This is a genomic window from Trinickia caryophylli (assembly GCF_034424545.1).
GTDB lineage: Bacteria > Pseudomonadota > Gammaproteobacteria > Burkholderiales > Burkholderiaceae > Trinickia > Trinickia caryophylli.
On the sequence record NZ_CP139971.1, the window covers coordinates 1148679 to 1206349 of the forward strand.

Below are 57671 nucleotides of genomic sequence, written 5' to 3' on the forward strand. Positions count from 1 at the left end.
CGGTGGGCAAGGCGCCACCGCCGTTCTGGATCCGCTGCCTGCTGATCCTCACCTGCACCGGCGTCTCGTTCGCGCACGGCTCCAACGACGGCCAAAAAGGCATGGGCCTCATCATGCTGATTCTGATCGGCACGGTGCCCACGGCTTACGCGCTCAACAAGGCCGTCACGCCGGCCCAGACGCAGACGTTTCTCGCCGTCTCGCAGCAGGCAGCCGGCGTGCTCTCGAAGTACACGAACGGCGTGGCCGCCCCCGCCGATGCGCGTGCCGGCGTCGAACAGTACGTGCGAACGCGGCATCTGGCGCCCGACACCGTAGCGGCGCTCCAGCAGTTGAGCCTGCAGATCGGCCGGCAGGTCGGCGCATCCGGCTCGATCGCGAACGTGCCGCGGGAAGCCGTCGACAACGTGCGCAACAACATGTACGTGGCCTCCGAAGCGATCCGGCTCATGGAAAAGGCGAAGATACCGGCCTTCGCAGCCGACGACGAAAAGGCGATCGACAACTTCAAGAAGCAGATGGACACGGCGACGAAATTCATTCCGACCTGGGTCAAGGTTGCCGTCGCCATCGCGCTTGGCCTCGGCACGATGGTCGGCTGGAAACGCATCGTCGTGACCGTGGGCGAAAAGATCGGCAAGGAGCACCTGAGCTACGGCCAGGGCGCATCGGCTGAAGTTGTCGCCATGCTGACGATCGGCGCGGCGGACGCGTACGGGCTGCCTGTTTCCACCACGCACGTACTCTCTTCGGGGGTGGCCGGCACGATGGCCGCCAATGGGTCGGGACTGCAGTGGAGCACGGTGCGCAGCCTCGTGCTCGCATGGATTCTGACACTGCCCGCCTCGATCGTGCTGGCGGGCGGCCTCTACTGGATATTCCGGCACCTGTTCTGAGGGGCATTTCCATCCGGCCGGGCCGCACGCCGTGCGCCCGGCCCCCTCGCCGCGCTACTCGCCTCCGGTTGCTCAGTAGACTTCGGGCACCATCAAATCGGCAGGCACCGGCTGGCGGATGTAATCCTCGTTGTAGACACGCTCCGGCAATGTAATGACCGGGTGCTCGACCTCGTGGTACGGCACCTGACTCAGCAGATGGTGAATGCAGTTCAGGCGCGCACGTTTCTTGTCGACGGCATGCACGACCCACCAGCGCGCCTCGGGAATGTGCGAGCGCTGGAGCATGACTTCCTTCGCCTGCGTATAAGCTTCCCAACGGCGACGGCTCTCGAGATCCATCGGGCTCAGCTTCCACTGCTTGAGCGGATCGTCGATGCGCGCCTGAAAGCGGATCTCCTGCTCTTCGTCCGTAATCGAGAACCAGTACTTCAGGATCTGAACGCCGCTTCTCACGAGCATCTTCTCGAATTCGGGCACCGAGCGATAGAACTCCTCGCACTCGTCGTCCGAACAAAAACCCATCACGCGCTCGACACCGGCGCGGTTATACCAGCTGCGGTCGAACAGCACCATCTCGCCGCCGGCCGGTAAATGGGCCACGTATCGCTGGAAATACCATTGCGTGCGCTCGCGGTCGCTCGGCGCCGGCAGTGCCGCCACGCGGCACACGCGCGGGTTGAGCCGCTGCGTGATGCGCTTGATCACGCCGCCCTTGCCCGCCGCGTCACGGCCTTCGAAGATGACGACGAGCCGATGGCCCGTCTGGACGATCCAGTCCTGCAGCTTCACGAGCTCGCCCTGCAGCCGGAAGAGCTCGCGGAAATAGCGCTTGCGGACCTCGCGCGCCTCGGCCGTGAGGCCCAGCGCGCCATCGTGCATGCGATCGTCCACCTCCATTTCGAGCTCTTCGTCGTAGGCGTCGATGAGGTCCTCCTCGAACCGGCGCTGCCGCTCGGCCTGCCGATATGCGTCGGACCTCGGGTCCTCTTCCTTCATCGCGTTTCTCCCAAATGAAAAACATCGTGCCGCCAGCATACGCCACGCCGCGCGCCGATTTTCGAGGCGAACGGTGTCAGCCGTATTACCGGCGCCGGCAGCAAGGACCTCGCGAGCGGCAAGCGCAGCGAGGCCGAGCGAGGTGGAATCGGGGGCGGGCCCTTGCCGGCCAAGCGTGCCGAACGGGCCGAACGGGCCGAATCACACCGAATTGCGGCTTGCCGGCCGCGAGCGGCTATCATGTGCGCAGATCGACACCCGTTATATCGTTGGCCGGACCGGCCGGAGAATTCCATGGCGTCACCTCATGACAGCGTCAGCATGGCGCTCTTTTGCGACTTCGAAAACGTCGCGCTCGGCGTTCGCGACGCGAAATACGAGAAGTTCGACATCAAACCCGTGCTCGAACGGCTGCTGCTCAAAGGCAGCATCGTCGTGAAAAAAGCCTATTGCGACTGGGATCGCTACAAGACCTTCAAATCGGCGATGCACGAAGCGAGCTTCGAACTGATCGAGATTCCGCACGTGCGGCAATCGGGCAAGAACTCGGCCGATATCCGCCTCGTCGTCGATGCACTCGATCTCTGCTATACGAAATCGCACGTCGATACGTTCGTCATCATCAGCGGAGACTCGGATTTTTCGCCGCTCGTGTCGAAACTGCGCGAAAACGAGAAGAAAGTAATCGGCGTGGGCGTGAAGAATTCGACGTCCGACTTGCTCGTGGCGAATTGCGACGAATTCATCTTCTACGACGATCTCGTGCGCGAACAGCAGCGTGCCATGGCCAAGCGCGAAGCCCGCGACGCGGCCAACGCACCGAAGCGCCCGGCCGAAGAAGAAAAACAGCCGAAGATGGAGGCGCGCAAGGCGCAGGCCATCGCACTCGCCGTGGAGACGTTCGAGGCCCTCGTTTCCGAGCGGGGCGACAGCGGCAAGATCTGGGCTTCGGTACTGAAAAGCGCGATCAAGCGGCGCAAGCCCGATTTCAACGAGTCGTATTACGGCTTTCGCGCATTCGGCAATCTGCTCGATGAAGCACAATCGCGCGGCTTGCTCGAAGTGGGCCGCGACGACAAATCGGGCGCATTCGTCTACCGTCCCGCCCCCGCGTCGATCCCGCCCGTCGAGCCGGTGAAGGCGTCGGCAACTCCGCCTGCAGCCGAGGCACGCGAGCCGGAAGCCGTCGGCGAGCAAGCCAACGGCAAGCATCGCCGTAAAGGTCGCAGCGCGCGCAAACAAGCAGCGCAGCAAGCACCGCTGTTTGCAGAAATGCCGCCTGCCCCGCAAGAACCGGCGATTGTTGCCGGGCAAACGCGCGGCGAGCCGACGCCCGAGCGGCAGACCGAGATCGCCGAAACCGCGGCGCAGGCAGATGCGCTACAGGCCCCGGCGCCGGCCTCCGCCCCGCGCCGCGCGCGCAAGACCGCTCCACGGAAAAAGGCCGGCGTTGCTGCGCAACCGGTGCCTAGCGAGGAAATGGGCGGCAACGAACCGTCGCCTGCCATCCCCGTTACCGAGGCGCCGGCGGCGAAACCACCACGCAAATCGGGGGCGCGCTCCAGTCGCCCGCGCAAGACCCCCGCGAGCGATCAATAGTCATTTCCGTAGTCGAACGGACCCACCGGTCCGTTCGGTCGATCCGCTCGGTCCATTTATCGCGCCGCTTGCGGCAGCAGCGAATCGATTGGTCCGCGAGGCGCGACGGCAATCCAATGCCGTTGCGCCCACCACCTCCCGTTCATTGCATGGGCGTTTCGTACAAGAATTAACTGCCGAAAACGCACGAAATACATTCTCCCCGGGCGCTTATTTCGCACGCAATTCGGCATTGACTCAGCCATACCCCCGCATTCACCCGCGCTTATCTACTTGTTTATTAGCGATTTAACTTCACTGCATCAAGAACCGCGGGCATGACCGCGCCCATCGGGCACCGCGATTGCTCCGTCAGGGCGGCCGTCGCCAATACAACGGGCTCCAGCAGCGCACGACAGCCGCCCGGGCGAATCGACGCCCCCGATATATACAACGAGAGACAAGGAGACACTCGTGAATGCGATCGTTTCCACGCGGCTTTTCTGCCTGCTGATCGGGCTCGCGAGCCTGATGGCCGCCTGCTCGGGCGGTTCAGGCTCGGACAGCGGGCAAAACAGCGGTGCCGTGCTTGCCTTCCAGATGGACTCGGGTGGCCAAACCAATGCGTTCTATCGACAAGGCAATGTATCCGCGCATTTATTGATGCGCTCGTCGACGAAGCCCCGACTGCTCGTCATCTTTCCGGCCGGTAATAGCGGAACCGGCCTCTGGTTCGAGGATACCGCGCAAGCGGTGAGTTGGAGCCTCGATGCGCCGCTCGCGCCGAGTATGAATCGCGACATCCAGGGCCGCAATTTGTACGGCATCTCGGCCGATGTCTCGGTCAACGTCAGTCAGTTGACGCTGCGGCAAGCCTTGCTGACCTCGGTGCGCTTTCTGCGCGACTACAACGGCGGCTATCCCGCCCCTTCCGAGGTTCAAACGCAGCCTCTCATCGACGGGAATACGATCCGGTGGCAGCGCAACCGCGCCGACGGCGCCGCGGGCTACGCGCTTGCGGTGCAGGTAACGAACGGCGGCACGGTCACGTCGAATCAATCGGGCACGCTCACGTTGCAAGCCGCGAGCGGCAGCAATACGCTGCATCTGCGCGTGCTCGCGTGGAACGGGGAGACGCCGCTCACGCCGATCACGCACGCGAATCTTTTCACCGAAGCAGTCAACCCCGATACGCAAAGCCAGAACGTGGTCGAATTCCTCAGCTATGCGGACAAACTGCTGGCAGGTTCGTGGCAATACGACACCTACTTCGGCCGCGATACGCTGATCTCCGTGCGCATGCTGATGCCGGTACTCCAGGCGCCGGCCATCGAGGCCGGCTTGACGTCCGTGCTGAGCCGCCTGTCGTCGGACGGCATCGTGGCGCACGAAGAGGGTATCGGCGAATTCGCGGTCATCGACAACCTGCGCAACGGCCACCCCAACGATGCCACGCCGACCTACGACTACAAGATGATCGACGGCGACTATCTGCTGGCCCCCATCATGGCGGCCTGGCTCATCGACGATGCGCGCGGCGCGGCGCGCGCGGCCACCTATCTCGCGCAGCAGGAAGGCGGTGGCCAGACGAACGGCAGCCGCTTCGTCACGAATCTCGTGCATGTGGCGAATACGGCGCGTGCCTTTTCGCAGCAAAGCGTCTATTCGAACCTGATTCATTTGCGTTCCGGTCAAATCGTCGGCAACTGGCGCGACAGCACGAACGGCCTTGCCGGCGGCGTCTATCCCTACGACGTCAACGCGGTACTCGTTCCGGCCGCGCTGCGCGCCGCGAGCCGCTTTCTCGCCAGCGGCCTGCTCGATCCGTACTTGAGCACGGACCAGCGCGCCGCGCTCGCCGACGCCGCGCAGCAAGCCTCGGTGTGGGAATCGGCCGCGCCGGCGTTGTTCGAGGTGGCGGCCACGCCTTCCCAGGCGGCCACGGCGGTCCCAGCGTATGCGGCGCAAACAGGTGTGCCGGCCGGCACGCTGCCGAGTTCGACCACTGCGTTCTATGCGCTGTCGCTCGACGAGCAAGGCAATCCGATCCCGGTGATGAACTCGGATGGCGGTTTTGCGCTGCTCTTCGGCACACCATCGGCCGACGTGCTCACGCGCATCGTTACGGCTGCCGTGCAGACATTCCCCGTGGGGCTCGTCACCGATGCGGGAATGCTCGTCGCCAATCCCGCCTACGCGAGTTCGTCGCTGTGGCCGCTCTTCACCAACGCGGCGTATCACGGCACCGTAGTCTGGTCCTGGCAGCAGGCCATGTGGGTCGCGGGGCTCGATCGGCAGTTGGCGCGCCAGGATCTGACGGCCGACGTGAGAACGCTGCTGACGAACGCACGCTCGCGAATCTGGCAGGTGATCTCGAATGCGTCCGATATGCGCGCATCCGAAATGTGGACGTGGTCGTATGCGAATGGCGCCTATCAGGCCGAAGCCTTCGGCACGCATAGCGCGGATGCCACGGAGGCCAACGCCGCGCAGCTGTGGAGCACGACCTACCTCGCCATCAACGACCCGAACATTCGCGCCGGGAGATACTGGTGGCAGGCGCTCGGTGGTTCGAGCAAAGTCGCGTCGCGCTAGCGCTCGACAGGCGGGAGGGTCCAGCCGAGAACCGTGACGGACGCGGGGACGGACACTGCGGACGCAACGCCGCCGCGAGCCGTCATGCCGCGCCGGTCGCAGTCCCTTCGATGCCGTCGAGCCACGCGGAAAACATCGCCTTGGCCGCCAGCGGCAGGCGCGTGCGCAATGCGTTGGCGCCGGCGCGCAAGGTACGCGGATCGACACGTGCCTGAGCCAGTTCGCATGCATGCCCCACGAGCCAGTGCTCGATCTCCTGCGGATCGGCCTCCGGATGACATTGCAAGGCCAACACATGGTGGCCGACCGCGAATGCCTGGTTGTCGCACACCGCGGTCCCGGCAAGCCGGACTGCGCCGGCCGGCATATCGAAACGATCGCCATGCCAGTGCAAAACGGGCACGTCGCCCAGCTCGGCCAACGGCGACGCCCGGCCCGCCTCGGTCAACGACAACGCCGAAAACCCGATCTCCTTTACGCCCATCGGTTCGACCTTCGCCCCCATGGCCCGCGCGATCAGTTGCGCGCCCAGGCAGATACCCAACGTCGGGCGCCGATGCGCAAGCCGCTGCCGCACAAGCGCAAGTTCGTCGACGATGAAAGGGTAGGTGTCGTCGTCGAACGCGCCGATGGGGCCGCCGAGCAGCACAACCAGATCGGCATCGAGCACATCGGGCACACCCGATTCGTCCCGAGCCGCATCGACATATCGAATGGCGTAACCGCGCGCCTGCAGCACCGGCTCGAACGTTCCCAGATCCTCGAAGTGCACGTGGCGAATGGCAACGGCTGTCTTCACGATGGCGACTCCTCTGTATCGAGGCCGGTTGGCCAGTAGTAGGTATCGGGCATGTCGCGCGCGCCGAAGATGGCCTGCCCGACACGCACCACGGTCGCGCCTTCCTCGATGGCGATCTCGAAGTCGCCGGACATGCCCATCGACAATTCGTCCAACGCCGCACTGTCCGGAGTGCACTGTCGGAGCCGGTCGCGCAAATTGCGCAGCAGGACGAAGCACTGCCGAACGCGTTCGGCCTCGCTCGAAAACAGCGCGAGCGTCATCAGGCCGCGCACGCGCAGCGCCGAAAACGCCGGCAGCTTGCCGACGAATGCCTGCACTTCGTCTGGCGGCAACCCGTATTTGCTCGCCTCGCCGGACGTGTTCACCTGCACGAATACATCGAGCGAGCGGCCCTCGATCTGGAGGCGCCGGTCGAGCGCCTCCGCCACGCGCAAACTATCCAGCGCCTGGAACTCCGCGGCAAAGCGCGCCACGACCTTGGCCTTGTTGGTCTGCAAGTGGCCGATGACCGACCAGCGAAGATCGGCCAGGTCCTGCATGGCTTCCCATTTCGTGTACGCCTCCTGCACCTTGTTTTCGCCGAGCATGCGGCAACCGGCCGCATATGCCAGCCGCAAGCTCGCTTCGGGCTTGGTTTTGCTGACCGGCAGCAGACGGACCATTGCGGGATCGCGCCCGGCGCGCCGGCAGGCCGCATCGATGCGCGCCCGAACCGTGGCGAGATTGCTGCGGAAATCGTCGACCGTGGTGGCTTGCGGATAGCGGCCGTGCTGGTCGTGCCGTGTTTCCGTTTCTGATACGTCGGGCATCGTGTGGATACTCCTTGGCGGGCCGCGGCTCGCCGGTTCATCGGCTCGCGGAAGATATCGAACGCGCCAGCCAATGAGCCAACGAGGCAACGAGCCAACGAGGCAGTGGGGCGCCTGAAAAGCGGCCGGTGAAGCGCATCGGGAAAGCACGTTTATAGCTTTAGAATGGCCGGATGCGCCCCACCAATTTTTAGCATGAGCACCGGCCAATTGTTCAAGCATGCGCGGCTCGAGTCCGTCAAAGCGTGGATCGACGATCCGGCTCATGGCGCACTCCCACTCCACGCGCGCGTCCAGCGCGCGATCAGGCAGTTGATTCTCGAGGGCGCGCTCGATGCGGGCCACGGTCTGCCTGCGTCGCGCGCCCTGGCCCGATCGCTGGGCGTTTCCCGCGATACGGTGGAGACGGCGTACGGCCAATTGCATGCAGAGGGGTTCATCGAACGGCGCGTCGGCAGCGGGAGCTTCGTGTCCGAGCGGGCACGACAGTTGACCCGGCCGCGCTCCGCGCAGCGGCTGAGCATCTCTGGCGACGCACCGCCGCGTCTGAGCCGGCGAGGCAGTGCCCTATTCGAGGGCGGCGGCGTACGCGATTTTTTTGCGCCGCGCCCATTCGCCCCGGGTGTGCCGGAAACACGCAGCTTCCCGCTACAGACCTGGGAGCGGCTCGAGCGGCAGGTGTTGAAGGAATACGGCACCGAAGCGCTGCTGCACAGCCCGCCGCAGGGGATGGAGCCGTTGCGGCGCGCCATCGCGGACTATGTGAACCTCGAACGCGGCGCGCATGCCACGCCCGAACGCGTGCTCGTGCTGACCAGTTCGCAGCAAGCGCTCGTATTGTGCGCCACCGTGCTGCTCGATCCGGGCGACAGGATCTTCGTCGAAGATCCCATGTACCACGGGGCGAGCAAGGCATTCGCGGCCGCGGGCCTCGAATGCGTGCCGGTGCCGCTGGATGCCGACGGCATGCGCGTGGAGCGTCTGCGCGATGCCCCGCAATCGGCGAAAGCGGTATTTCTCACGCCTTCGCATCAATTCCCGAGCGGCGCCACGCTCGCATTGGACCGCCGGCTGGCCGTGATCGACTGGGCAAGACAGAACGAAGCCTGGATCATCGAGGACGACTACGACAGCGAATTCCACTATGCAGGCAAACCCACCGCCTGCGTACAGGGGCTCGACACGCACGGCCGGACGATTTACATCGGCACGTTCACGAAGTCCCTGTTTCCCGGCCTGCGAATCGGATACATGATCCTGCCGCCGCCGCTCGTCGCGCCGATGACGGTGGCGCGCACGCTGTTGGACGGACACAGTGCGCCGATCCCGCAACTCACGCTGGCACGCTTCATCGAGGGTGGTCATTTCGGTGCGCATGTGCGCACGATGCGCGCCGTGTACGCCGAACGGCGCGACGTGCTGGCGCGGCTCGTGCGCGAGTATCTGGCCGATTTCGTGACGGCGCGCGTGCCGGCCGGCGGCATGCAGATGCCGTGCGTACTCATCCGCGATATTGCGGAACAAGAGATCGTCGAGCGCGCGCGCCACGCCGGCATCGATCTGCTCGGGCTCACTGCGCTGCACGCGTCGAGCACACACGAGGCCGGCTTCCTCATGGGATTTGCGGCGCACGCTCCGAACGAGCTGAGCGTCTCCGTCAAGAAGCTGGCGGACATACTGCGTACCTCGGGCCGCTGATGCCGCGCCTCACGCGCGGCGAGCCGCGCGCGCCTGCCGCATCACGGCGGCTTGCGAGTGCCGCCCTGCCGCCGCCGCGCCGCTGTCACCTCCGCGCCGAGCAGAAATACGACCGACGAGAAGTACAGCCACATCATGAGCACCGCGAGCGAGCCCGCCGCGCCGAAAGCGCTCGCCGTACCGGCGTGAGTCAGATAAAACGCGAACAGATAGCGGCCGATCGTGAACAGCGCCGCGGCGACGAACCCGCCCGTCAACGCATGGGCGAATCGCACACGCGTATCGGGCAGCCACTTGATGAGCGCGGCGAAGGCGACGCTGAGAATCGCCAGTGCCACGAGCGATTGAAGAATGGAGGCGGTAACGGCAAGCGGACTGTCGCCGAACACCGCATGCGCCACGATTTGAATCGCCGTGTCGAGCACGAGCGACACGACCAGCAGGAAACCGAGCCCCAGCACCAGGGCAAACGATACGAGCCGCGTGCGCAAGAGCAGTTTGAGGCCCTGCACGCCCTCGCCTGCCTCGGCCTCGAATACCGCATCGAGCGCGGTGTTCAACGACGTGAAGGTTGCCGATGCACCGATGACGAGCAAAGCGACCGACGCAACGGCGGCAAACCCACTGCCCGCCGCGTGGTGGGCGTGCGTGACGATCTCCTGCATCGCGCCGGCCGCGTCGTTGCCGACGATGTCTTTCACCTGATCGAACAACCGCCCCCTTGCCGCTTGCTCGCCGAAAAACCAGCCCGCGACGGCGAGCACGATCAGCAACGTCGGCGCCAGCGAGAACGCCGAGTAGAACGCGATGCCGGCGCCCATCATCATGCATCGATCCGATGAAAAACGCTTCAGCGCGTCGGTTCCGACGTGGATGAACCGCCGGATGGAGGAGTGCTCGAAGAGGGCTGCCTTCAGGTGGATGAGGTGCAAGGTCGTTCGCCTCCGTGCGCACAAGGGGATGCGCGCCGTGGCGAACGTGCAGCAATCGTTATGCCTTCGCTTTTCGAAGGGTCGTCATGCGCCGGTGCGCCCCGTTGCGCGGCGCGCATGCGTTCGCCGCGCGCCGCCACCACCGCATTGCTTGTTGCCGATCATCGACGGATCGATGGTGCCGCTCAATCGCGCCGGCGTTTCGTCAGCGTGACCGTTTCGAACAACTCGTAGTTGCCCGTGGGCGTCTGGTCGGCACCGGGCGCGTGATAGTAGTTCATCGTGATAGACGTATGTCCGCCGCGCTCGCCCGGGTCGACATCGAAGACGGCGATGCCGTACCCCGTTGCCGTATCGCGCTGCGCGGACCAGATCGCATCCTCGAGCGCATCGGCGCCGTTGCGCAGGTAAGTGCCTTCCGTCGCGCCCGGTACCGGGCGGTTAGGCTTCGTAAACACCTTCGCCTGCGGGTTGCCGTTGCCGATATCGACACCATAGACATCGAGCGGCGCGCTGGTACCGCCGCCGCCGAGGATCAGATGGACTGTGCCGTGGCTCGTGTCGAAGCGGTTGCTGCCGCGTTCGGCATGCGGCACCGGACGCGGCTGCAGCGTATCCACGGGCTCGCCCGTTTTGGCATCGATGCCCGCGTGGTGGTTGCATCCGCGCACGGGATAGCTGCGCTCATAGTCATGGTCGTGTCCGCATAAAACGAGATCGACGCCGTAGCGATCGAAAAGCGGAAGCCATGCTTCGCGAATGCCCTTATCCGAGCCGTTGCCCGTTTTCGACGAACTGAGCGCGTCCTGATGCATCTGCACGACGATCCAGTCGATATCGTGGTCATGCTCCGCGTGGCGCAGCGTGCGCTCGAGCCAGCGCGTCTGCTCGCCATGGCTGTAGCCGCGTACATAAAACGACGTGCCCGGTGCGATGGCCGGGTTACCCGTGCTGGCGGCCGGCACGAGTGGCGCGGGGCCGGCGACGAACGCCGCGGCGTCCTGATAGACCACATCGTCGGCATCGAGCGAGACGAACAGCACTGAGCCCACCCGGAAGCTGTACCAACGGCCCGCGAACCGGGTGCCGTTATCGGGCAGCGTGTAGCGAGCCAGATACGACTCGAACCCCTCCGGCCCATTGTGGAACTCGATCTCGTGGTTGCCGGGGCAAGGCATCCATGGGCGGTTCGCCGCCGACATCTGATTGTTGTTGCCGAAATCGCGCCATACCTCGGTTTGATGCGTGGGATTCAGGTTCGCGTAGCAGAGGTCGCCGTTCAGAAGATGGAAGAGCGGCTGGAAACGCTCGACCGCTTCCACGGCGAATCGGCTTTGCGGCGACGAGAGCACCCAGCCGGTGTTCGGCGTGGCGAGGTCGCCATAGCTCGTGAAACGAAACGGCGCGCGAGCGCGCGGGGCCGTCGCGAACGTGGCGCTGAACGGCGAACCCACGCGGCTGTCGTTGTCGGCCGTCACTTCGTAGCGGTAGGTGGTGCCGGGGTGCAGATCGTCGACGCGCGCGTGGTAGGTGAAGACGACCACGCCGGAGAGCCCGTCCGTATAGGTGCGCTGCACACCGTGCACGACACGCGGGTGCCCACCGCCGCTGGTGGTAACGGTCACGCGCGGATTGACGGATGCCGCGACCGACGCCCACGAGACGACGACCTCTCGCCTCGGGTCATCGCCCCACGTCAAATGGATTTGCTCGGGCGTGCCATCGGGCGCCGTGGAATCGGCGCGGGCCGCGCCGGCCAGCGCACCGGCCGCGCTTGCGAAACCGGACGCCCCGGCGAGCTTGAGAAAGCCGCGGCGCGAAACGGTAGCCGCAGAGGCGGTGGCGGCCGATTCGGCGGCGAGGTTGTCAGGGGAGCTGTTCTTGGGCATGTCGAGGCTCTCGCGTATTGGGAAGGACGGAAAGAACGGCAAAGGAAAATGAAAGCTCGCCTGCGCACTACTGCAACACGGCATCGCGGCGATGCGCGCAGTGTGCCGCGCCCGCATGGCAGCGTCATGAAACGGATTGCCAATCGAAACGACGGATTCGCGTAGGAATGAGCAGCCGCCCGGGCGATTTGCGCGGATATCCCTGAGCTTCACAGGGCTACTTTTGCGTCGCAAGCGGCGTATTCGGCGCTTTGGCACAATGGCTTCTTTCATTTTTGCTCACCGCCCCTCACGTGGGCGGGCGGCGCGTCACAGCGATGATTCCATTCTCGGTACTCGATCTTTGCCCCGTGCCTGCCGGCCAGACGCCGGCCGACGCCTTCCGCCATTCTCTCGATCTTGCGCAGCATGCGGAGCACTGGGGCTATCGACGCTTCTGGCTCGCCGAGCATCACAACATGCCGGGCATCGCGAGCGCGGCCACGTCGGTTGTGATCGGCCATATCGCGGGCGGCACGAAAACGATTCGCGTGGGCTCCGGCGGCATCATGCTGCCCAATCACTCGCCGCTCGTGATCGCCGAGCAGTTCGGCACGCTGGCCTCGCTTTATGCCGATCGGATCGATCTCGGTCTTGGCCGCGCACCCGGTACCGATCAGACGACTGCCCATGCCTTGCGGCGCGATCTGCATGCGAGCGCCGAGCGTTTTCCCGAAGACGTGGCCGAGTTGCAGCGGTATTTCGCCGAGCCGGTGCCCGGCCAGCGGATTCGCGCGGTGCCCGGCGCGGGCCTGAATGTGCCGATCTGGCTGCTGGGTTCGTCGCTGTTTTCGGCGCAGCTTGCCGCGGGGCTCGGGTTGCCGTTCGCATTTGCCTCGCATTTTGCGCCCGATTATCTGCTGACCGCACTGAACGTCTATCGGTCGCAATTCCGGCCTTCGGCGGTGTTGGCAAAGCCTTATGCGATGGTGGGAGTGAACCTCTTTGCGGCCGCGACCGATGAGGAAGGCGCGCGGCTTTTCACGTCGCTGCAGCAGCAATTCCTCGCTTTGCGGCGTGGCACGCCCGGGCAGTTGCCCCCGCCGGTGGAGCAGCTCGATGCGTCGGAGATCGAGCGGGCCGGCGTCTCGCATTCGCTCGCTTGCTCGGCCATCGGCAGTCCCGAAACGGTGCGCGCGGCCCTCGAGTCGATCATTGCGCAGACACAGGCGGACGAACTGATCCTGACGGCGCAGATCTACGATCACGCCGCACGGCTGCGCTCGTTCGAGATCGGTGCGCAGGTGCGGGATGCGATAGCGGCAACGCCGGCCCCGGCGGTGAGCTGACGAACGTCGCTGCGATCGCTTTTGGAGAGTCGGGCGCCCGGATTCGCGGCACTCGACGCTCAGTATGTCTACTTCAACGGATATCTATAACTGTCGAGGAGAACACGTGAACGATCTTTCGCCCTTCCACATCACGGGCAAGTGGCCCGCGCAACACCCCGAGCGCATTCAGCTCTATTCGCTGCCCACGCCCAACGGCGTGAAAGTGTCGATCATGCTCGAGGAAACCGGCCTGCCCTATGAGCCGCATCTCGTGCGCTTCGACACGAACGACCAGATGTCGCCGGAATTCCTTTCGCTGAATCCGAACAACAAGATTCCGGCCATTCTCGATCCGAACGGCCCGGGCGGAAAGCCGCTCGCGTTGTTCGAATCGGGTGCCATTCTCATTTACCTGGCCGACAAGAGCGGGAAATTCATGCCTCGTGACGAGGCGCACCGCTACGAAACGATTCAGTGGGTCATGTTCCAGATGGGCGGCATCGGGCCGATGTTCGGGCAACTCGGGTTTTTCCATAAATTCGCGGGGAAGGAGTACGAGGACAAGCGGCCGCGCGACCGGTACGTTGCCGAGTCGCGGCGGCTGCTTGGCGTGCTCGATGGGCATCTGGCGAACCGGCAGTGGATCATGGGCGACGAGTACACCATCGCCGATATCGCCACCTTCCCGTGGGTGCGGAATCTGATCGGATTCTATGAAGCCGGCGAGTTGGTCGGTTTCGAAGATTTCAAGCACGTGCGCCGGGTGCTCGATGCATTCGTCGCGCGGCCGGCTGTCGTCAAGGGGCTCGATATTCCGCGGCGGGGGTGATAAGTGCCGGGCGTCAGGCGGGCATGGTGGCCGCCTGCCTGACACCCGGGCATGAGATCGGGGGCGTCGGCGGTCGTGCACGCCCCATAGCCGTCTTGCAAAAAACACTGCTTGAATGAAGGCGCCGCAGGCGCAGCTGTGCCTGCGCGAGTCGCCGCCTCCCTGGCCCGGCATTCTCGCACGCGGCCTTCAGCAAACCCCCAACGTGCGTTCGTCATCAGTTTGGATTGCGTGGCGCTTTTTGAGGGTTATACGACCTTTGAGCCATTCAATTCGGGTTCCATAATTTGCGCAGGGATCGAGCCGGAACACGAGCGCAAACGCAGTGGCGCCTTTGCTTGCGGCTTGATCGATCTCGAGCAGATAAAGGAAACGATCTTGACCGACAATAGCGAAAACAACGGCTCCGAAAAGCCACTCACTGGAGCAGGCTGTTCGCGCCGCGATATTCTCAAGTTCGGCGGCATCGCCACGCTGAGCGCCGTGCTGGGTGGCGGAGCCCTCCTTGGGCGCGCCACGCCTGCTCTTGCGCAGGTAGCCAGCAAGAGCGAACTTGCTCCGAATGACCCGCTCGACATTTTGATTGTCAATTACGACGGCGGAACGCTTCTCGACTTCGCCGGCCCCAGCGAAATTTTCCACCGGTTACCGAATACGAACGTTCGCTACGCGAGCCTCAACGGAGGCGACGTGACCCTGGAGTTCGGGGTCGTGTATGGCAAGACTGAACGACTGGCCGATATCGACAAGACAGACCTGATTCTGGTGCCCGGCGGATCGAATTTGACTGCGCCGATGCGGCCCGGGTATCAAGCGCAGATCCGGCGCCTGGCGGAAAGCGCCAAACATGTGACGTCGGTTTGCAACGGATCGCTGGTGCTTGCTGCAACGGGCATTCTCAAGGGTAAGCGAAGCGCCTGCCATTGGGCCTTCGTCAACAAGCTGTCGGAATATGGCGCGATTCCCGTGCCGGATCGGTTCGTGGAAGACGACAACGGCCGGTTTATGAGCGGCGGCGGCGTGACGGCAGGCATCGATTTCGCACTTCGCGTCGCACAGAAGCTGCGCGGCCAGCAGGCCGCCGAATTCACGCAGCTCGTGATCGAATACGATCCCGCTCCGCCGTTCCATTCCGGTCATCCCAAAGACGCACGGCCGGAAGTCGTCGCGATGGTCGACAAAAAACTGCCCGGAGCATCCAGGGGGCTGGCACGAATCCCAGGCGTTCGCTGAGGCGTTCCCTGAGATGCCCGCAGGCAACGTCCGGAAGGAGTTGGACGGGCTTCGATGAAGCCGTAGTCGACGTAGCTTGCCTCACCAGCCCAATCCGGTGTAGCCCCTTCGATTTAAACCCTGATCGGAAATCCTTAAATGCAACCGATTCGTCGTCTTGCTGCAGTCCTTGCAGCCTGTTTTTCCTTTTTCGCGTTTGCCGTGCCGGCAATTGCCGGCGGCCCGCGGCCTCGAACCGAAGCGGCCCTCAAAGCCGAGAACGCGCGATGGGCCGATGCCTTTGCGCGAGGGAACTACGAGGCGATAGGCCAGCTGTATACCCACGACGGCGCGCTCCTGCCGCCCGGCGGGGACAGAGTGACGGGTGGCAACGCGATTGCCGCGTACTTCACCCAGAGATCTACCGGGGCAAAACCCGACACCGTATCGTTCAGTAATTACGAGTTCTACGGTAACGACCGGACCGTGACGGAGGTCTCGGACGTGGAAATCCGCGACCATGTCGGAAACCTCAAATACCGCAGTAAGCAAGTCCTGCTCTTTCTGAAGGAGGGCGGCGCGTGGAAACTGCATCGTGACATCTGGAATGATTACGCTGCCCAGAAATCCGATGGCCGTTGAGCGCCTCACGGTACAGGTAGTCACGTACCGCGAGCGCCAATAGGCCGGCGCTCGATCAGCGCGCAGAGTTCAATCTGCTCTCGCGCCGGATCGCCTGCGGAGGGTGGCCATGCAGTTTGATGAAGGCCCTCCGCATGCGTTCCGGATCAGTGAATCCCACAGCCAGCGCAATTTGTTCGATGGGTTCGCTACCGTCCTGCAGGCGCAGCCTCGCGGCTTCGACGCGCAACCGTTCGACAGCCTTGGCAGGTGTTTCCCCGGTTTCCCGGCGAAATGCGCGTCCGAACTGCCTCGGACTCAATCTTGCGGCTTCGGCCAATCGTTCCACCGGTAGCGCTTCAGCCAGATGTTCTCTCGCGAAGTTCAGAGCAATGCGGATGCGATCCGATTCCGGCTCCATTTGCGACATGGCGGAGAATTGAGACTGCCCGCCCGGTCGACGATACGGAACAACCAGAAGCCTGGAAACAGCGCGTGCGACTTCCGCGCCCATGTCTTTTTCAATCAACCCGAGCGCCAGATCGATTCCGGAGGCAATGCCCGCCGAGGTCCAGATGTGACCGTCTACGATGTAGATGCTATCGCCTTCCACCCGGGTCCGAGGGAAGCGGGACTGCAACAGCGCTGCGTATCGCCAGTGCGTTGTTGCTTTCAAGCCATCCAGCAAACCGGTTTCCGCAAGCAGAAACGCTCCAGTGCACACGCTCGCCACGCGCGACGCCCTGGCGCCCAATTTCCTGGCAGCGGCGATGTTCTCCGGTGTCTGCATCGGGCCGATATCGCCGCCCACGAAAACGACGGTGTCGAACATGCGCCTTCCGACCGGCTTGGTCTCGATCGAGAGGCCGGTATTGCCACGGACCGGGCCTCCGGACTGCGAGATGACATGAAGATCGTACGGAGTATGGCCAGCGGCTGTGGCCACTTGGTTAAAAGCCGAAAGTGGCCCACCGAGATCGAGTGCATCGTAGCCGCTGCAAACAAAGAATCCAATTCGATGCATGACGGTGTCGTCAGCCGAGTACCATGAGAAGGCGTATTTTATATAAATCCCTCGAATCACGCCATTTTTCGGAACGATGAAAAGTCCTCATTCGCCGCATATCGACGCGCTGAGGAGCCCGATCGTCGCAGCGGTGCAGGACCGCTACCTTCAAGGATGCGAAAGAGCATGGTTTATCTGCGACAGCCGGCATCTCTTCGGCGACTGTTGCCGATGTCGCAGTTATGCGATTCCGATCAGCACGTCGGCGGGAATATGCAGCCCATCGTGCAGCTTGCGGATCATACCGAGGCTCAACGCGCGCCGGCCGGCCAGCACCTCATACACGCGGTTGCTGTTCCCAATGTACGGCTGCATGTCGCGGACCGACAGGCCCGCCTGTTCCATCCGATATTTGATCGCGTCGATCGGGTTCGGGGCCGCCATCGGGAAGTGCTCCGCCTCATACTTCTCGACGAGGATCGCCAGAATCTCCAACTTGTCGCCTTCCGGCGTGCCCGAAGCAGGCTCCATGTCGACGAGCGCAGACACCGCCTTCAGGGCGGCCTCGTAATCGGCCTCGGTTCGAATCGGGTGAATATCCATTTCGTTACTCCATTTCTACGGTTGCCGCATCTACGAACAGCAACTGCACCGCCCTAAGGTTCTTCGTCCGCCAGTCGATCAGCGAAGCTTTTGTGCGGCGCATCGTATGGGCACCGTTGCGGTATCGTCGAAGCCAATCGAGGCGACCAGTCGGGCATCAGGTTACAGAAAGGTAAGCCGCTCATAGTCTTCGTGAAGTGGCGCGCAGCGCCTTCGGCTCTGTCTCACGATGCCCTCCAAACAGCTGAATGATCACATCACGCAACCAGCGATTCCCAGCCTCGTGGTGATACCGCGCATGCCAGTGTTGCCGGACGGCGAAGCCATCCACGGGAATCGGGCATGAATGAACGGCGAGATCGCTGGCCTGCGCGAGCGTTTCGCCAATGTGCCGAGGCAGCGTGGCGACCAGATCGGTGGTCTGGACGATCGTTCCGAGCCCCAGGAAACCCGGCAATTGCAGCACGACATCGCGCTCGATGCGCTCGCGCGCCAGCGCCTGTTCGAGCAACTGACCACCCGTGCCCGATTCGATGGCGACATGCCCCTCGGAACGGTACTGCTTCAACCCGAGCCGCCCGCGAACGCGCGGATGATGCCGGTTCGTCAGGCACACCCAGTCTTGTCGATAAAGCTGCTGCTGGTAGATGCCGCCGCTGAGCCACGGGACATAGCCGATGGCGAGATCGGCTTCGCCCGACTCCAGCGCCCGTTCGGTGTTGCCGTCGATCCCCGCCACCTCGAGCTGGATGCCGGGCGCCTGCGCCCGCACATGTGCGAGCAGCCTCGGCAGCAGCGTGATATGGCTCGCATCCGTCATGCAAATCCGAAAGTGCCGCTGCGCGGTTTCAGGATCGAACGCGATCTCCCACGCGACGAAGCGCCTGAGCGATTCGAGAATTTCGCGACACGGCCCGATCAGGGCGTCGGCCTGAGGCGTCGGTGCCATGCCGCCGGCGGTGCGGATAAACAGCGGGTCCTGCAAATACGCTCGCAGCCGCCCGAGCCAGATGCTGATGGTCGGCTGACTCTGCCCCAATTGCTCGGCCGCGCGCGTGACGCTGCGCGTGTCGTACAGAAGGTCGAACAGCTGCAGCAGTTTCAGATCAGGCAGGTCGGTCGGCTTCATGGCGTGGCATCGTGATTGTCTTTCGCAATGGCAGCATTGTATTCATTGCATTGCCGATATGGGTGGTCACTCCTATCGTGTGCCTACACGTCAAGGAGAAGCTCAGTGAAGATTGCGATTCTCGGCGCCGGCGCGCTAGGCTGCGCCATCGGCGCCACCCTTACGGAGGGCGGCCACGAAACCTGGCTGCTGGACCGTTCGCCCGTCCATGTCGAAACGATGCGTCGCGACGGTCTGCGGGTCGATGACGATAACGGCTCTCGGCGTATTCCGGTGCGAGCTGCGACGCAAGTGCGCGAAGTCGGCGTGGCCGACCTGGTCATCGTGCTGGTCAAGTCCTTCCACACCGACTCCGCCATGCGCGGCGCACTCGATCTGATCGGGCCCGACACGCTCGTGCTGTCGCTTCAAAACGGAATCGGGCACGAAGACGTGCTCGCCGATATCGTGGGCCGCGAGCGCGTGCTCGCGGGCAAGACCTATGTCGGCGGCGTGTTGCATGGCCCGGGGCATATCCACTCGGGCGTCACCGGTAAGGTGACCTGCATCGGCGAGCTCGATGGCCAGATTACGGCCCGCGTGCAGGCGATCTCCGACGCGTTCAACGCTGCCAGGATGACGACCACGATCAGCGACAACATCATGGGCACGATATGGGACAAGTTGCTCGTCAACGTGGCCACGGGCGCGATCACGGGCATCACGCGTCTCACCTACGGTCAGCTTTACGACGAGCCGTTGTTGAAGGCGACGTCGCTCGCGGCCATCGGCGAGGCGATGGCGGTCGCACAGGCGGCCCGCATCGCGTTGTCGATAACAGACCCCGAACAGGCCTGGGTGCTCGCAGCTGATGGTCTCTCTCCCGCATTCAAGACGTCGATGCTGCAAAGCCTCGAAAAAGGCTCGGTCACGGAGATCGATTTCATCCATGGCGCGGTAGTGCGCTGGGGGCAACGACTCGGCGTGCCGACGCCCGTCAACGCGACGCTGGTGGCGTGCATCAAAGGCATCGAACGGGCGATGGCCGATGAAGCGCGTAAGGAGGCAATCGCATGAACGGCTCGAAGGCTTACCTGGAGCATGTGGCCATCCGGGTGAAGGACATCCGTTGGCACATCCGCTTTTTCGAAGACGTGTTCGGCATGAGCATGCGCGAAGTCGACGGCACCGTCGACGCGCCACGCCAGTACTGGACGCTCGGCGGCCTGCAGTTCGTTCATGCGCCGCAGTACGAAGGCCCCGAAGGGCGCCTCGCCCATCTTGGTGTCATGTGCGAAGACCTGGAAGCAGCGCTGGCCGCGGCCCAGACCTATGACGTCAGCGCAATGCCGCAAGGGCGCAACTGGCTGCGTCTGCCCGACGGGCTCGCCGTCGAACTGATTCAGGCCCGGCCCGCGTCGTGTGTCGCACAGGCGCTGAGCATCGACCCGCGCGCGGAGGCGTGAACATGACTGTCATCGACAGGTACTGGGACGACGCCCGCGAGGGCGACGAGTGCGTGAGCCCGAGCTATACCGTGACGAAGGAGCGCATCCTCGCCTATGCCGATCTCACCGGCGACCATACACCCGTGCACGTGGACGAGGCCTATGCCAATGCGAGCCACTTTGGTTGCCTCGTCGCGCATGGACTGTTCGGGCTCTCGATTGCCGACGGCCTCAAGACCCGGAGCGACTATCGTTTTCTGCCCGGCATGTCGCTCGGTTGGACCTGGGATTTCCTGTTGCCCATCAAGGTCAACGACCGCCTGCACGTGAAGTTTCGCGTCGGTGCGATGCGTCCCAGCAACAGCCGTCCGGCCTGGGGTATCGTCGTGCTGCCATCCGAATTGATCAATCAGGACGACCAGGTAGTTCAACGCGGCGAGCATCGCCTGATGGTGCCGCGCCGGCCGGGAGCGTACTGATGCAGGCCCGTCCCCTCGAAGGCATTCGCGTTGTCGACTACAGCCACTTCCTCGCCGGCCCCTACGTGGGCCGCTGCCTTGCGGCCCTCGGCGCCGAAGTCATCAAGGTCGAGCGTCCCGGTAACGGCGACGCTGGACGACAGCACGCTACCGTGCTGGACGACCAGCAAAGCGGCTATTTCCTGCAGCTGAACATGGGCAAGCGCGGCGTCAGCGTCAACATGAAAGATTCGCGCGGCAAGGAGTTCATGCGCCGCCTGTGCGACTCGGCAGATGTATTCGTCGAAAATTACCGCCCCGGCGCGCTCGATAAACTCGGGCTGGGCTATGCCGAGTTGTCCGCACGCAATCCGCGCCTCGTTTACTGCTCGATTTCGGCATACGGCCACACGGGGCCCGACGCACATCGCGCCGGCTTTGGCCTGATCGCGGAAGCGAAGAGCGGCATCATGCAGATGGTAGGTACGCCTGGCGAGCCGCCGCCGCTGCTGCGCATTTCGCTCGGCGACATGTACACGGGCATCCACGCGGTGGCGGCCATCAACGCGGCGCTGCTCGGAAGGGCGAAGAGCGGACGCGGCCAGCACATCGACATGGCGCTGTACGACACGCTCGTGTCGATGCACGAGTACGCGGTGCAGTGCTACACGCTGCGAGGCGTGCTACCGGAGCAGACCGGCCACGATATGCCGACCTCGACGCTCTATGGCGTGTTTCGCGCGGCAGACGGCGATCTCGTGATCGCGGCACAAGTGGACGATGCGTGGAAGCGCCTTGCAGCATTGATCGAAACGCACGACGGACCTGCGGGCTTCGGCAGCGATACGCGCTTTCACGATAGCGCGGGCCGTAATAGACATCGGCAGGCGATTCTCGCTGTCGTAGCGCCTTGGGTTGCCGCACGCCTCGTCTCGCAGGTGCTCGAACTGCTGGATGGCATCGATGTGCCTTGCGCGAAGGTGCAGCGCATCGACGAGGTGCTCGACGATCCGCAGATCCAGGCGCGCGGCATGGTGGTCGAACAGCATCATCCGCGTTACGGAACGTTGCGTCTGCCCAACCTGCCTTTTCGCTTTTCTCATTGCGACACGACTATCCGCGACGTCGCGCCCGATCTTGGGCAGCACAACGCGAAGGTCGCGCAATCGCTCGGCTTTTCTGCCGCGGAGATCGACGCAATGCAAAGCGAAGGCGTTCTCTACTCGAGGGAGAGACCATGACTGACCAGTACGCAGTGATCGGCAACCCGATCGGACATACGAAGTCTCCATTGATTCATGGCCTCTTTGCCGAAGCGACGCAACAGGCGATGTCTTACGTCGCGATCGAAGGTCCGCTGGACCCCGACGATGGCTTCGCGAGCGTCGTACGGCAGTTCGCAGCCGAAGGCGGCAAGGGCGTGAACGTCACCGCACCCTTCAAGTTGAAGGCCTTCGCACTCGCCGACGAGCGCAGCGAACGCGCAGCGTTGGCGGGTGCCGCCAATGCACTCAAGTTCGAGAACGGCCGGATCATTGCCGAGAATTTCGACGGCATTGGCTTGTTGCGCGATATCGAGGTCAATCTCGGCGTTCCGCTCGCCGGCAAACGCGTGTTGATGCTCGGCGCTGGCGGCGGGGCGCGCGGCGCGCTACTGCCGTTTCTCGACACGGGTCCCGCCGAAATGGTCGTCGCCAACCGCGATATCGGCAAAGCTGAGGCATTGGTGGCCCAGGTCGGTTCGCGCGGCGCGCCGCTGCGTGCTCGCGGCTACGGCGATCTGCCCGGGATGGGCCGATTCGATCTCGTGGTCAATGCGACTTCCGCGAGCCTGACGGGCGAGCTGCCCCCCGTCCCGCCGAGCGTATTCAGGCCCGACGGCACCGCATATGAACTGGCGTACGGCAAGCGGCTCACGCCCTTCATGCGGCTCGCGCGCAACGCGGGCGTACATGGCGTCGCGGACGGCGTCGGCATGCTGGTCGAGCAGGCCGCCGAAGCGTTTGCATGGTGGCGCGGCGTGCGTCCACAGACGGCGGCGGTCATCGACCGTCTCGCTGTGCCGTTCGACTGATCGCCCGAAGGAACAACCAATGAAGAACGTCCTGATGCTTCATGGCATCAATCACAACATGTTCGGCAAGCGCGACCCGGCGCAATACGGCACGGTCACGCTTGCCGAGATCGATGCCAGGCTGCATTCGCTGGGCGAGGAACTCGGCGTGCGGATCGAATCATTCCAGACGAACAGCGAAGCGGCAATGTGCGAACGCATCCACCGGGCCTTCGAAGAGGGTAAGGACGCCGTGCTGCTCAACGCCGGCGCGTGGACGCACTACAGCTATGGCATCCGCGATGCGCTTGCGATTCTGACCTGTCCGGTCGTCGAACTGCATATGTCGAACATTCATGCGAGGGAGCCATTCCGGCACCATTCGGTGTTCGCCGATATCGTCAAAGGGCAGATCTGCGGTTTCGGGATCGAGAGCTATCTCCTCGCACTGCGGGCCGTCCATGCGGAGATCCGTGCCTGAGCGGTGCAGCATATCCCAGACAGGCGCACCGGCAATCTTCTGGTAGGCCCGCTCTTGGCCTGTTCCCCATTCGTCACCTGGAAATTCGACTTCCACAAGCCGCAATGAGTTATCCACGTGCGGCTGCTTCGGGTGGTCAACGAGGCTGCGCCCCGGCCAGTGATCGGCCCGATTCTTGACGATGATGACGTCCGGGCGCTGCGCGTCCGCCTGTGACGAAATCCGGCCACATGTCGAAGCTGACCTCGGCTTTGTACTGCCGGTAGTAATCGGCTTTACGTTCGTCCACGCGAATGGCGATACTCATCGCGACCTGCTTCAGCAGCGCTGATCGTGACGCCCTGCAAGCAGCATATTCGCACTTTATTCGTTCATATCCGCAGTTATTTCGTTCTTCGACACAATCTGCCGTTCACGCATCCGCATCCGCGCCATAGCCGACGCTAGCCTATATCAGGCGTATCGCTAGCGCATTTTGTGACCATGGCTAGCAGAATTTACGAACCTCCATAGCTGGCGCCGGTGCCCGGCTGAGCTTGTCGTTCCCGCAATGGCCGTTCCGGCGCGTCGCCCACTTCCTCGCAAGGACTCCACCGTGAAAATCGAAACCGCAAACCTTCGCCCTTACGCGCATCCGCACGATCCGGAAGCGGGACCAGACAGCGGCACCCTGTCGCCCACGGGCGCCACGCAAGCGCTCGCGCGCCCGAGACCGCCTTCGAACGTCGCGGCCGGCCTCGCGGACCTGCGGTCGATCTCCGCCCAGCGGCCATCGCGGCCCGAAGACATGCCGGCCCACGCGCAAGTCGGCGACGACGAAGGCGTCCGGGACTTGCCCCCGCAACTGGCGCGTCCCAGGGCGCAGCCGCCGCGCCTGCCCCATCCCGACAATGCGAGGGACGTCGAGAGCGGGTTGCCGATGCGCGATTGCTCGGCGCGGGTCGCCGCCTTCCTGCGGAACCTGTCGGTCGTCCAGGAACTCCAGCAGTTCGATGACGTCGAGTTCGTGGGCAAGCTGCGCAACGAGCTGGTCACCGAGCCCGGATGCCCCGAGCCGAAGACGCTGCTGGCCGCCATGAGCGAGAAGGTCGATGAACTGCGGTCGCACTTGGACAAGCAAGCGGCGACGCCGGAGGAGGCCGCGTTCCTGGCCGAGGCCCGGCGCTATCTTGCGCCGGTCATGGCCAGCTTCGAGACCGACATCGACACCTTGCGGCACGACGCGAGCGCCGCCAAGCGGATGTTCCAGGGCGCGCTGACGCTGCTTCTCTACCCCTTGCCGCTGGCCACGCTGTTCACGCAGAAGACGGGCACCTACGCCGCATTCAACATCGCCTCCTACACCTACACGGCGATACAGCTGGTCTCGCTCATGCGACGCCCGACGACGGACGCGAAGCTGTTCAGGAAGCACGCCATCAACCGGCACAGCCTGGTCTTCTTCATCTCTCTCGCCTATGCCGTGCCGACCTTCTATGCCAAGGCCAGACCGCTGCAGCACAACGCCGGATTCGTCGCCGGCGCGGCGGTGGCGCAAGGGGCGATGATGTTCGGCCTACGGCTGGGGCAGGACCTGATGGACTCGATGCAGCTGCGCTTCAACAGCGCCTTCAACCGCAGGCACGATCTTCCGGGCGGCTTCAAGGAAGCCATCGAGGGGATCCTGGGCGACCTGCGCGAGGGCCTGGGCAAGATCGACGGCTTCGTCGGCGAATTCCAGCAGGACCGGCGGATCACCCCCCACATGGACCGGCAGCTCACCTTCTTCAAACAAGACCTGTCCAGAATCGTGACGGGCCTTGAGCGGCTCGTGGCGACCGGGACGGAGCAGGAGAGCCCGGTCGCTGCCAGCCATGACCCGGGTCCCCTGGATGCGGTGCGCCGGACGCTGAACGCTTCGTTCGCGAACAATCCCGCCTTGAAGGGAAAGCTGGCACTGGCGACCGTCGCCTTCGCCGTCCTCGGGTCGAACATCGCCCTGATGCGCAAGGACGGGCTGGCTCTGCCCGACTTCATCGCCGATGCGGTCGTCTCGTCGACGTTCCTGCTCTGTGAAGCGCTGAGCCCGCACGTCTCGCTCACTGGGATGAACGACAGCGTGAGCGACACGGTCGGCGGCATGACGATCGGCCTGCCCTTCTCCGTAGCCGCGCTGATGAACGGCTACATGGACGACCCCAGGGGCAACCCCTCGGGCTTCATCGCCGGGACTGTCGGCTACACGGCGGCCTACATGCTCTTCGGCCGGGTAGCCGGCGACGTCCTGTCCAAGGGCCTCATGGCCACGGGCGGAGCACTCAGTTGGAGCCAACGGCACGCGATCCGCCTCGGCCGGAGCGCGATGGCCCTGGGCTTCGATCTGATCGCCGGCCGCCGCTCGCCGGCTGCCGAGGATGTGCACGCCGAAGCCGAGGTCGAGATGGCGGGCGTGGCGCGCGAGCCGCTATTCTTCAGCCCCTCGCAGCGGGCATCCGCCGAACGCACCCTGGTCGATACGTTCGAGCAGATCGGCACCGAGTGGCACGACGCGCGCGACGAATGGGAAGGCGGATCCGACGGGATGGCGGGTGGGGACGACCCCTGGTTCGACGCACCGACGGAGCTGCCCGTGCAGCCGGTGTCGACGCATCCGTCTGGGAGCCCCATGTTGAGACAGTAGTGCCGTAGTGAGGACGTATCGCTATTCGAGATAATCGTACTTTCCGCGCAAGATCCGGCGGTTTGCTTCGGACGGTCCCTCGAACCCTGAGCGAGCACGGTACTCGGCAAGCGGCGACTGTTGGGCGTCGAGTTGCGCCGCCAGATGGTTCGAGGTGTTCAGCCCGGAGAGCCGCAATGCGATCCTCACTCAAGTGGCGAACAGCCTTCCTGGTGGTCGGGTGGGACGTCCGGAGGAGATTTCGATTCGGCAATCCGTGAGCGGCGAGCGCCGGCGAGAAGCAACCGCCCGCCGTCCCAGCGTTCAGGCGAGTGCCGGCTGGCTCTTTACGCTCGGGCGTTCCAGCATCCTCGTGTACCAGGCTAGAAGCGCTTCGCACTCTGGAGGCACCGGCAGTTTCACGATCGACGCAAACACCAGCCCGCCGATGACCGTAATGTCGGCCATGGAGAAAGCGTCTCCGGCGACAAACGATTGTTTTTTCAGCACGTCATTGAAGTAGTGCATGCCTCGCACGGCCTTGTCTCGCTGACGAAAACCCCATTCGGCGTTCTGATAAAGCTCGACGTTCGGCCCGAGCCCCGGCGTGGCATGGTGGAAATAGACGCTGATGGCGTCGAGCAATTCCAGTTCGGCGCGCTTGCTCATCATGTGAACCACGCCCTTTTCGAGCGGCGTGCTGCCGGTCAGTGTCGGTACGCCGTCGAGCGCATCGAGGTATTCGGTAATGGCGGTGCATTCCGCGATGCAGGTTCCGTCGTTGAGTTCGAGCACCGGCAGCGTCCCCGAGTAGTTTTTTTCGGCCATGAACCGGGGCCTTTTGTGCTCCCCTTTGTAAAGGTCGACCATCACGAACCGGACGTGCGATTGCAGACCTTTCTCCGCCAACGCGATCCGAACGCGTGTGGGATACGGTCCCGTGGGGAAATCGTAAATCGTCATGATCGGGAGCTTGCTTACGTCGGCGGTGCTGGAAGTCACGCTTGCCTCTCTAATGTTGCGGGTCATAAGGGTCCGGCAGCGCGGAGGCGCCTGCCGTTTAGCTACCTAACGTTAGTTAGGTTTACGGTAGAAGGTATAATGGCGCGTGTCAACAGTGAATTCCTTTTGGGGAGGGGTAGCGGTGAAGAATGGTCCAGGCCTGAACTCCCGGGAGCGAATCCTGGCGGCTGCCACAACCATTGCGCAGGCGCACGGCTACAGCGGCCTGAACTTTCGCGATCTCGCGGACGCGGTCGGCATCAAGGCTGCGAGCATCTATCACCACTTCGCAAGCAAGGCCGATCTCGCTGCAGCGGTGGCAAGGCGCTATTGGGAGAACACGTCGGCCTCGCTGGAGACGCTCCTGACCGAATCGGCGGACCCGATCGACTGCCTGCGCCGTTATCCCGCCACGTTTCGCAAGGCGCTCGAGAATGGTAATCGGATATGCCTCTGTAGCTTCATGGCCGCCGAATCGGATGATCTGCCGGAAATAGTGACCAAAGAGGTCCAGACTTTTGCTGATGTGAATGTCGCATGGCTCAGCAAGGTACTATCCTTGGCGGCCGCGGTCGGCCCCGAGGATAGTGAACAGCGCGCCCGTGCGATCTTCGCCGCCGTTGCTGGCGCCCAGCTCATTGCCAGGAGTCGCGCGGATGTCTCCGTCTTCGACGAATTGATCGAAAGTTATCGGGCCGCCGGTCTTCTGCCGGCGTAGGCGGCCTCTATTTCGTCACGCCGTCGGCGCGCGCGCGGCCCGAGAAGGTACGCGTGCTGTCCGATTACTTCGCCGAACACCTCTCCGATCCGTCGTGGCGATGGCCGAAGTGAGGCAATGGAGAACTGCCAAGTGCTTGCTCAGCACCGCCTTGCAATTCGTCCATTGCACCTTCTTGCCGCTACCGCTCGGAAGACCGCAGGCACACGCTTACTTCGGCCCCACGTTGCCCGGCAGCAGGCCCGGCAAGGATGCGGCGCCAGCCGACGGCGATGGCAGGCTCGGTTGCAGCGTACTCGCACGGCGGAGGACATAGGCATCGGCGGTGAAGTCGTTGGTGCCCGAGCTGGCCACCACGTTTCGGCTGCAACTGCGGCCCAGCGCCGAAATGCAGTCAGCCTTCGCCTGGCTTGTCAGCGGTTGCAAGGGAGCATACACAGCGCCGCGATTGCCGGTGTTTTGCAGGATGGGGATCTTCACATTGCTGAAGTAATTACCCTCCACCAAGACCGCATTCGTGGCGAATGCTTCAAGGGCGTGGTAGGTGCCATCCTGGAAGTAGTTGCTCATGAGATGCACGAACTGGTTCTTGCCATGCACCGCAGGTGCGCGGCCGGAGAACTGGTGGATCCAGTTGTAAGCGAAGACGAACGTCTCGGACTGCCCCGTGAGCAGGAAATTCCAGTAGTGGCTGCCGTCACAACGGGGGGAATAGTTGGTTCGGCCATCGAAGTCATTCCATGAGACGGTGACGTTCCGCGCTGCGCTATTGGCCTCCCAACCAGAGACGATCATCTGCCGCCCGATATGGCTGAAGCGGTTGTGGTCCAGCCAGACGTCTTTGGTATTGCCCAGGATGACGGCGTCTCCCGCAAAGATGATGCCGTCATTGACGTAGCCGATCGTCAGGTTGCGGATGATGATGTTGTGTACACCACCGAGCATCGCGAGGCCGGCGCCCCTGATTCCGGCCTTGCCGCCGGCCTTGCCGACGAGCGTCTTATTCGAGCCAACGAGCAAATTGTCGCGGCCAGCTTTGTCATACGACAGCGTGAATTTCGGCACACCATTACAGTGCGTATCAGCAGGATTGAAGAGCGCAAGCTCATCGCGGGCGACACAACCAGGAAGCATGCTGTAGTAGCAACCGCTCACCTGGCCAGTCCTTTCTGTCCCGGCAAAGTCGATCATCGCGTCGACCGAAATCACGCGTGGCGTGTCGTCCTCGCAGATACCGCCGACGATATTGCTGCAAAGCGCCTGGCGCAATCCTGCCGGCGTCGTCACGTGCTGGACTTTCCCACTGCCACCGCCGGTAACGCCTCCCCCCAGCCCCCGCAAAGTGTTCGTGGTGGCCACCGCGCTGACGCGCGCCGTGGCGGCATCTTCGGAGGCGGGTTCGGCGTCCGCTGCCGACGTCGAAATGGAAACGGGCTGGGCGGCTTTCGTGTCTACGGAGGCACTTTCAGCCGGCGGATCAACGGACAAGGCGGCCGCGGTGCCTGCCGATGTTGTGGCGTAATCCGCATTGTCACCACCACAACCCGCCAGGATGGTGACGAGCAGCATCGCCATCAGGTGTTTGGAGCCACAATTGCCAATCTGCTTCATTTTCTCTCTTGCATGTTCCCATCGAAGGTCCGATGGAATCTTTCTCATGGATCAACTTGACGCGATGCGTACGGTTGAGATTCGCGCCACTATGCAGCCCCCAGGATCAGGTGACACTCGAATTCGCGAATGTCTGCCGACCTCGGCGAAAAAATCCGTTGGACTTGTGATTGGCCTGACAACTCCGGCGCGTCGACAAAGTCCCCATCGCCCTTTCACGCCGTAAGGGATTTCGCCAACGGTCTCGGAAAGACGCGCGCGTCACCAGCCCGATTCCCCAGACGAATTATTTTCTTTTTTTGCTGACCGCCGTCTCACTAGACTAATTTGGCACCTCCCTGCGGCCTCGGCATCCTTGCGCGAGCCTATCGATAACTCGTTCCCGCGATTTATGAAGATAATTCAAGCCATACTTGCCGCCGCGGTCCTGACTACGGCGATGGTGTCGGAGTGTCCGGCGCAAGTGCAATACACCACCGATTGGGTGGCCAATACGTTCGGCACCGACGCCACCCATGTGGGCAACACCGCCCGCTCCATGTGGGTCGCGCCAGAGGGAACGATATACACCGCCTCGATGTGGGACGAACGCGAAGGCGGCGTCGCCATATACCAGAACGGGCAAAGCCAGGGCTCTATCGGGCAGCACAACGAATTCCAGGGCAGCGCTATTGCAGGCAATGCAACCTTTCTCTTCGCGGCACTGCAATACAACACGGGCATTGGCGGCAGCGGCTTCGTCGGTCGCTACAATCGAAGCACCAAAACCCGCGACCTCGTCATTCAAGTCAGCACGGACACCACCGAAAAGCGAGCCGACGTCATTACCGGACTCACGACATCCGGCAATTTCCTTTACGCAAGCGACTTTCCCGGAAACCGCGTCCGGGTCTTCACGCTCGATGGCTCGCCACAACTCGACATCCCGGTCACTGGACCGGGCGCACTCGCGGTGGATGGCGCAGGCAACATCTGGGTCGCCCAAAAGAGCAAAGGCGTAGTCAGCAAATTCAGTCCGACCGGCACGCCGCTCGGCTCGATCCAAATGGGCCCGACGTCGCGCCCCTCCGCGCTCTATTACGACGCACCGAATCGCTATCTCTGGGTGGGCGACGAAGGCCCGGACATGAACGTGAAGTACTACCTCATCACGCACGCCCCCGTTCTGAAAGGCACGTTCGGCGTCCTCGGCGGCTATCTCGACACCAAGTACGGCATCAAAGGTCAGGTCGGCGACAAGCGATTCACCCGTGTGGTCGGCATCGGCAAGGATGCTTCAGGCAACCTCTACGTACTCAACAATCCTTGGGGCGGCATGTGGGACCTCGCCCGCGACGGCGGCACCGACATCCACGCATTCGACAGAGCCGGCACCTCTCTCTGGAAGCTCCAATCGCTCGGTTTCGAAACGAACGGCGTTCCCGGCCCGAGCCCGGAACCGGTCCCGGCTTCGAGCACTTACGGTCAATACTTTTACGGCAGCAGCAATGTCTACACAGGCACCGCCGGAGGAGCGTTCGTAGCAAACACCGTCGATCCGATCAAATACCCGTCGGACCCGCGCCTGACGAGTACCACGGGGGATCGTGACGAACGCTTTGCCCAAATGGCCTTCGTGGGACAGCCGGGCCAACCGCTGCACCGCATTCTGGTGGCCTCGGGCCAGAGCCCCAGCCACTTTTTCTTCTATCACTTCAACGCCGCGAATGGTTATATCGCCGTGCCCGACGGGGCGCTGCCGAACTATGGCGCCTTCAATACCTTCAATACGACCGCGCTCGTCACAAACGGCTTCTGCCTCGATGCCAATGGCGATGTCTGGGCCGGCCTTCAGGGAACGAACCAGATCTGGCACTACCCGCTGACGGGCTTCCAAGCCGATGGCACACCGAAATGGGGAGCGGGAATCGCCACGGCTGTCCCCGCCTCGGTTCAACCGTTGACCCGTATCATCTACCTGCCCGAAAGCGACACGATGATCCTGGCGCAAGGGGTTGCGGCAAGCGCGGACTGGTCGCAGATGGGCACGAGAATCGAGGTGTACCGCGGCTGGCGTGCGGGCAACACCTCCACGCCCAATCCGGTCATCAACGTCACGCGCGCCGCCCCAAGATCGATTGCGGCGGCGGGCAACTATCTCTTCGTCGGATATGTGTACTCGGGCGAACCGGTATCGAGCCGTGCCGTGCTTCAGGACACCGACGCGTTCAACCTCACCACGGGCACGCTCGATCTGACGCTCAACAACTCGAATCCGAATGCGATCGACATCGGCGACGAGGTCGATTCCCTGTACAGCCTCAGGTCGTATTTCAATCAGGGGACCGGGGAATACGTGGTAACCAGAAACAATTTCAACGACTCGAGCATCGTCGTTTACCGTTTTCATCTCTAACTCAGGCTGGTTCCGGCCCGGAACCTTCGCCGCGCTCCCCGCTATTTCGCCGATGCGGCGCGCGTTCGCGCGCGTCCTTGGCGCAGTATCGGACGGTATCCGCCAGCACTTCACGCAACCGTCCGGCCATGAACAGAATCCCATCGAAAACCACGGGGGCAGTGCCGCCGGCGAGCAACGATGCGGCGGCAACGCCGCGTGCCAACGCGACAACATCCGCGCCCGAGCGCCGCCTGCTGTCGCTACCGTTTTTCGGCAGACTCGCGCGCCCCGCGCCCCACTCAACCGGCAACGCCCCGCACGTGCCACAGCCACGCAGCGATATTCGCGCGCGGGCCGCGAAATCCCCGGACCAAAGCGTGTCGCCGCCCAAGGGCCGGCCAAGCACATCGGCGCCATCGCTGTTTACCGCCGCAGACACCGCTCGATCGGCAGAGATGGAGGAACGGCTCGATCGATTGCGCGGGCTCACCATCGACCCGAAAGTGGCGAACGACATTCTTGCCCACGCTGACAACGCAGGGGGTCCGGTGCTGTTCGACGGTTTCGGCCGGATCGAGGATTTTTCGCCGCTGCATCAGATACAGCCGGCGCTGGTGTCGAAACTGGAGAATGCCGTCATAGAGCCGCTAACGAGCACCAATGCGCGCGGCCCGCGCGACGCGCCGCGCGCCGAGCGGGATATCCTCGTTCGGGCAATGCATCTGCTCGGCATGGAACACAATCCAGTCAATCAAGCATTGCTCGATGACGCGAAGAAGCTCTTTCTGTCCGGTTCGTTCAGCCGCAACGCCGTTGCGTCGTTCCTCGAGAACGCCGTCGCACGCGTAGACGACGTTCTGCTGCACGACCAATTCACGAAGCTCGCCACCGAAATCGCGAAGCCGGTAACCGTCCCGCAGCTTGCGGACAACCTGTATGGCCGGACGTTCGAGTCCCTTCTCGTCGACGATCTGGTGCGCTGGCCTCCGAACGGCATGCTGCGCGCCACGCGCGAACTCGGGCGAGGCGTCGTCGAAACGCTTCGATCGTATCCGCCGGCCGTATTCCATGAGATGGTCGACATTCTGCGCAACGACGTGCGGCCTTGGTTCGGGCTTTCGCCGTCGATGGCGCGGTTCCTGGCGCATCCCTCGATGAGCACGTTCGAGGCGAGTATGAGCGATACATCGAGCGGCATTGAAGCGATCAAGGTCATCAACGTGGCGCAACGTATGGTGCTCGCCATTCACAACGTATCGGAGCGCGGCGAAATCGATCGCCCGGGATGGTATCAGCGCTGCTTCGATTTCTACTCCGATTTCCTCAGTTCGCAAAAGCCGGGCGGCAAGTCGCAACTGTCCGGCGTGTTCGCGCGAAATCCAGGTAACTGGCTGCACTATCAACCGAACGCCGCATCGACCAGGAACCCGTGGCAAGGGACGAGCTGGACGCATTCCCGCGTGGTCACTCCGGATCGCCTGTCCCTTTTCGAACAGGACGCGCTCGCACGCGGCCAGCCCATCGTCAATGGCGCATCCGGACAGACCGGCATGGTCGTCTCGCTCGCTCATCATGTCGGCCAAACCCACCCGAACATGTCCCACCGCGATCTGCATCTGGCGATCATGACGTGCCTCGTGTTCAACGGCGGGCATTCGACCGAGGAAGTACTGTTCGCACTCGATGCCACCAAAGGACTCTATGCGCCAGCACGGATCGAGCCCGGATGGGCCAGCGGCTTTCGCGGCGGCTACGAGGCCATAGCCGAACTGGGCGGCACCGAAGCCGACAAGCGCATGCTTCGCGACCGGATGGACACCGCCCTGAAACGGACCATCGCCTATCATGCAAAATACGCCGCCTGACGCGCATGCGCCGACGCAGTACGGCGCGATGGCGGTCGCCCGCCGGGCCCGCGGGCGTCGGCGGGCCGGACGAGCGTCGATCGCACGGGTATCGTCGGTTATCGTTTTGCGCCGCCATCCCGCCAGGGAGGGCAAATCGTGAGTCGCTGAACCGGTGTGCCGCGCATCGGTCAAGCGTCGTTCGACACCTCTCGGGAGCCTTGCATGAAGCCTACGACGCTCGCCCGCGCCGCCTTCTCCTGCTTGACTTGGACTATTGCGCTGCCGCTCGCTTTGGGCCCCGCACCGGCGGTAGCCGGCGACGTTTCATTGGGCGCGGACCAACTTTGCGGCCTGATGAACGCCGCCCGCCCCGACCGCGACGGCCGAGTACGGAATGAACTCGTTCAGGGCAGAAACGGGCCCATCGACACGATTCGCTTCGGGCGGGGCAGCCCGCTGCTGCTCATCACAGGCTATCGGGCGACGCTCCGCGAATGGGACGCCCGCTTTCTAGGGGAGCTTGCACGGCATCACGAAGTCATCGTGTTCGATAACCGTGGCGTTGGCCGCACGGCAGCAGCCGAAGGCCGCTACGGCTCGAACTACCGCATACGCGACATGGCCGCCGATGCCGGCGACGTCATCGCCGCGCTGCGTCTGAAGCACGTGAATGTGATCGGGTGGTCGATGGGCGGCATGATTGCACAGCAGCTCGCGCTCGATGCGCCCGAGAAAGTCGAATCGCTCACGCTCATTGCAACCGCCCCACCCGGGCCAAGCGCCGCGCCGCTCAGGCCCGAGGTGCAAGACGTGCTTTCGAGCCACGGACCCGACGCATTCGGGAAGATCATGAAGGTGCTCTTTCCACCGAGTGCCGTTGCGGACGCAACGAAGTGCTTTGTCAGCGACATGTTCGCACCACCCGGCTACGCGCCCCCCTCGGTACCCGATGCCGTAGCCTCTCAGCAAAAACAGGCGATGGCGGATTGGTTCGAAGATTCAGCCGCCGCAGCCGCTCTGCGTCACGCGCCTGTGCGTACGCTCGTGATCGCGGGTGCCCAAGACGAGGTACTCGCCGACGTCAATGCGACTCAGTTGGAACAGATCGTTCCGCGTGCAGGACTCGACAGGGTCTCGAATGCCGGACATGCGCTGATGTTCCAGTATCCGGCGGCCCTCGCACAGCACATCGACGCGTTCGTGAAGCAGTGATCCCGCACGGCAACCGACGGAGACAGTCGAGCCGGGCGCCGCAGAGCACCCGAGCCGGAGCGGTGCCTCGTACCGAGGGGTCGGATTTCGAGCACGATCGTTCTCGATCCAGACATCGGTATGAGCGCGTCGGCAACAATCGCCCCGACTTCGCGTAGACTGCACGCTAACGTGCGTTCGAACGCAGCAGCGCTCGCCACTCCCCCGATTGAAGGAGACGTCCCGATGTCTGCACAGCCATTGTCCGACAGCGGCACCTTGGAATCGCCCGTGCTCTCGCCGGTACGCGATTTGCGCCGCGTCCCGATCCATCCCGATCATTGGTACCCGCTGGCGTGGTCGAAGGAGCTCAAGCCCGGCAAGACGCTCGGCGTGCGTTTCGCCGGCGAGCCGATCGTGCTCGCGCGCACCGAATCCGGCAAGGTGTTCGCGCTGGAAGACCGCTGCGCGCACCGTCAGGTGCCGCTGCACGCGGGTGTGGTGGACGGGGAGTCGATTCGCTGCGGCTACCACGGCTGGACCTACGACTGCTCCGGTCGCTGCATCGACGTACCCTACCTCGGTAAAGAGCGCCTGCCCAACGGCGTGCGCGCCTATCCCTGCCGCGAGGTGGCGGGTCTCGTCTTCGTCTTCCCCGGCAACGCGGCCCTGGCCGAAGAGCGGCCGCTTCCCGAATTCGCCTCGGTGAGCGACCCGGCCTACAAAACGCGCCGCTTCGGGCGCGAGGTCAAGTGCCATTACTCGTTCATGCATGAAAACCTGATGGACATGAACCATCAGTTCCTGCACCGGCGTCAGATGGGCCAGATGCAGGCGCGCTCGCTCGGCCGGCGCCGCGGCGACGATTGGGTCGAAGTCGATTACACGTTTTCGCGGCAGGCCGGCAAGCAGCCCGTTGGAGAGGCACTGGTTTTCGGCTCGAGCAAGGACCGCGATCAGAGCGACAAGAGCGTCATGCGGATCCGCACGGTCTACCCTTATCAGACGCTGCAGATCCGCTCGACCGAAGGCTCGCTCGTGATGGACCTCTGGATCGCCTACGTGCCGCTCGACGCGCAGCAACGCACCAACCGCACCTTCGGCATGCTCTCGATCCGCAAACCGGGCATTCCGTTCGCACTCGATCTGGCGTGGCCCCTGCTCGTCTGGTTCACGGAACGCATCTTCAAGGAAGACCGCTGGATCGTCGAGCGCGAACAGGAAGCACACGACCAGCAAGGTGCCGACTGGAATCACGAGGTCTTCCCCGTCATCAATGAACTGCGCGATCTGCTGCGCAGCTGCGGCGGGCGCAGCGTCATCCCGATTCGCGAGATCGGATACGACAAAGGCGAATGCTAAAGTAGCGCCATCGTCACCGTATCGCGTATTTGCGCGATCTCAGTCCGCAATCTCAGCATGGCCGCTCGAACGAGGACGCAAGCCGCTTTCCCCGCATCCCGCTCGGGCGATGACACGCCCGACGTTCGCATCTGGCGCGCCCCCGATCTGGGCGCCGAGTTGCTGCGCGGGCGCTTCCACGATTTTTCCTATGACGTGCATACGCACGAAACCGCCTGTTTCGCGCTCATCACGGCAGGCGCCATTCGCATTCGTATGCGCGGCACGGAATTCGTCGCGAGGCAAGGCGATCTCTATGCGATCGAAGCGGACGAGCCTCACGCCGGATGGCCTGTGGACGAAGCAGGGTGGCGGCAAAGAACCGTCTACGTGGATACGGAGCATCTGCGCTCGCTGCTCGGCGCCCGATGGCGGTACGGCACGGGCGGACTCAAAGGCCCGATCATCAGCGATGCCGCATTGGCAAGCCTCTTCCTCGACGTTCATCACGGCTCGGAGACGCACGGCGAGGCGCTGCAACGCGAAGAGCACTATCTGGCGTTCGCCGCCCGTTTGTTCGAGCGGCACATGCGCGGGCCGGCGGGGCCGGCCGAACCCGTGCGCGAGCCCCGGGCCGTCAGTGTCGCCCGCGACTTTCTCGATCATCATCTCGATCGCACGGTGCACCTCGACGATATCGCGCAGGCAGCGGGGCTGCCGATCTACCGGCTGTTTCGCGCATTCGAACGACATACCGGCATGACGCCGCATGCATATCAGCGGCAAGCGAGAGTGCGATCGGCTATCGATCTGATCCGCCTGGGCCAGCCGCTCAGCGAGGTGGCCGCGGCAGCGGGTTTCTCGGATCAGGCGCACCTCACACGCGCGTTTCGCCGGGTCATGGGCGTCACGCCGGGCGCTTATCGCAAAGCCGTACTCGCATAGACGCGTGCCGGCCGTCCCGTCAGCCGGCACGCTGCCCGCTCACCCGAGGCGCTTCATTTGAACAGGCTCAGATTGGCGACGACCTTGCCCACCGGCTTGCGCGCCCCGATCAGTGCCACGCCCACGTACCGCAAGTCCCCGGTAGCCACTTGCGCGACGGCGTCGCGAAACGCGCTGTAATCGGTTGTCTGCTGTCCCTGCACAGGAAAATCGACGATATCGCAGCCCGCCGCGAGCCCTTTCTCGCGGATCTGGGAAAGCGTCGCCTGATCCGCGCTCAAAACCGCGATACCGATGGGGATCAGCCCCGGGTGGGCGACCCCCGACGCGTCGATCAACGGCGCCCCCACAAGGCCGGGATGCCTGCCGCCCACGGTCAGGGCGATGACGGCAGCCGCATTGGCGGCGCGTCCGGCGGACAACTCGCGATCGACGACGATCACGCAGCGCTCAGGTGTGGGCGAGCCTTCGGCAACGGCAAAACCAGACATACATGGATCCTCGAACAAAAATACGTCGATCCATGATGAGACTTTGCGCTGCGCCTGTATTGAACGCTATTGCACGGAGGCGGCCCACGCCGCACGAGGCAGCTTCGCCGCCAGGGGCCGAAGGCCACGCGATCAGAACGAATGACGCATGCCGATTCGAACATCGGCCTGTGTGGCCGTGGTCGACGGCGCAAAGCTGTAGCCGATCACCGCATCCACACCGCTCGATGCTTTCAGATAGTCCGCGGAGATATAGACGTCGGTCCGCTTCGACAACAGATAATGAAGCGCCGCCGACACCTGATTCCAATGGTGTCCCTCGAAATGCGTGTACTGATAGCCACCGACCGCGCTGAAAGCGGGGGTGACCTGCCATGAAGCACCGCCTTCCCCTACGTGCATGTGCGAGGATGCGCCGAATGCCTTGATCGTCGTATAGGTGTAGTTGCCCATCAGCGTCACCGTGCCGAGCTGGTAGCTCGCCCCAACGCCGAAAGTGCCCTGCTTGTCCACGGGAAACGACGTACTCGAATAGAGATCGGTGATCGCGCCGGTGGCGGGGTCCACGCTCACGGTGGGTCTGCCAAGGAACGTACGCGTGCCGATCATCGCATAGGGATCGAAAGCGTAGATCCCATTCGGATTGTTCAACTGTGTGTAGGCGGCACCCATCGTGAAGTCCCCATGCGCATAATGGGCGCCCACGCTGTAAGCGCTGTTCCGATGGAAGTTGCCGGCCACGTTGCCGAACGACCACATGCCGCCGAACTTGAAGCCGTCGATCTCCTTGGAGACGAATTTGACCGAATTCGGCAGCCTGTCCGCGTTGAAGCGGTCGAAGTCGCCCTGGTGAATCGCATAGCCGCTCGCCCATGCCGAAATGTTGTAGAGGGACACCATCTCCGCTGTCATATCGAGCTGATTGCCGAACGACAACGTTCCCCACGGGTTCGATAATCCCACGTAGGCTTGGCGTCCGAACTCGGCACCGCCGAAGGCAAGCCTGCCCGTGCCGAGCTTGAAGCCGCTTTCGAGCGCGAAGACCGCGGACAATCCGCCGCCCAGATCTTCGGTGCCTTTCACGCCCCAGCGGTTGCCGTAGGCAATGCCGTCGTCGAATTTGACGACGTGCGAACCGCCGGTATTGTTCACATACGTAATGCCGGCATCGAGAATGCCGTAAAGGGTGACGCTGCTTTGAGCGTGACTGACGGCGGGCAGGCTGGCTAGCGCCAGCGCAACGCCCGACACGAGCGGGGTGCGCGGAGTTTTCATGGAGGGTCTTCTCGTTGTGGTTCGGGTCTCGGTGCTCGATCGGTGCTCGATCAATGCTCGCTCAGGGCGGCGTTCACGGCATTCAGGCCGTTCGCGCCGCTCGCTGTCGTAACGCCGTCCAGCCAGGCGCCCAGCAGCGCCGGGTTCGCTTTCAAGGCATCGCGCGCGGCGGCATGCACATCCACCTTGTTCTGCAGCACGCTCGCAATGATCCGGTTTTCGAGGTCGACGTTGAACGTCATCTGCTTGAAGAGCCTCGCCACGTTCGTGCATTGCGCGGCAAAGCCTGCGCGCGCAACGGTATTGACCGTCGCCCCGCCATAGTCGGGACCGAAGTAGGCATCCCCGCCGGCCAGATAAGCGAGGTGGAATTTCGTGTTCATCAGGTGCGGCTCCCACGCGAGAAACACGATCCACCGCTTGTCGCGAATGGCACGCTCGACCTGCGTCAGCATCCCCGTTTCGCTCGATGCCACGAGCGTCCAGCTGCCGAGGCCGAATGCCTTGTCGCCGATCATGCGCGAGATGTTCTGATTCGCGGGTGCGCCCGGCTCGATGCCATAGATCTTGTCGTCGAACTTGTCGCCGTATTTCGCGAGGTCGGCGAACGAATGCACGCCGGCCGCCGCAACGTAGTCGGGCACCGCCAGCGTGAACTTCGCATTCGTCAGGTTCGCATGCAGCAGATCGATGGCATGACTATCGATGAATGGCTTGACGAGCGGTGCCTGCGCGGGCATCCAGTTGCCGAGGAACACGTCCACCTGCCCTTTCTTCAACCCCTCGTATGTGATCGGCACGGAAAGGTTCGCAACGTTCTGCCGGTAGCCGAGCGCTTTCAGCACGACGCCCGCAACCGCATTCGTCGCATCGATGTCGGTCCAGCCGGGCGCGGCCATGCGAACCTCGCTGCAGCTTTGAGGCTCCGCCGCCTTTGCCATGACCGGCGTCATGGCCACCACTGCCCACATGACCACGCATACCGCCCGCCATGCCGCCGCCGCCCGGCGCAGAGATCCACGATGTCTGCTTCGCTTCATTTCCCACCCCTTGTGTGTGTTCATGTGGTGCATCTCCTTGGCGCCATGGTCGATGACGATGACCGATGGACTTACTCGTGCGCGACACGCGGAAACCGGGCCATCGCTTCGAGCGTATCGAGTTCGATGTGGTTGCGCATATAGCGCTGGCTCGCATCGGCAAACGGCTGCCAGTCCCACGAGCGGATGCGGCCCTGCGTCGTTGCTTCGTAGTGAAAGCGCCGTCGGCGCTGGCTCGCGAGCACCGCCTCGTGCAGCGCCTGCACGTTCCACCGCTGCGCGACTTCGGCCCGCAACGCGCCTACCGTCGCCGCATAGGCCGGATCGCGAGCGAGATTCGTCAGCTCTCGCGGGTCCGCTTCAAGGTCGAATAATTGGTCGGGATCGGCAGGCGTATGAATGAATTTGTAGCGGCCGCGGCGAATCATCATCATCGGCGCCAGCGCACCTTCGGCCAGATACTCGCCGAACACTTCGTCATGACCGCCGTCGCTGTGCAGATGCGGCAGGAGACTGCGCCCATCCACCGGGTCGGGCCATGCGGTTTCGCGCCGCCCCGTCGCAAGCTCGACGAGCGTCGGCAGCAGATCGATCGTCGAAACGGATGCCGCCACGCGGTGGGGCGCGAATTGTCCCGGCGCATGCACGATCAGCGGCACGCGTGCCGCGTTTTCGAAGAACGTCATCTTGTACCAGAGCCCGCGTTCGCCGAGCATGTCGCCATGATCCGACGTCACGATCACGACCGTATCGTCAGCCATACCCGTCGCCTTCAATGCGTCGAGCATCGCGCCGAATTGGGAATCGACATACGAAAGCGCGCCGTAGTAGGCACGCCGGGCGTTTCGCACCTGCTGTTCGCTCGGCGGCGTGCGATCGTTCTCGCAGACATGGCGCAGCCGCCGCGAGTGCGGATCGCTCTCGTCATAGCCGAGGGTTGTCCGCGGCATGTCGATGTCCGCGTCGCGATAGAGGTCCCAATAGGCCGCGGGAATGGCATAGGGATCGTGGGGATGCGTCAGCGAGGCCACGATGCAAAACGGCCTCGCATCGCTGCCCGCCTGCCGCTCGCGTGCGATGTCGTAGAGCTTCTGACGCACCGTGAACGTGACCTCGTCGTCGAAATCGAGCTGATTCGTGCGCACGCAAGGGCCCGCGTCGAGCACCGAGCTCATGTTGTGGTACCAGCTCGGTCTGCGCTCCGGATGGTCCCAGTCCGGCACCCAGCCGAAGTCGGCCGGGTAGATGTCGGTGGTCAGGCGCTCTTCGAAGCCGTGCAATTGATCCGGCCCGCAAAAGTGCATCTTGCCCGACAGCACCGTGCGATAACCAGCCGCCCGCAAGTAATGGGCGAACGTCAGCGTTTGCGCCGGCAATTCGGCGGCGTTATCGTATGCGCCAATCTTCGACGGCAGTTTGCCTGCCATGAAGGCGAAGCGCGACGGCGCGCAGAGCGGGCTCGCGCAGTAGGCGGAATCGAACACCACGCCTTCGCTCGCCAATGCGTCGATGCGAGGTGTTTTCGAAACCGTATTCCCATACGGGCGCAGCGAGGACGGCGTCATCTGGTCCGCCATCAGGACGAGGATATTCTTTCCGGCGTTGGGCTTCATGTGCGGGGATGTTTAGAATGCGATGCAATGGACTTGGGTGACCCTGGCGCCAATATGTCCGCCCACAATTCGCGTGTGAAGACGGCCGTAGCTTATGGCCCATAAGGCATGCTTATGTCTGAACATGATCGTTTGCCGCCGCTGCAGGCCCTGTCGGTATTCGAATCCGCCGCACGCTTGATGAGCTTCACGGCCGCCGCGCGGGAGCTCGGGTCCACGCAGCCCGCCGTCAGCCAGCGCATCGTGCAACTCGAGGTGGACCTCGGCGCCCCGCTGTTCGAACGGGGGCACCGGGGCGTCACGCTGACCGCCGACGGGCAGCGGCTCTACGAAGCCGTGCGCCAGAGCATTGCGGCGTTGCGCGGCGCGGCCTCCGAAATCCGTGCGCGGCGCACCAAGGGCGCGCTCACGATCCTCACCGACGCCGGCTTCGCGACCTACTGGCTCGTGCCGCGGCTCATGGACCTGCGGCGCCTGCTGCCCGACATCAACGTGAGCGTGGTTACGTCGCAGCAGACGTTCGATCCGCGCCGCGACCATGCCGACGTGGCCATCGCGTTCGGCGATGGCGACTGGTCGCCCTGCACGGCCACGCGCCTTTTTCCCGAGCAAGTCGTTGCCGTCTGCTCGGCGCAGTTTCGCGCGGCCCACCCTCACATCGCGGCGCCGGCCGACCTGCGCGCGGTGCCGTTGCTGCACGTGCAACCCACGGAGCCCGAGCGCTGGCTCGGGTGGAACGGCTGGTTTGCCGCGCACGGTCTATCTGCGCCCCCCGACGAGCAGGCGTCCACGTTCAACAGCTATGCGCTCGTGATGCATGCGGCGCTCACGCATCAAGGTGTGGCGCTCGGCTGGCTGCCGCTCGTAGACGAGTTGATCGCGACGGGGCAGCTCGTTGCGCTCTTCGACGAACCCGTAACGACGGCACGCGGCTATTTCCTCGTCTGTCCGCAAGCGAGGCCCGAAGCGCCGGCGGCGCCGGCATTCCGGCGCTGGTTGTTCGCGGCATGCGCCAATGACGGCGTGCCGGCTGTATCGCCCACTTGATCGGCAAACGATGACCGGCGGTGCTCCGCCTGCGTGGGCGCCGGCCAGTCCCGCGGCGCGAGCGCACCGCCTCTCTCGCTTCATACGTCTCGCTTCATACGCCAAGGTACGGCCGCGGCCGCTGCATGCGTGCCGGTTCGCCACCGGCGAAATGCATTTCCTTTAGAAATGAAATCATTTCAAAACATTCACTTTTTATAATGCTCCAATAGGCATAAATTGCTGCCTGTCAGCAGGAATATCAGCAGGAAAACTGCACGGGTCGAACGAGACTCCGGTTCATTCCCCCCGACACGTCCCACCATTGGCGGACGACGCGACCCAGCCAGCCGTGCCTTCCGCGAAAGAGAACCGCCATGAAAATCAGTGATATTCGGGCAAGCGCATACGCTATGCCGCTTACAAGCCCCGCCTATTCCCGCGGGCCTTTTCGCTTCGTCGATCGCGAATTTCTGATCGTGACCTACCGGACCGATCCCGAGCGCCTGCGAGCGCTCGTGCCGGAGCCGCTGGAAATCGACGTCGACAATCCGATCGTCAAATACGAGTTCATCCGTATGCCGGATTCGTCGGGATTCGGCGATTACACCGAGTCCGGCCAAGTCATTCCGGTCACGTTCGAGGGCCGCCGAGGCGCGTACGTTCATTCGATGTATCTCGACTGCCATGCCCCGACGGCAGGTGGGCGCGAACTCTGGGGCTTCCCCAAAAAGATGGCCGCCCCCACGCTCGAAGTCGACGGCGACGTTCTGCTCGGCGAACTGCGCTACGGCAAATCGCTCGTCGCCACGGCCACGATGGGCTTCAAATATGCGGCACTCAACGCCGCGCAAGCTCAACGTGCCCTCGAAACCCCGGGTTTTCTGCTGAAGATCGTGCCGCACGTGGACGGTACCCCCCGCGTGCTCGAACTCGTCGAATACCACTGTGTGGACGTGGCGATAAAAGGCGCGTGGTCGGGCCCGGCCGCGCTGCAGCTCAATGCGCACGCACTTGCGCCCGTGGCCGACTTGCCCGTGCACGAGATCGTGTCGGGCACGCATATTCTTGCCGATCTCACGCTCGATCTGGGCAAAGTCGCCTACGACTATCTCGCCCCTGAGTCGAGCCGCGCAACGCGTGCGGGTGCGCCGGCCGCTGCCCTTCGACACGAACCCGAGTACGCATGACATCCGCGTGCCGCGGCGCGCAGCGTCCCGGAGCGAGCGCGGGTATAAGGTACGGGCGAGGATAAAGTCGTAAAGAAAGTCATGCTCGGAAACGCAGCGGATGGGTAATATTCGCAGGCACACGCCGGCAGTTGCGCTGGGCGCACCGCGCCCGAACCTGCCGGCGTCATTCGGAAGCTTGCCCGAGGTGACGTCGATGGATCTGAAAGCGCTGCGCTATTTCACCGAGATCGTCCGCCAGGGCAGTTTTGCGCGTGCGTCCGAAGCCATTCCGCTCTCGCAGCCGGCGCTCAGCAAATCGATCAACGGGCTCGAAGAAGAACTCGGGGAACGCCTGCTCGAACGCGGCAGGCGAGGCGTGAGCGTGAGAATGACGGCGGCCGGCGAACTCGTGATGCGGCGCGCCGAAGCCATGCTGCAGGAGAGAAATGCGCTCCTCGCCGATCTCGAGGCGCTGCGCGGCCTGCAGCGCGGCACACTGCGCATCGGCGTGGCGCCCGTGGGCAGCGCCGAAATCTTCGCCAATCTCATCGCTCAATTTCACGAACGCTACCCCACGATCGAACTCGTGCTGCGCGAGCAAGGCAGCGAAGACCTCGAGGAAGCGGTGCGCTCCGGGGAAATCGAAGTTGCTGTCACATTGCTGCCGGTTCGGCCCGATCTCGCGGCGCTTTTTATCGTGAAGTCCCCGATCGTCGTGGCCGTGCCGCGAAATCATCCGCTGGCCGAGCGCAAGCGCGTGCGCCTCGAAGACTTGCGCGATACCTCGTTCGTCATGCTCGAGTCGGGCTTTCTGTTGAATCGACGCATTCGCGACGCCTGTGTGGCGTGCGGCTTCACACCGCGGGAAGTCGCGCACAGCGCGCATCCGAACTTCGCGCTCGCACTCGTGGCCGCCGGTGCCGGCATCATGTGCATTCCCCAGCTCATCGCCGATCGCAATGCGAACGACGGTATCCGCCTGCTCACGCTCGTCAGCCGCGGCCTCGATTGGAGACTCGCGTTCGCCTGGCGCAAGGAAGCGGTGCTGTCCGTTGCCGCGAAGGCCTGGCTCGATCTGATCCGCGAGTATTACCCCCAGCCGCAGGCAATTGGCGTGGGCACGCGCTAAGCCGCATTCCTTCCCGCGAGCCCATGCATCGGCCGCCGCAGCGCGGCGTCGAACGGATTCGTGCACGGCCCGATCGCATCGGCCTGCCGCCTGAGCAACTCCACGACCATCGGCAGGCGGTCATCGCCAAGGCGCGAGGCGAGCGTACCGACGCTCAACGCACCTACTGGATAACCGGTGCGATCGAGGATCGGTACCGCGGCGCCCGCCATGCCATCCAGCACGCCGCTGTTGCGCGCCGCATAGCCGAGCTGCCGCACGCGCTCGATCTCGGTGCGCAGATAGACCTCGTCGAGCACGCCATAACCGCGGATACGCGGCACATTGAAGCGGATGACCTCCTCGCGCTCGGCCTCGGGCAAATAGGCGAGAATCGCGAGGCTCCCCTGCCCGACACCGAGTGCAATGCGTCCGCCGATGTCGCCCGTGAACGAGCGGATCGGAAAAGGGCCCTCGCACAGGTCGAGGCAAACCGCATCGAAGCCGCTCTTCACGAGCAGGAAGATGGTCTCGCCCAGGCTCGCGCACAGCCGCAGCAGCGCGGGGCGGCAAAGCGTGCGCATGCTGCTCGGGTTACCCGCCTGCGCCGCGAGCGCAAAGAAATCGACGCTCAGCCGGTACAGCTTCGACTGCTCGTCCTGCTCGACCATCCCTTCCGCGATCAGCGACTGCAGGATCCGGTGCGCCGTGCCCTGCGTGAGCCCGACAGTTTTCGCCAGATGCGTGACGCGCACGCCATCCTGCTGCACGGCGGCCAACGCGCGCAGTAACGCGAATGCGCGCTGCAGCATGCCGGGGCCGGGCGCGGCGGATCGGTCGGCATCGGCAGTGGCAACGACGACGCCCGTCGCGCGCTCGGGCAGCGATGTTTCAGGCGAAGCGGGGTCCCGCATGCCGGCTCTCCTCGGGGGTTTCATTCAACGGAATACGGCAACCGCCATTGTCGCCTCGGCAAAATTCGGGTGGCATTCGGGTGAGCACGGGATTGACGGGCGCATTTCATGGCTTGCCCGTGCCCGACCATCGGAACGATTCGATACCCTTCCGGATATTCATTCCGTTCAATGGAATTTTTTCGAAATTCATCCCATTGGGCAGAATTCGAAATTGACGCCCCGAAATATGGCTGGCTAGAGTCCGGCTCAGTGACGCACCGGCCCATGCGGTGTGCGAACCCCGAGGCTCCCATGTCGTTTCTCACGCTCACGGATCTGACGAAATCGTTCGGCGAACTCGTTGCGGTTGCCGACGTCAACCTGTCGGTCGAAAAAGGCGAATTCGTGTCGCTGCTCGGGCCGTCGGGTTGCGGCAAGACGACGACGCTGCAGATGATCGCCGGCTTTCTCGACGTCACACACGGGCGCATTACCCTTGACGGGCGGGATATCACGCACGTGAAGCCAAACCGCCGCGGGCTCGGCATCGTGTTCCAGAGCTACGCGCTCTTTCCGCACATGAGCGTGGCCGAGAACGTCGGCTTCGGACTCGACATGCGCGGCGTCGAGAAGGCCGAGCGCGCCGAGCGCATCGGCGCGGCCTTGTCGCTCGTACGCCTCGATACGCTCGCACACCGTTTCCCGCGCGAATTGTCGGGTGGCCAGCGCCAGCGTGTCGCCATCGCGCGCGCCGTCGTCATCGAGCCGCCTGTGCTGTTGCTCGACGAACCGATGTCGAATCTCGACGCCAAACTGCGCGAGGAGATGCAGTTCGAGCTGCGCGCGATCCAGCGCAAGATCGGCACCACCACGATCATGGTCACGCACGATCAGTCGGAGGCGCTGTCTATCAGCGACCGCGTCGTTGTCATGGATTCGGGCCGCATTACGCAGATCGATACGCCCTACCATGCGTACGAACGCCCCGAAAACCATTTCGTGTCGCAGTTCATCGGCAAGGCGAATCTGCTGCCAGGCACCGTCGTCGCGCACGACGGCGAGGCGATCCGCATCGATCTCGGTCACGATCTGGCCGAAACGGGCCGCACCGCCCACCTGCCGCCGCGCGAGCGCGACATACGCATCGGCGAGCGCGTGTCGCTGTGCATCCGCCCAGAGAAGCTGCGGCTGTGCGCGCCCGGCGCGGGCCGCCTCGCCGCCACCGTCACGAGCCGCTTTTTCCTCGGCAGCCAATGGCTCTACCGCGTGGACAGCGCGCTCGGCGAAGTGCTCGTGTGCTGCCAGAACGAAGGCACGGAGCCGCTCGCGGAGGGCGCGCCGGTAAGCGTCGACTGGCACAGCGACGCGGTGCGCGTGATGCGTCGGGAGGCCTGAATGGCTCAGCCTTCCCGTCCGCTGCCGGCCGAAGGCGCGGCAGCCGGCCTCGCACAGCCGAAAACCGATACGGCCGAGGAGAACGCCCAGGGCATCGCCGTCGCCCGGGTGCCGCGCGTATCGATGCGTGCCACGTGGTCCGCTTATGCACCGCTATGGTTGATGTGCGCACCCGCATTCGCGCTCTTCGCGGCACTCGTGCTCGTGCCGCTTGCGATGACGTTCCTGCTCGCGCTTTATCGGTTCGATCCGGCCACGGGCCCGATTGCCGCGCTCCAGTTCGGCAACTACGCGGAAGTGCTCGGCTCCTCCTACTTCCATACGATCTTTGCCCGCACATTCGGCATCGCCGCCCTGACCACCGCGATCTGCGTCGCGATCGGTACGCCGGAAGCCTACGTGCTCGCGCGGATGCGCGACCCCTGGCGCTCGCTCTTTCTGCTCGCGATCCTGGCGCCGCTGCTCGTATCGGTGGTCGTACGCGCCTTCGGATGGAGCATGCTGCTCAACACGAATGGGCTCGTGAATCACGCGCTGAGCGTGATCGGCCTCGGCCCATACAAGCTCGAATACACCACGTTCGCAATCGTGATCGCACTCGTGCACGTCATGCTGCCGTTCATGGTGATCCCGGTATGGACCGCGCTGCAGCGGCTCGATCCACAAACCGAGCACGCGGCGCTCTCGCTCGGCGCGTCCCCATTCACGACGCTGCGCCGCATCGTGCTGCCGCAGCTCGCGCCGGGCGTACTGTCCGGCAGCCTGATGGTATTCGGGCTCTCCGCAAGCGCGTTCGCGATTCCCGGGCTGCTCGGCGGCCGCCGGCTCAAGGTCGCGGCCACGGCCGTCTACGACGAGTTCCTCGGCTCGCTCAACTGGCCGCTCGGCGCGGCGATCGCGATGCTGCTGTTGGTCGCGAACCTTGCGATCATGCTCACGTATTACCGCGTGCTCGAACGCCGCTACGCGCGCAGCCTCGGAGGCGCATCCCGATGAGAAAAAACGGCCCGTTCGCGCTCGCGTTCCACACGCTCGTGATGCTTTTCGTGCTGGCGCCGCTCGCCATCGTCGTGCTCGTTGCGTTCACGCCCGACGAAACGCTGACGCTGCCGGCGCACGGTCTCTCGCTGCGCTGGTTCCGCGCGATTCTCGACTATCCCGACTTCGTCACCGCATTCGGCAACAGCGTGAAGCTCGCGTTCGCTTCGGCCACGCTGTCGCTCGCGATCGCGCTGCCTGCCGGTCTCGCGATCGGCCGCGCGACGTTTCCGGGCCGCGCATTCCTGAACGCGCTGCTGCTCTCGCCGCTCGTGATTCCGGGCCTCGTGCTCGGCATCGCGCTGTTGCGCTTCTTCGCCCTGATCGGCGCAACCGGCTCGTTTTCGTGGCTCGTGCTCGCACACATGATCATCATCACGCCGTTCGTCATGCGGCTCGTGCTTGCATCCGTCACCGGCCTCGATCGCAGTGTCGAGCAGGCCGCATGCTCGCTCGGCGCAGATGCGTGGACCACGTTTCGCCGCGTCACGCTGCCGATGATTCTGCCCGGCATCACGGGCGGCTGGCTGCTCGCATTCATCAACAGCTTCGACGAGTTGACGATGTCGATTTTCATCACGTCGCCGCAGACGGTCACGCTGCCCGTGCGCATGTACATGTATGCGACCGAGTCGATCGATCCGATGATGGCGTCGGTATCGGCGCTCGTCATCTTCATCACGGCCGGCGCGATGCTGCTGCTCGATCGCGTGTACGGCCTCAACCGCATCCTGATCGGCCAACATTGATGACGACGACACCCGTTTTTCGTCCAGCCGCCACCGCGATCGACGATGCTCAGTTCGTACGCCTGGCCGAATGCGACCGCCCGAGCGTTGCCTTCTCGCTCGACGGCCGGCCCGCGCAGGCACTCGCTGGCGATACCGTGCTGACGGCGATCCTCCTCGCCCAGCGCCGCGTGCGCACGAGCGAATTCGGCGGGAGGCCGCGCGCCGGCTTCTGCCTGATCGGCGCATGCCAGGACTGCTGGGTACGCACGGAAGACGGCGCCCGCGTGCGCGCCTGTTCCACGCCGATCGCGGACGGCATGCGGATCCTGACCGACGCGCCCGGGGCAACCAGCGGGGGCGTGCGATGAACGGCACGCTCAAGCCCGTGATCGTCGGCGCTGGGCCGGCCGGCGTGCGGGCGGCGGAAGCGCTCGTCGACGCGGGGCTGCGCCCGGTCGTGATCGACGAGAACGCCCGCTGGGGCGGGCAAATCTATCGGCAGCCGCCAGCCGACGGCGGCTTTGTGCGCGGCAAAGCCGCGCTCTATGGCTTCGAGGCCGCGAAGGCCGACGCTGTGCATCGGACGATGGCCGCCTTGCTGCCGCACATCGATTACCGGCCGAACACGCTCGCATGGGCCTGCGGCGCGGGGCGGCTCGACACGCTGCAAGACGGCCGCGAGGCAACCGTGCCGTTCTCGCATCTGATCATCGCCAGCGGCGCGACCGATCGCGTGCTGCCCGTGCCGGGCTGGACGCTCCCGGGCGTCTACACGCTGGGCGGCGCGCAAGTGGCACTCAAGGCCCAGGGCTGCGCGATCGGCCACCGTGTGGTGTTCGCCGGCACAGGCCCCCTGCTGTACCTCGTGGCCTATCAATATGCGAAGGCAGGCGCGCTGGTCGCGGCCGTGCTCGATACGAGCGCATTAAGGCAGCAGGCCACCGCCGCGCCCGCGCTGCTGCGGGTGCCGTCGACGTTCGCCAAAGGTCTTTACTACATCGGCTGGCTGCGCGCGCATGGCGTCAGGATCGAGACGGGCGTCATGCTCGAGCGCGTGCTCGGCGAGCGGCACGTGAGCGGCCTCGTGTGGCGGCCGGCCGCCGCCAACAGCGATACGCCGCGAGGCACGCTCGAGTGCGACGCGCTGGGCCTCGGCTTCGGCCTGCGTTCGGAAACGCAACTGGCCGATCTGGCCGGCTGCCGCTTTCGCTTCGATCCGCTGAACCGCGCCTGGCTGCCCGAGCGCGACACGGCCGGCCGCACGTCGGTGCGTGGCATCTATGTCGCCGGAGACGGCGCCGGCATCGCGGGCGCCGATGCGGCCGAAGCGTCCGGGCGCCGAGCGGCGCTCGCGCTGCTCGGCGATGCCGGCGTCGCATCGCCCGCGCCCGCCGGCAAGCCCGATGCAGCCGCGCTCGAACGCACGCTCGCGCGGCTCGGCGCATTCCGCGCCGGCCTGGAAGCTGCGTTCGCGCCGCCAGTCGGGCAGGTGACACACTGCCCCGACGAGACGATCGTCTGCCGTTGCGAGGAAGTCGATGCCGGCACCTTGCGCCGCTGCATCCGGAGCGGACAGGCAACGGAACTCAACCGGCTGAAGGCACTGACGCGCGTGGGAATGGGGCGCTGCCAGGGCCGCATGTGCGGCGACGCGGCCGCGCTCGTGCTCGCCGCCGAGACGGGGCGGCCGCTCGCCGACGTGGGCCGGCTGCGCGCGCAGCCGCCCGTGAAGCCGTTTCCGATTGCGGCCGCGCTCGCGGGCGACGAAGTCGCGGCGATTCCCGACGAGGCTCGCGATGAATGAGGGCCGCCATTACGATGTTGCGATCGTCGGTGGCGGGCTCGTTGGCGCATCGGCCGCGCTGGCCCTCGCGCGGCGCGGCTTGCGCGTGGGACTGTTCGAGCGGCGCGATTGCGGCGCACAGGCAAGCGGCGTGAACTACGGGGGCGTGCGCTGCCAGGGACGCCCGGCCGAACAGCTGCCACTCGCGCTGCGCGCGCGCCGGATCTGGGACCGCCTGCCCGAGCTGATCGGAACCGACGGCGAATTCGTCGTATCGGGCCACCTGAGGCTTGCGCGCAGCGACGCCGACCTCGATGCGCTCCACGACTACGCCGTGCTCGCCGGCGAACACGGACTGCCGCTGCAGGTCATGAGCGGCAGCACCTTTCGCGCGCGCTATCCGTGGCTCGGCCGCGCGGCGCTCGGCGGCTCGCTTTGCGCGACCGACGGCCATGCGAACCCGCGCCTCGTGTCGCCCGCGTTCGCGCGCGCGGCCCGCACAGCGGGTGCGGACATCTTCGAACACACCGACGTAAAAGATGTTCGCCACGACGGCGAACGCTTTTATCTGCGCGCCGCGGACCGTACGAGCACCGCCTCGTGGTTGATCAACTCGGCCGGCGCATGGGCGAACACGATCGCCGGGCGCTTCGGCGAAGCGGTACCGATGCAGCCGATTTATCCAAACATGTGGGTGACCGAGCCGCTGCCTCCGTTCATTACGCACAATCTGGGCGTGTACGGCGGCGGGGTGTACGCACGGCAGGTCGCGCGCGGCAACTGCGTGATCGGCGGCGGACGCGGCCAGGGCGACGGCGAATTCGCACAACCCTCCGTCGACACCACCCGTGCGGTAATGCGCGATGCCTGCGCCCTGCTGCCCGCACTACGCGACGCGCTGCTGATTCGCACCTGGAGCGGCGTGGAAGGCTGCACGCCCGACCACAACCCGATTATCGGCGCGAGCCGTACGACGCCGCGCCTGCTGCATGCGTTCGGTTTTTCCGGCGGCGGCTTCCTGCTCGCGCCGGGTGTTGGCGAAGTCCTTGCAGACCTCGTCACGGCCGGCGAAACGGCGACGCCGCTCGACGCATTCTCGATCGGCCGGTTCATCGGCCGTCCCGTGGTGCCGCAGGCCGCACCGGCTGCCCCTTTCCCTCAAGAGGAGACCCCTCGATGAAACTGCTCGGAACGATCGCGGCGGCCGCCGCATTCTGTGTCGCGGGCGCGAGTGCCCCCGCGTTCGCGCAAACGAAGACGATCTACATCGGCATGAACGGCGGGCCGATGGAAAAGGCCTACACGAGCCAGGTCCTGCCCGACTTCGAGAAGGCGAACGGCGTGAAGGTGGTCGTCGTGCCCGGCACCTCGTCGGACGTGCTGGCTAAACTGCTGGCGAACCGCAACAAGCCACAGATCCACGTTGCGTTCCTCGACGACGGCGTGATGGCGCGCGCGGTCAGCCTGGGCGTGTGCCAGAAGCTCGACGATTCGCCTGTACTCAAGGAACTGTATCCGTTCGCGCGGATGAAGGACGACATGGGCGCGGGCGTGCAGTTGGGGATGACCGGCATCGCTTACAACAAGAAACTGTTCACCGAGAAGGGCTGGGCAGCGCCGACGTCGTGGATGGATTTCGCGGACCCGAAGTACAAGGGCAAGGTCGTGTTCCAATCGGCGTCCAGCAGCACGTTCGGGTTGCATGGCTTTCTTGCCATCAACCGATTGCTGGGCGGCAGCGAACAGAACGTCGAACCGGCGTTCAGCAAATGGGCCACCACGGTGGGGCCGAACGTCGTCGAATACATTCCGAATTCGGCGAAGATCTCCGAAATGGTTCAGACAGGCGAGGCCGGGCTCTTTCCGCTGACGCCGACCGCGGTGAGCGACTTGCAGGACAAGGGTATTCCTGTCGCCTATGCGAACCCGAAGGAAGGGCCTGTGCTGCTGCTCGTGGACTTGTGCGTGGTTGCGAACAATCCCGATCCGCAACTGGCGCAAAAACTCGCGCAGTTTCTGCTTTCCGCGCCGGCACAGGCCAAGGCGGCCGAGGCCGGCAAACAGATCCCGACGAATCGTCAGGCCAGGATGCCGCCTGCGATGCAGCAAAGCCTCGGCAATATCGACGATCTCGTCCGCAAGGCCACGGTGGTGGATTGGACTGCGATCAACGCACGGCGCGCGCAGTGGGACACGCGCTGGAACCGGCAGATCGAGCAGTAAGGCTGCGTGACACGCGTGGCAGCGGGCCTGACGCCAGGGCGGAGGGCCGCCCGTTCAGATGCCTCGGCCTGGGCACGGCCCGAACTGCCGCGCGGCGGCCTGCGTCATGCGACGTAGCGCGCGACGCTGACGAACTGGCAAAGGCTGCCTGCCAACACGAACAAATGCCAGATGCCGTGGCCGTGGCGGATGCGCTCGTCATTGAGGAAAAAATAGATCCCGGCGCTATAGACGATGCCGCCGGTCACGAGCCAGGCGGTCCCGCCGGGCGGCAACGCGTGAGTCAGCGGCCCGATGGCGATAAGCGCGAGCCACCCCATTACGACGTATAGCGTCATCGACAAAATACGTGTGCGCCGGCCCAGCGTCAGCTCTTGAGCGATGCCGAGTGCCGCGAGCCCCCAGCTCGCGCCAAACAGCGACCAGCCCCAGGGGCCGCGCAGCGTGACGAGCGTGAAAGGGGTGTAGCTGCCGGCGATCAAGAGGTAGATCGCCGAGTGGTCGCACTTCTGCAGAATGGCTTTGAGGCGCTCGCCGCGCACGCTGTGGTAAAGCGTGGATATGGCGTACAGGACGATCAGCATTGCGCCATAGACGCTGAAGCTCACGACCTTGTAAGCGTCGCCGTCGAGCGCACCCAGCGTCACGAGCGTGACCAGCCCCGCCACCGACAATACGGCGCCAACGAGATGGCTGATGCTGTTGAAACGCTCGCCGACGTGCACGTCGCTCTTCCTTTTTGCAGTTTCTTGAACGGAGTGCTCACATGATACCGACTGCCGCGCGGGAGAAGAAGTAACTTGCTGTCACGTGCGGCTCGATTTGTATCCGATTCTTGCTTCGGATGCGTGTTTCGACCGCTCTCCTTCATCCGGCGCGCAGAGGCGGCCGCTTCGTTTTGTCGCAGGGGCAGGCATAGGCGGGCCGCTCATCGGCGCCGTTGCCGATCCTCCAACGTAGCGCGGCAGCGACCATACTCCGCTACGTACATCGCGATACCTTGAACGTTCTCCTGGAAAACCGTGATCTCCTCATCGCTCAGAACAGGCTGTGAGGCTTGCTCTTCCTTACGTGTGCGCGCCACTGCAACGAGCGTCAGCGCAGCCATCGTGCTCGTAAAATCGTTCAGCAGCCTGCTCGTACGCCACAGTTGCTCGGTGGCCGAAAGCAGCCCTTGTTGAGCTTCGGTAAAGCGCTTCATCTCGGCAGCTAAATCACGCACGCTGTTGTGCACGTTCCAAAGGGGGTAAAACCGATCACCAAACAAGGCTTCCATACGCGCCGGATCGTGCGTTTCGAAAATATGCGGGTCCTCGCGGGCAAAGAATGCCGCCTTTTCAGGCGGCACTGGGGGGATGCGGTTGCCGAGGTCGTTCAGCGACTCCTCTGCTTCGGAGAGATTGGTTTTGACTTTCTCATCGCATGGCTTATATGGCCTCATTCCGAATGGATCATCGCCTGTCGGCTTGCAGAACGCGGTTGGCGATACCGATAATAGGCCCGCAACCACGACCGCCAGCGCGCCGATGGCAACCTGCTTTTGCCGCCATCGCTTTCGTTGCTTGCGCTGCGCCGGAAGGGAGGCCGGTAAGCCTGCATCGGTCGAGTACATGACGAATCTGCTCCTGACGTCGCAACGAGTGTGATTAAAGCCCCAATCGGTCCGACCGCACGATGGTGGGCCCGATAAAAACGAGCTTGCGCAACGACGCATTCGGTCCGTGCGGCTGCATTTTGAAATGCGGGCGCCGCCAGTGGCCACGAACTTCTCGATGCTCAGTGCAATCTGGCGGCAACAATGCGACAGGGGCCATATCGAGAATCGCGGGCCCGACGATGTGCTTGTCGTACAGCATGTCTATCTCTGCCAGCCGCTCCACGCGCCGGCGTTTTCCCAATCCATTGAAATCGCGCGGCGCGCTCGAATAGGCACGATCGTGCACGACCTGTGCATCGCGTGCGTTCAGATATAGCAGCATCTTGAGGGCGTAGTCGAGTGCGTTGCGCCAAATCTCCTTCGCCTGCTCGTTTTCAGAACTCGCGCTGCCGAACTCTTCATCGATCAGCTGACGGAGTGTCTTATCCGGCTCGCCGGTCGGCAAATTGAGTGCCTCCATATAAAGTTCACTGTTTTCGTCGAACGCCCCCATCCAGGCTACGAAGCTTATCGACTGCGCATATCGGAAAATTCCGATCGCTTCGACACCCTTCGGACGCCCCCATCGGCCCGGCTCTGGAATGATGCACAGCGTCTCCACGGGCAAACTCAGCATGCCGATAGGCACGTCGTCGGCAATGTACGCGGCATCGAGCAGCCGGTGCAGCGGCGGCGTCGGCTCATAAAAGATACCGCTGCGAACCTCGAATGCCAGCCACACAGCGCTGTACGACGCAGCGGTTGCAATTTGAAAAGCGGAAAAACCTTCGGCTCCGATTGGCAACAAGTCTTTCGCCTGTAGTTGAACCCGCCTCATCATGCGCGGAATGGGCATCGCCTTCAGCGTTTCCGTCATCGGCTGCGACGGAAGCAGCGCATCGACCGCTTCGCGCCATGCGTGCCACGCCGCCATCGCTCCGGTCACACGGTACCGAACCAGTCCCGGCAGTCGCGCGAGCCGCTGTGCGCTCGCCGCTCGAGTCGGGAACATCGCATCGATAAGGCAATGTCTGACCTTGGACCATCGTCTATCGTGGAGTTCTTCGGCCGTCATGGAGCGCTCTATCAGCGGGCGCTGCCGACGCTGGCGCGTGTAGGCTGTCACTGTGGACGGCTCGTGCGTCACGACAACATCCATCGCCCCTGGAGCGATGACGGTCCGCGCGTCCCAGCCGATCTCGATCCATAGGTCGGCCAGCCGCATCGTCACGCCGGCCGGTGGTGCGAGCATCTGTAGCCACTCCGTCAACTTCGGCGCAATGAGTGCCCAAACGTCTGCGGCCAGCGATTCTGCCTCTCCTCCGTGCTGCGGCCGCAATCCGCCACTGCTGATCAACATCGTGACGCCCGGAACCAAGCCGCTGCATCGGACCGGCTTGCCCTTGAGCGCCATCGAGGCAACGATGGCCGTCGAGAAAATGTCGCGTGTTGCGGGGTTCTCGTTGCCGGGAATGACGAAGCGTGCTCCTTCGTGGAAATCGCTCAACCGTGTTCTCCTCCTGGGATGGTTGGCCTCTTAGTGTGGCTCGCCGGGCGGGAGCCGATGCGTTTCCCCGCTGTAGTGCCCGATCGCTGCGCGTTAACGCATAGTCGTGGCCGTTATGTCGTTGTTTTGTTTTCGTCGTGGCGCTATATGCAAGAGGCAGACAAAGTCTCGCCTTACAGGTTTGCACCCCGCTGCGGTCTCGGTCGTGCAGTCACGGCCTTCGCTTCGTCGATCAGCGTTTTGACATTGCCGTTCCATTCCGGTAAGGGCACGGGGCTAGCGGCAAAGCCTTCGAGCCGCGAACAGCATCGCAATCGCGACGAACAACGACTTGCCGGCCCAAGTCATCATTTGAGCCCTCATCAGATGGCGAAAAGATGCGCCTTCATCCCATGGAAATCGTAGATCCCCGGCTCACCAGCGTGCACCCACATGTCACGCGGTGTCCGTGCAACGCTACCGGGCTGCCGCTGAGCATGCTTGCTTCATCGCCCTCCGCGATGGTCTGCTGGCCGTGCTCTTTGCATTCCACTGTGTCGCCCTTGCGCGCGATGGGCTTGCCGTCGACGATGTCTTCTTTCGATCCCGTCGTAACGGTCCCCCCATGCGGTGCCAGCGTGTCACCTACGACAATAACCTGACGAGACAATACGTTCTCCTTTACGGTCATGTTTCCCTGATGCTGGCAGCAATCGAGCGTCGCAGGAACTACAGCCGGATATTTAGGACACCCGGCGTACCCGTTTCCTCGTTCGGGCTACCCAGGTAGGTCCATCGGATGTCCGTCACGCCAATATCGATGAACCGTGCGGCAGGGTTTGGAAACGCCGCATCCTTTTCGACGAAAGCCTGCTGGTCCCACCGGTTGTATAGCCCAGCAAGAGGATGATCGTCTACGACGCGACCCTCCCATATTCCAATTTTCGGGCAAAGCTGCCCGCCGTTGCATTGAATCCGCGAACTTGGCTTCGCGACTTCACGCAGCAGTCCGACGTTGACCATATGGGTCACAAAGTCCGCTCGTTGCGGAGGCAATGCATACGCCTCACCGAGATAGTGCCACTGCACCCGCTCGGCTGGCAGCCAGTCGTGTTTCGATGGTTCGAAGCGCTCTCCAGCCGCGTACCACTCGGGAACATTATGGCGGGCGGGCAGCAATTGCGACTTCGGCAGCGACTCTGCGCCGTACAGTGCAAGCCAGTACCCGTCTTGCGGCACGAGTTGGTCGCCTGCGACTTTACCAGCACTTTGTCCTAGCGGTGCCACGGCATAGCCTTGTGGGATACGCTCGCGCTCATTTAACGATTCCCCCTGTTGCGACCTCTGGGACGATGGCGTCACAGCCTTTGCACCATCCACCAGCGTCCTCCCATTACCATCCCATTTGGGTAACGGAGCGGGCGGTAGCGGCAGGACCTTGTCTAGATTGGGTAACTTTAAACGACCACCGTAGAATTCGAGTGCGTCGCCAAGTTTGCTGTACCGCTCCGCACGAGCCTTGTCGAGGTGGCCTACGATATTGCGGCCATTCGTGAGGTTCATACCATTAAACTCGGAATATAGCGTGTTTGCACATTTTGCACTGCCGAGTTTTACCCCCTCATGAAACACCCTTAAGGCCCGGAGCTTGGATTCAGGCGTGGTGCCCTTGTAGAGGTATCCCAACGCTTCCGCAGCATCTCCATACCCCTGTGCCAATGCGCACTGCAGCATTTCAGTTGCTACGGGAACATTGCTCCA

52 protein-coding genes and 1 pseudogene (2 of these 53 cut by a window edge) are annotated in these 57671 nt (G+C 63.8%); 32 read left to right on the forward strand and 21 right to left on the reverse strand.

What is annotated here, in order from left to right:
• Positions 1-896 carry the 3' portion of an inorganic phosphate transporter gene (locus U0034_RS24300; RefSeq protein ID WP_085229025.1) on the forward strand. It extends 685 nt beyond the left edge of the window, so 896 of the gene's 1581 nt are visible here — the last part of the coding sequence; its start codon lies beyond the left edge, outside the window; its stop codon occupies positions 894-896.
• A 72-nt stretch (positions 897-968) separates the two neighbouring features.
• Here U0034_RS24300 and ppk2 read toward each other — a convergent pair whose 3' ends face one another.
• On the reverse strand, positions 969-1895 hold the full coding sequence (gene ppk2 / locus U0034_RS24305; protein ID WP_085229026.1) for a polyphosphate kinase 2: 927 nt from the start codon (positions 1893-1895) through the stop codon (positions 969-971).
• A 294-nt stretch (positions 1896-2189) separates the two neighbouring features.
• Between ppk2 and U0034_RS24310 the strand changes: the two genes are divergently transcribed.
• Complete coding sequence (locus U0034_RS24310; protein ID WP_085229027.1) at positions 2190-3494, forward strand: NYN domain-containing protein; 1305 nt, start codon at positions 2190-2192, stop codon at positions 3492-3494.
• A 510-nt stretch (positions 3495-4004) separates the two neighbouring features.
• Positions 4005-6068, forward strand: a complete 2064-nt coding sequence (locus tag U0034_RS24315) for a hypothetical protein (RefSeq protein ID WP_085229084.1) — start codon at positions 4005-4007, stop codon at positions 6066-6068.
• Positions 6069-6150: 82 nt separating this feature from the next.
• Here the strand turns inward: U0034_RS24315 and U0034_RS24320 are convergent, their stop codons facing one another.
• The gene (locus U0034_RS24320; RefSeq protein WP_085229028.1) at positions 6151-6867 is read right to left on the reverse strand and encodes a glutamine amidotransferase; all 717 of its coding nucleotides are present in this window, start codon (positions 6865-6867) and stop codon (positions 6151-6153) included.
• On the reverse strand, positions 6864-7679 hold the full coding sequence (locus tag U0034_RS24325) for a YggS family pyridoxal phosphate-dependent enzyme (RefSeq protein WP_085229029.1): 816 nt from the start codon (positions 7677-7679) through the stop codon (positions 6864-6866). The genes U0034_RS24320 and U0034_RS24325 overlap by 4 nt, the downstream gene beginning before the upstream one ends.
• Before the next feature lie 210 nt (positions 7680-7889).
• Between U0034_RS24325 and pdxR the strand changes: the two genes are divergently transcribed.
• Positions 7890-9377, forward strand: a complete 1488-nt coding sequence (gene pdxR, locus U0034_RS24330) for a MocR-like pyridoxine biosynthesis transcription factor PdxR (protein WP_085229085.1) — start codon at positions 7890-7892, stop codon at positions 9375-9377.
• 41 nt (positions 9378-9418) lie between these two features.
• Here the strand turns inward: pdxR and U0034_RS24335 are convergent, their stop codons facing one another.
• A complete protein-coding gene (locus tag U0034_RS24335) occupies positions 9419-10300 on the reverse strand; it encodes a YihY/virulence factor BrkB family protein (protein ID WP_386092527.1) in 882 nt (293 codons plus the stop codon).
• Positions 10301-10494: 194 nt separating this feature from the next.
• Positions 10495-12198, reverse strand: a complete 1704-nt coding sequence (locus U0034_RS24340; protein ID WP_102622994.1) for a purple acid phosphatase family protein — start codon at positions 12196-12198, stop codon at positions 10495-10497.
• A gap of 317 nt (positions 12199-12515) precedes the next feature.
• On the opposite strand from U0034_RS24340, the gene U0034_RS24345 reads away from it, so the two are divergent.
• The 4 genes from U0034_RS24345 to U0034_RS24360 all read left to right on the forward strand — a co-directional run bounded on the left by U0034_RS24345 (position 12516) and on the right by U0034_RS24360 (position 16191).
• On the forward strand, positions 12516-13526 hold the full coding sequence (locus U0034_RS24345; RefSeq protein ID WP_085229087.1) for an LLM class flavin-dependent oxidoreductase: 1011 nt from the start codon (positions 12516-12518) through the stop codon (positions 13524-13526).
• A gap of 106 nt (positions 13527-13632) precedes the next feature.
• Positions 13633-14337, forward strand: coding sequence for a glutathione binding-like protein (locus U0034_RS24350; RefSeq protein ID WP_085229032.1), 705 nt, complete (start codon positions 13633-13635; stop codon positions 14335-14337).
• A 378-nt stretch (positions 14338-14715) separates the two neighbouring features.
• Complete coding sequence (locus tag U0034_RS24355) at positions 14716-15570, forward strand: DJ-1/PfpI family protein (protein ID WP_085229088.1); 855 nt, start codon at positions 14716-14718, stop codon at positions 15568-15570.
• A gap of 138 nt (positions 15571-15708) precedes the next feature.
• Positions 15709-16191, forward strand: coding sequence for a YybH family protein (locus U0034_RS24360; protein ID WP_085229033.1), 483 nt, complete (start codon positions 15709-15711; stop codon positions 16189-16191).
• 55 nt (positions 16192-16246) lie between these two features.
• On the opposite strand, the gene U0034_RS24365 is transcribed toward U0034_RS24360, so the two are convergent.
• The 3 genes from U0034_RS24365 to U0034_RS24375 form a co-directional block, all read right to left on the reverse strand.
• Positions 16247-17194, reverse strand: a complete 948-nt coding sequence (locus U0034_RS24365; protein ID WP_085229089.1) for a GlxA family transcriptional regulator — start codon at positions 17192-17194, stop codon at positions 16247-16249.
• A gap of 222 nt (positions 17195-17416) precedes the next feature.
• A complete protein-coding gene (locus tag U0034_RS24370; protein WP_085229034.1) occupies positions 17417-17779 on the reverse strand; it encodes a helix-turn-helix domain-containing protein in 363 nt (120 codons plus the stop codon).
• A gap of 181 nt (positions 17780-17960) precedes the next feature.
• Complete coding sequence (locus U0034_RS24375; protein WP_085229035.1) at positions 17961-18908, reverse strand: LysR family transcriptional regulator; 948 nt, start codon at positions 18906-18908, stop codon at positions 17961-17963.
• A gap of 105 nt (positions 18909-19013) precedes the next feature.
• Here U0034_RS24375 and U0034_RS24380 point away from each other — a divergent pair, with 105 nt between their 5' ends.
• The 6 genes from U0034_RS24380 to aroQ are packed head-to-tail and all read left to right on the forward strand — an operon-like array spanning position 19014 to position 23327.
• Complete coding sequence (locus U0034_RS24380; RefSeq protein WP_085229036.1) at positions 19014-19964, forward strand: ketopantoate reductase family protein; 951 nt, start codon at positions 19014-19016, stop codon at positions 19962-19964.
• Positions 19961-20353, forward strand: a complete 393-nt coding sequence (locus U0034_RS24385; protein ID WP_085229037.1) for a VOC family protein — start codon at positions 19961-19963, stop codon at positions 20351-20353. The genes U0034_RS24380 and U0034_RS24385 overlap by 4 nt, the downstream gene beginning before the upstream one ends.
• Before the next feature lie 2 nt (positions 20354-20355).
• On the forward strand, positions 20356-20814 hold the full coding sequence (locus tag U0034_RS24390; protein WP_085229038.1) for a MaoC family dehydratase: 459 nt from the start codon (positions 20356-20358) through the stop codon (positions 20812-20814).
• Complete coding sequence (locus tag U0034_RS24395) at positions 20814-22034, forward strand: CaiB/BaiF CoA transferase family protein (RefSeq protein ID WP_085229039.1); 1221 nt, start codon at positions 20814-20816, stop codon at positions 22032-22034. Before U0034_RS24390 ends, U0034_RS24395 begins: the two co-directional genes overlap by 1 nt.
• Positions 22031-22867 (forward strand): shikimate dehydrogenase, encoded by an 837-nt coding sequence (gene aroE / locus U0034_RS24400; protein WP_085229040.1) that lies wholly within the window; start codon positions 22031-22033, stop codon positions 22865-22867. The genes U0034_RS24395 and aroE overlap by 4 nt, the downstream gene beginning before the upstream one ends.
• A gap of 19 nt (positions 22868-22886) precedes the next feature.
• Positions 22887-23327: a type II 3-dehydroquinate dehydratase gene (gene aroQ / locus U0034_RS24405; protein ID WP_085229041.1), complete on the forward strand. Its 441-nt coding sequence runs from the start codon at positions 22887-22889 to the stop codon at positions 23325-23327.
• Positions 23328-23463: 136 nt separating this feature from the next.
• Here aroQ and U0034_RS24410 read toward each other — a convergent pair whose 3' ends face one another.
• The gene (locus tag U0034_RS24410) at positions 23464-23634 is read right to left on the reverse strand and encodes a hypothetical protein (protein ID WP_176072615.1); all 171 of its coding nucleotides are present in this window, start codon (positions 23632-23634) and stop codon (positions 23464-23466) included.
• A 288-nt stretch (positions 23635-23922) separates the two neighbouring features.
• On the opposite strand from U0034_RS24410, the gene xopAA reads away from it, so the two are divergent.
• Positions 23923-25986, forward strand: a complete 2064-nt coding sequence (xopAA, locus tag U0034_RS24415; protein WP_085229090.1) for a type III secretion system effector XopAA — start codon at positions 23923-23925, stop codon at positions 25984-25986.
• 303 nt (positions 25987-26289) lie between these two features.
• On the opposite strand, the gene U0034_RS24420 is transcribed toward xopAA, so the two are convergent.
• Positions 26290-26928, reverse strand: a complete 639-nt coding sequence (locus U0034_RS24420; protein WP_085229042.1) for a glutathione S-transferase — start codon at positions 26926-26928, stop codon at positions 26290-26292.
• A gap of 181 nt (positions 26929-27109) precedes the next feature.
• On the opposite strand from U0034_RS24420, the gene U0034_RS24425 reads away from it, so the two are divergent.
• Positions 27110-27685 carry a TetR/AcrR family transcriptional regulator gene (locus U0034_RS24425; RefSeq protein ID WP_085229043.1) on the forward strand — a complete coding sequence of 192 codons (576 nt, stop codon included), beginning with the start codon at positions 27110-27112 and terminating at the stop codon, positions 27683-27685.
• Positions 27685-27798: pseudogene (locus tag U0034_RS24430) on the forward strand (LysR family transcriptional regulator); the annotation flags it as partial. The gene U0034_RS24425 and the pseudogene U0034_RS24430, both read left to right, overlap by 1 nt.
• A gap of 97 nt (positions 27799-27895) precedes the next feature.
• Here U0034_RS24430 and U0034_RS24435 read toward each other — a convergent pair.
• Positions 27896-29296 (reverse strand): pectate lyase family protein, encoded by a 1401-nt coding sequence (locus U0034_RS24435; RefSeq protein ID WP_158243526.1) that lies wholly within the window; start codon positions 29294-29296, stop codon positions 27896-27898.
• 391 nt (positions 29297-29687) lie between these two features.
• Between U0034_RS24435 and U0034_RS24440 the strand changes: the two genes are divergently transcribed.
• The 5 genes from U0034_RS24440 to U0034_RS24460 all read left to right on the forward strand — a co-directional run bounded on the left by U0034_RS24440 (position 29688) and on the right by U0034_RS24460 (position 36997).
• Entirely contained in the window at positions 29688-31691 is a 2004-nt protein-coding gene (locus U0034_RS24440) for an SMP-30/gluconolactonase/LRE family protein (protein ID WP_085229045.1), read from the forward strand.
• A 437-nt stretch (positions 31692-32128) separates the two neighbouring features.
• Complete coding sequence (locus tag U0034_RS24445; protein WP_085229047.1) at positions 32129-33538, forward strand: hypothetical protein; 1410 nt, start codon at positions 32129-32131, stop codon at positions 33536-33538.
• A gap of 204 nt (positions 33539-33742) precedes the next feature.
• Entirely contained in the window at positions 33743-34732 is a 990-nt protein-coding gene (locus tag U0034_RS24450) for an alpha/beta fold hydrolase (RefSeq protein ID WP_102622985.1), read from the forward strand.
• A gap of 225 nt (positions 34733-34957) precedes the next feature.
• Positions 34958-36073, forward strand: a complete 1116-nt coding sequence (locus tag U0034_RS24455) for an aromatic ring-hydroxylating oxygenase subunit alpha (RefSeq protein WP_085229048.1) — start codon at positions 34958-34960, stop codon at positions 36071-36073.
• Between the two features lie 57 nt (positions 36074-36130).
• Positions 36131-36997: a helix-turn-helix transcriptional regulator gene (locus tag U0034_RS24460; RefSeq protein ID WP_085229049.1), complete on the forward strand. Its 867-nt coding sequence runs from the start codon at positions 36131-36133 to the stop codon at positions 36995-36997.
• Positions 36998-37050: 53 nt separating this feature from the next.
• Here the strand turns inward: U0034_RS24460 and U0034_RS24465 are convergent, their stop codons facing one another.
• The 4 genes from U0034_RS24465 to betC all read right to left on the reverse strand — a co-directional run bounded on the left by U0034_RS24465 (position 37051) and on the right by betC (position 41416).
• Entirely contained in the window at positions 37051-37488 is a 438-nt protein-coding gene (locus U0034_RS24465) for a DUF2000 domain-containing protein (RefSeq protein ID WP_085229050.1), read from the reverse strand.
• A 132-nt stretch (positions 37489-37620) separates the two neighbouring features.
• Positions 37621-38763 carry a porin gene (locus U0034_RS24470; RefSeq protein WP_085229051.1) on the reverse strand — a complete coding sequence of 381 codons (1143 nt, stop codon included), beginning with the start codon at positions 38761-38763 and terminating at the stop codon, positions 37621-37623.
• A gap of 50 nt (positions 38764-38813) precedes the next feature.
• Positions 38814-39803, reverse strand: coding sequence for a choline ABC transporter substrate-binding protein (choX, locus tag U0034_RS24475; protein ID WP_085229092.1), 990 nt, complete (start codon positions 39801-39803; stop codon positions 38814-38816).
• A gap of 71 nt (positions 39804-39874) precedes the next feature.
• Entirely contained in the window at positions 39875-41416 is a 1542-nt protein-coding gene (gene betC, locus U0034_RS24480) for a choline-sulfatase (protein WP_085229052.1), read from the reverse strand.
• A 114-nt stretch (positions 41417-41530) separates the two neighbouring features.
• On the opposite strand from betC, the gene U0034_RS24485 reads away from it, so the two are divergent.
• The 3 genes from U0034_RS24485 (at position 41531) to U0034_RS24495 (ending at position 44743) form a co-directional block, all read left to right on the forward strand.
• Positions 41531-42463, forward strand: coding sequence for a choline sulfate utilization transcriptional regulator (locus tag U0034_RS24485; protein ID WP_085229053.1), 933 nt, complete (start codon positions 41531-41533; stop codon positions 42461-42463).
• Between the two features lie 356 nt (positions 42464-42819).
• Entirely contained in the window at positions 42820-43632 is an 813-nt protein-coding gene (locus U0034_RS24490) for an acetoacetate decarboxylase (RefSeq protein ID WP_085229054.1), read from the forward strand.
• 196 nt (positions 43633-43828) lie between these two features.
• On the forward strand, positions 43829-44743 hold the full coding sequence (locus U0034_RS24495; protein WP_085229055.1) for a LysR substrate-binding domain-containing protein: 915 nt from the start codon (positions 43829-43831) through the stop codon (positions 44741-44743).
• Here the strand turns inward: U0034_RS24495 and U0034_RS24500 are convergent.
• Positions 44740-45636: an IclR family transcriptional regulator gene (locus U0034_RS24500; protein ID WP_085229056.1), complete on the reverse strand. Its 897-nt coding sequence runs from the start codon at positions 45634-45636 to the stop codon at positions 44740-44742. The two genes, U0034_RS24495 and U0034_RS24500, sit on opposite strands and share 4 nt — an antisense overlap.
• A 294-nt stretch (positions 45637-45930) precedes the next feature.
• On the opposite strand from U0034_RS24500, the gene U0034_RS24505 reads away from it, so the two are divergent.
• The 7 genes from U0034_RS24505 to U0034_RS24535 are packed head-to-tail and all read left to right on the forward strand — an operon-like array spanning position 45931 to position 52788.
• Positions 45931-47013 (forward strand): ABC transporter ATP-binding protein, encoded by a 1083-nt coding sequence (locus U0034_RS24505; protein ID WP_085229057.1) that lies wholly within the window; start codon positions 45931-45933, stop codon positions 47011-47013.
• Positions 47014-48009 (forward strand): ABC transporter permease, encoded by a 996-nt coding sequence (locus U0034_RS24510; protein WP_085229058.1) that lies wholly within the window; start codon positions 47014-47016, stop codon positions 48007-48009.
• Positions 48006-48800 carry an ABC transporter permease gene (locus tag U0034_RS24515; protein WP_085229059.1) on the forward strand — a complete coding sequence of 265 codons (795 nt, stop codon included), beginning with the start codon at positions 48006-48008 and terminating at the stop codon, positions 48798-48800. Before U0034_RS24510 ends, U0034_RS24515 begins: the two co-directional genes overlap by 4 nt.
• Positions 48800-49150 carry a (2Fe-2S)-binding protein gene (locus tag U0034_RS24520; RefSeq protein ID WP_085229060.1) on the forward strand — a complete coding sequence of 117 codons (351 nt, stop codon included), beginning with the start codon at positions 48800-48802 and terminating at the stop codon, positions 49148-49150. The genes U0034_RS24515 and U0034_RS24520 overlap by 1 nt, the downstream gene beginning before the upstream one ends.
• Positions 49147-50586, forward strand: coding sequence for an FAD/NAD(P)-dependent oxidoreductase (locus U0034_RS24525; RefSeq protein WP_085229061.1), 1440 nt, complete (start codon positions 49147-49149; stop codon positions 50584-50586). Before U0034_RS24520 ends, U0034_RS24525 begins: the two co-directional genes overlap by 4 nt.
• A complete protein-coding gene (locus U0034_RS24530) occupies positions 50579-51745 on the forward strand; it encodes an NAD(P)/FAD-dependent oxidoreductase (protein WP_085229062.1) in 1167 nt (388 codons plus the stop codon). Before U0034_RS24525 ends, U0034_RS24530 begins: the two co-directional genes overlap by 8 nt.
• Positions 51742-52788 carry an ABC transporter substrate-binding protein gene (locus U0034_RS24535; RefSeq protein WP_085229063.1) on the forward strand — a complete coding sequence of 349 codons (1047 nt, stop codon included), beginning with the start codon at positions 51742-51744 and terminating at the stop codon, positions 52786-52788. Before U0034_RS24530 ends, U0034_RS24535 begins: the two co-directional genes overlap by 4 nt.
• A gap of 104 nt (positions 52789-52892) precedes the next feature.
• On the opposite strand, the gene trhA is transcribed toward U0034_RS24535, so the two are convergent.
• The 5 genes from trhA to U0034_RS24560 all read right to left on the reverse strand — a co-directional run.
• Positions 52893-53513, reverse strand: coding sequence for a PAQR family membrane homeostasis protein TrhA (gene trhA, locus U0034_RS24540; protein WP_085229064.1), 621 nt, complete (start codon positions 53511-53513; stop codon positions 52893-52895).
• 203 nt (positions 53514-53716) lie between these two features.
• Positions 53717-54400: a hypothetical protein gene (locus tag U0034_RS24545; RefSeq protein WP_085229065.1), complete on the reverse strand. Its 684-nt coding sequence runs from the start codon at positions 54398-54400 to the stop codon at positions 53717-53719.
• 34 nt (positions 54401-54434) lie between these two features.
• The gene (locus U0034_RS24550) at positions 54435-55838 is read right to left on the reverse strand and encodes a hypothetical protein (protein WP_233211940.1); all 1404 of its coding nucleotides are present in this window, start codon (positions 55836-55838) and stop codon (positions 54435-54437) included.
• A gap of 478 nt (positions 55839-56316) precedes the next feature.
• A complete protein-coding gene (locus U0034_RS24555; RefSeq protein WP_254902572.1) occupies positions 56317-56601 on the reverse strand; it encodes a PAAR domain-containing protein in 285 nt (94 codons plus the stop codon).
• A 38-nt stretch (positions 56602-56639) separates the two neighbouring features.
• Positions 56640-57671, reverse strand: partial view of a tetratricopeptide repeat protein gene (locus U0034_RS24560; RefSeq protein ID WP_386092448.1) — the 3' portion only. It continues 636 nt past the right edge of the window; only the last 1032 of its 1668 coding nucleotides appear in the window; the start codon falls outside the window, past its right edge — the gene reads right to left on this strand; its stop codon occupies positions 56640-56642.

Bases quoted from the DNA above. Each gene is read 5' to 3' on its own strand.
- ppk2 (WP_085229026.1), bottom strand. From the start codon at position 1,895: ATGAAGGAAGAGGACCCGAGGTCCGACGCATATCGGCAGGCCGAGCGG.
- U0034_RS24310 (WP_085229027.1), top strand. From the start codon at position 2,190: ATGGCGTCACCTCATGACAGCGTCAGCATGGCGCTCTTTTGCGACTTC.
- U0034_RS24315 (WP_085229084.1), top strand. From the start codon at position 4,005: ATGGCCGCCTGCTCGGGCGGTTCAGGCTCGGACAGCGGGCAAAACAGC.
- U0034_RS24325 (WP_085229029.1), bottom strand. From the start codon at position 7,679: ATGCCCGACGTATCAGAAACGGAAACACGGCACGACCAGCACGGCCGC.
- U0034_RS24340 (WP_102622994.1), bottom strand. From the start codon at position 12,198: ATGCCCAAGAACAGCTCCCCTGACAACCTCGCCGCCGAATCGGCCGCC.
- U0034_RS24345 (WP_085229087.1), top strand. From the start codon at position 12,516: ATGATTCCATTCTCGGTACTCGATCTTTGCCCCGTGCCTGCCGGCCAG.
- U0034_RS24360 (WP_085229033.1), top strand. From the start codon at position 15,709: ATGCAACCGATTCGTCGTCTTGCTGCAGTCCTTGCAGCCTGTTTTTCC.
- U0034_RS24365 (WP_085229089.1), bottom strand. From the start codon at position 17,194: ATGCATCGAATTGGATTCTTTGTTTGCAGCGGCTACGATGCACTCGAT.
- U0034_RS24370 (WP_085229034.1), bottom strand. From the start codon at position 17,779: ATGGATATTCACCCGATTCGAACCGAGGCCGATTACGAGGCCGCCCTG.
- U0034_RS24375 (WP_085229035.1), bottom strand. From the start codon at position 18,908: ATGAAGCCGACCGACCTGCCTGATCTGAAACTGCTGCAGCTGTTCGAC.
- U0034_RS24385 (WP_085229037.1), top strand. From the start codon at position 19,961: ATGAACGGCTCGAAGGCTTACCTGGAGCATGTGGCCATCCGGGTGAAG.
- U0034_RS24390 (WP_085229038.1), top strand. From the start codon at position 20,356: ATGACTGTCATCGACAGGTACTGGGACGACGCCCGCGAGGGCGACGAG.
- U0034_RS24395 (WP_085229039.1), top strand. From the start codon at position 20,814: ATGCAGGCCCGTCCCCTCGAAGGCATTCGCGTTGTCGACTACAGCCAC.
- aroE (WP_085229040.1), top strand. From the start codon at position 22,031: ATGACTGACCAGTACGCAGTGATCGGCAACCCGATCGGACATACGAAG.
- aroQ (WP_085229041.1), top strand. From the start codon at position 22,887: ATGAAGAACGTCCTGATGCTTCATGGCATCAATCACAACATGTTCGGC.
- U0034_RS24410 (WP_176072615.1), bottom strand. From the start codon at position 23,634: ATGAGTATCGCCATTCGCGTGGACGAACGTAAAGCCGATTACTACCGG.
- U0034_RS24420 (WP_085229042.1), bottom strand. From the start codon at position 26,928: ATGACGATTTACGATTTCCCCACGGGACCGTATCCCACACGCGTTCGG.
- U0034_RS24435 (WP_158243526.1), bottom strand. From the start codon at position 29,296: ATGAAGCAGATTGGCAATTGTGGCTCCAAACACCTGATGGCGATGCTG.
- U0034_RS24440 (WP_085229045.1), top strand. From the start codon at position 29,688: ATGAAGATAATTCAAGCCATACTTGCCGCCGCGGTCCTGACTACGGCG.
- U0034_RS24445 (WP_085229047.1), top strand. From the start codon at position 32,129: ATGGAGGAACGGCTCGATCGATTGCGCGGGCTCACCATCGACCCGAAA.
- U0034_RS24450 (WP_102622985.1), top strand. From the start codon at position 33,743: ATGAAGCCTACGACGCTCGCCCGCGCCGCCTTCTCCTGCTTGACTTGG.
- U0034_RS24455 (WP_085229048.1), top strand. From the start codon at position 34,958: ATGTCTGCACAGCCATTGTCCGACAGCGGCACCTTGGAATCGCCCGTG.
- U0034_RS24460 (WP_085229049.1), top strand. From the start codon at position 36,131: ATGGCCGCTCGAACGAGGACGCAAGCCGCTTTCCCCGCATCCCGCTCG.
- U0034_RS24465 (WP_085229050.1), bottom strand. From the start codon at position 37,488: ATGTCTGGTTTTGCCGTTGCCGAAGGCTCGCCCACACCTGAGCGCTGC.
- U0034_RS24470 (WP_085229051.1), bottom strand. From the start codon at position 38,763: ATGAAAACTCCGCGCACCCCGCTCGTGTCGGGCGTTGCGCTGGCGCTA.
- choX (WP_085229092.1), bottom strand. From the start codon at position 39,803: ATGAAGCGAAGCAGACATCGTGGATCTCTGCGCCGGGCGGCGGCGGCA.
- betC (WP_085229052.1), bottom strand. From the start codon at position 41,416: ATGAAGCCCAACGCCGGAAAGAATATCCTCGTCCTGATGGCGGACCAG.
- U0034_RS24485 (WP_085229053.1), top strand. From the start codon at position 41,531: ATGTCTGAACATGATCGTTTGCCGCCGCTGCAGGCCCTGTCGGTATTC.
- U0034_RS24490 (WP_085229054.1), top strand. From the start codon at position 42,820: ATGAAAATCAGTGATATTCGGGCAAGCGCATACGCTATGCCGCTTACA.
- U0034_RS24495 (WP_085229055.1), top strand. From the start codon at position 43,829: ATGGATCTGAAAGCGCTGCGCTATTTCACCGAGATCGTCCGCCAGGGC.
- U0034_RS24500 (WP_085229056.1), bottom strand. From the start codon at position 45,636: ATGCGGGACCCCGCTTCGCCTGAAACATCGCTGCCCGAGCGCGCGACG.
- U0034_RS24505 (WP_085229057.1), top strand. From the start codon at position 45,931: ATGTCGTTTCTCACGCTCACGGATCTGACGAAATCGTTCGGCGAACTC.
- U0034_RS24510 (WP_085229058.1), top strand. From the start codon at position 47,014: ATGGCTCAGCCTTCCCGTCCGCTGCCGGCCGAAGGCGCGGCAGCCGGC.
- U0034_RS24515 (WP_085229059.1), top strand. From the start codon at position 48,006: ATGAGAAAAAACGGCCCGTTCGCGCTCGCGTTCCACACGCTCGTGATG.
- U0034_RS24520 (WP_085229060.1), top strand. From the start codon at position 48,800: ATGACGACGACACCCGTTTTTCGTCCAGCCGCCACCGCGATCGACGAT.
- U0034_RS24525 (WP_085229061.1), top strand. From the start codon at position 49,147: ATGAACGGCACGCTCAAGCCCGTGATCGTCGGCGCTGGGCCGGCCGGC.
- U0034_RS24530 (WP_085229062.1), top strand. From the start codon at position 50,579: ATGAATGAGGGCCGCCATTACGATGTTGCGATCGTCGGTGGCGGGCTC.
- U0034_RS24535 (WP_085229063.1), top strand. From the start codon at position 51,742: ATGAAACTGCTCGGAACGATCGCGGCGGCCGCCGCATTCTGTGTCGCG.
- U0034_RS24545 (WP_085229065.1), bottom strand. From the start codon at position 54,400: ATGTACTCGACCGATGCAGGCTTACCGGCCTCCCTTCCGGCGCAGCGC.
- U0034_RS24550 (WP_233211940.1), bottom strand. From the start codon at position 55,838: ATGGCGCTCAAGGGCAAGCCGGTCCGATGCAGCGGCTTGGTTCCGGGC.
- U0034_RS24555 (WP_254902572.1), bottom strand. From the start codon at position 56,601: ATGACCGTAAAGGAGAACGTATTGTCTCGTCAGGTTATTGTCGTAGGT.